This window comes from Vibrio sp. 14G-20 (assembly GCF_026241515.1).
Lineage (GTDB): Bacteria > Pseudomonadota > Gammaproteobacteria > Enterobacterales > Vibrionaceae > Vibrio.
In genome coordinates this window covers 1-57,671 of sequence record NZ_JAPHPW010000012.1, presented here as the reverse complement: position 1 = coordinate 57,671, position 57,671 = coordinate 1, and the positions used below count along the sequence as shown (strand labels likewise).

General features: G+C 44.4%; 46 protein-coding genes and 4 tRNA genes (1 of these 50 running past the window's edge). 38 read left to right on the top strand and 12 right to left on the bottom strand.

The window, feature by feature from the left end; all coding sequences use genetic code 11:
- The 9 genes from uvrC to nspC all read left to right on the top strand — a co-directional run.
- Positions 1–1,820: the 3' portion of an excinuclease ABC subunit UvrC gene (gene uvrC, locus OQJ75_RS12765; protein WP_265973741.1), read on the top strand. Its footprint begins 13 nt before the window's first position; only the last 1,820 of its 1,833 coding nucleotides appear in the window; its start codon lies off the left edge, out of view; it ends in the stop codon at positions 1,818–1,820.
- A 46-nt stretch (positions 1,821–1,866) separates the two neighbouring features.
- Positions 1,867–2,424, top strand: a complete 558-nt coding sequence (pgsA, locus tag OQJ75_RS12760; protein ID WP_017061490.1) for a CDP-diacylglycerol--glycerol-3-phosphate 3-phosphatidyltransferase — start codon at positions 1,867–1,869, stop codon at positions 2,422–2,424.
- A 266-nt stretch (positions 2,425–2,690) separates the two neighbouring features.
- Positions 2,691–2,764 (top strand) — tRNA-Cys (locus OQJ75_RS12755).
- A 36-nt stretch (positions 2,765–2,800) separates the two neighbouring features.
- Positions 2,801–2,876 (top strand) — tRNA-Gly (locus OQJ75_RS12750).
- 80 nt (positions 2,877–2,956) lie between these two features.
- Positions 2,957–3,043, top strand: a tRNA-Leu gene (locus OQJ75_RS12745).
- A gap of 36 nt (positions 3,044–3,079) precedes the next feature.
- Positions 3,080–3,155 (top strand) — tRNA-Gly (locus OQJ75_RS12740).
- 873 nt (positions 3,156–4,028) lie between these two features.
- The gene (locus OQJ75_RS12735; protein WP_265973740.1) at positions 4,029–6,980 is read left to right on the top strand and encodes a pyridoxal phosphate-dependent class III aminotransferase; all 2,952 of its coding nucleotides are present in this window, start codon (positions 4,029–4,031) and stop codon (positions 6,978–6,980) included.
- An 8-nt stretch (positions 6,981–6,988) separates the two neighbouring features.
- Complete coding sequence (locus OQJ75_RS12730) at positions 6,989–8,242, top strand: carboxynorspermidine synthase (protein WP_017098192.1); 1,254 nt, start codon at positions 6,989–6,991, stop codon at positions 8,240–8,242.
- Between the two features lie 199 nt (positions 8,243–8,441).
- Positions 8,442–9,581: a carboxynorspermidine decarboxylase gene (gene nspC, locus OQJ75_RS12725; RefSeq protein ID WP_265973739.1), complete on the top strand. Its 1,140-nt coding sequence runs from the start codon at positions 8,442–8,444 to the stop codon at positions 9,579–9,581.
- A gap of 121 nt (positions 9,582–9,702) precedes the next feature.
- Here the strand turns inward: nspC and OQJ75_RS12720 are convergent, their stop codons facing one another.
- Together OQJ75_RS12720 and OQJ75_RS12715 are read right to left on the bottom strand one after the other, a co-directional pair.
- Positions 9,703–10,215 (bottom strand): glycine cleavage system protein R, encoded by a 513-nt coding sequence (locus OQJ75_RS12720; RefSeq protein ID WP_265973738.1) that lies wholly within the window; start codon positions 10,213–10,215, stop codon positions 9,703–9,705.
- Positions 10,216–10,468: 253 nt separating this feature from the next.
- On the bottom strand, positions 10,469–11,377 hold the full coding sequence (locus OQJ75_RS12715) for a DUF3943 domain-containing protein (protein WP_265973737.1): 909 nt from the start codon (positions 11,375–11,377) through the stop codon (positions 10,469–10,471).
- Positions 11,378–11,587: 210 nt separating this feature from the next.
- Here OQJ75_RS12715 and OQJ75_RS12710 point away from each other — a divergent pair, with 210 nt between their 5' ends.
- Entirely contained in the window at positions 11,588–12,826 is a 1,239-nt protein-coding gene (locus OQJ75_RS12710; protein ID WP_265973736.1) for a CinA family nicotinamide mononucleotide deamidase-related protein, read from the top strand.
- 163 nt (positions 12,827–12,989) lie between these two features.
- Here the strand turns inward: OQJ75_RS12710 and OQJ75_RS12705 are convergent, their stop codons facing one another.
- Genes OQJ75_RS12705 through OQJ75_RS12695 form a run of 3 tightly spaced genes read right to left on the bottom strand, consistent with a single transcriptional unit; the run spans position 12,990 to position 16,907 of the window.
- Complete coding sequence (locus tag OQJ75_RS12705) at positions 12,990–13,835, bottom strand: dimethyl sulfoxide reductase anchor subunit family protein (protein WP_265973735.1); 846 nt, start codon at positions 13,833–13,835, stop codon at positions 12,990–12,992.
- Between the two features lies 1 nt (position 13,836).
- Entirely contained in the window at positions 13,837–14,457 is a 621-nt protein-coding gene (locus OQJ75_RS12700) for a DMSO/selenate family reductase complex B subunit (RefSeq protein WP_004733360.1), read from the bottom strand.
- Between the two features lie 11 nt (positions 14,458–14,468).
- On the bottom strand, positions 14,469–16,907 hold the full coding sequence (locus tag OQJ75_RS12695) for a DmsA/YnfE/YnfF family dimethyl sulfoxide reductase (RefSeq protein WP_076654837.1): 2,439 nt from the start codon (positions 16,905–16,907) through the stop codon (positions 14,469–14,471).
- A gap of 198 nt (positions 16,908–17,105) precedes the next feature.
- Between OQJ75_RS12695 and OQJ75_RS12690 the strand changes: the two genes are divergently transcribed.
- Positions 17,106–17,672 carry a TorD/DmsD family molecular chaperone gene (locus OQJ75_RS12690; protein WP_265973734.1) on the top strand — a complete coding sequence of 189 codons (567 nt, stop codon included), beginning with the start codon at positions 17,106–17,108 and terminating at the stop codon, positions 17,670–17,672.
- The gene (napF, locus tag OQJ75_RS12685; RefSeq protein ID WP_265973733.1) at positions 17,672–18,187 is read left to right on the top strand and encodes a ferredoxin-type protein NapF; all 516 of its coding nucleotides are present in this window, start codon (positions 17,672–17,674) and stop codon (positions 18,185–18,187) included. The genes OQJ75_RS12690 and napF overlap by 1 nt, the downstream gene beginning before the upstream one ends.
- Positions 18,188–18,359: 172 nt before the next feature.
- Here the strand turns inward: napF and yfaE are convergent, their stop codons facing one another.
- The 4 genes from yfaE to ubiG all read right to left on the bottom strand — a co-directional run bounded on the left by yfaE (position 18,360) and on the right by ubiG (position 23,407).
- Positions 18,360–18,638: a class I ribonucleotide reductase maintenance protein YfaE gene (yfaE, locus tag OQJ75_RS12680; RefSeq protein ID WP_010438115.1), complete on the bottom strand. Its 279-nt coding sequence runs from the start codon at positions 18,636–18,638 to the stop codon at positions 18,360–18,362.
- Positions 18,638–19,771 (bottom strand): class Ia ribonucleoside-diphosphate reductase subunit beta, encoded by a 1,134-nt coding sequence (nrdB, locus tag OQJ75_RS12675; RefSeq protein ID WP_004733365.1) that lies wholly within the window; start codon positions 19,769–19,771, stop codon positions 18,638–18,640. Before nrdB ends, yfaE begins: the two co-directional genes overlap by 1 nt.
- Before the next feature lie 101 nt (positions 19,772–19,872).
- Positions 19,873–22,155 carry a class 1a ribonucleoside-diphosphate reductase subunit alpha gene (nrdA, locus tag OQJ75_RS12670; RefSeq protein WP_265973732.1) on the bottom strand — a complete coding sequence of 761 codons (2,283 nt, stop codon included), beginning with the start codon at positions 22,153–22,155 and terminating at the stop codon, positions 19,873–19,875.
- A gap of 508 nt (positions 22,156–22,663) precedes the next feature.
- Positions 22,664–23,407: a bifunctional 2-polyprenyl-6-hydroxyphenol methylase/3-demethylubiquinol 3-O-methyltransferase UbiG gene (gene ubiG / locus OQJ75_RS12665; RefSeq protein WP_248371914.1), complete on the bottom strand. Its 744-nt coding sequence runs from the start codon at positions 23,405–23,407 to the stop codon at positions 22,664–22,666.
- 258 nt (positions 23,408–23,665) lie between these two features.
- Here ubiG and gyrA point away from each other — a divergent pair, with 258 nt between their 5' ends.
- Together gyrA and OQJ75_RS12655 are read left to right on the top strand one after the other, a co-directional pair.
- Positions 23,666–26,335: a DNA gyrase subunit A gene (gene gyrA, locus OQJ75_RS12660; RefSeq protein ID WP_265973731.1), complete on the top strand. Its 2,670-nt coding sequence runs from the start codon at positions 23,666–23,668 to the stop codon at positions 26,333–26,335.
- Positions 26,336–26,535: 200 nt separating this feature from the next.
- Positions 26,536–27,165, top strand: a complete 630-nt coding sequence (locus tag OQJ75_RS12655; protein WP_248390051.1) for a tetratricopeptide repeat protein — start codon at positions 26,536–26,538, stop codon at positions 27,163–27,165.
- Positions 27,166–27,216: 51 nt separating this feature from the next.
- Here the strand turns inward: OQJ75_RS12655 and OQJ75_RS12650 are convergent, their stop codons facing one another.
- Positions 27,217–27,561, bottom strand: a complete 345-nt coding sequence (locus tag OQJ75_RS12650; protein ID WP_265973730.1) for a rhodanese-like domain-containing protein — start codon at positions 27,559–27,561, stop codon at positions 27,217–27,219.
- 183 nt (positions 27,562–27,744) lie between these two features.
- Positions 27,745–29,175, bottom strand: coding sequence for an ammonia-forming nitrite reductase cytochrome c552 subunit (gene nrfA, locus OQJ75_RS12645; RefSeq protein WP_265973729.1), 1,431 nt, complete (start codon positions 29,173–29,175; stop codon positions 27,745–27,747).
- 482 nt (positions 29,176–29,657) lie between these two features.
- Between nrfA and nrfB the strand changes: the two genes are divergently transcribed.
- From nrfB to OQJ75_RS12570, 15 genes are all read left to right on the top strand, one after another.
- Complete coding sequence (gene nrfB, locus OQJ75_RS12640) at positions 29,658–30,242, top strand: cytochrome c nitrite reductase pentaheme subunit (protein ID WP_265973728.1); 585 nt, start codon at positions 29,658–29,660, stop codon at positions 30,240–30,242.
- A 3-nt stretch (positions 30,243–30,245) separates the two neighbouring features.
- Positions 30,246–30,932, top strand: a complete 687-nt coding sequence (gene nrfC, locus OQJ75_RS12635) for a cytochrome c nitrite reductase Fe-S protein (RefSeq protein ID WP_248390061.1) — start codon at positions 30,246–30,248, stop codon at positions 30,930–30,932.
- 2 nt (positions 30,933–30,934) lie between these two features.
- Positions 30,935–31,909: a cytochrome c nitrite reductase subunit NrfD gene (gene nrfD / locus OQJ75_RS12630; RefSeq protein WP_029222016.1), complete on the top strand. Its 975-nt coding sequence runs from the start codon at positions 30,935–30,937 to the stop codon at positions 31,907–31,909.
- Positions 31,910–32,036: 127 nt separating this feature from the next.
- A complete protein-coding gene (locus OQJ75_RS12625) occupies positions 32,037–33,953 on the top strand; it encodes a heme lyase CcmF/NrfE family subunit (protein WP_265973727.1) in 1,917 nt (638 codons plus the stop codon).
- Positions 33,934–34,488, top strand: coding sequence for a DsbE family thiol:disulfide interchange protein (locus OQJ75_RS12620; protein ID WP_248390070.1), 555 nt, complete (start codon positions 33,934–33,936; stop codon positions 34,486–34,488). Before OQJ75_RS12625 ends, OQJ75_RS12620 begins: the two co-directional genes overlap by 20 nt.
- Positions 34,485–34,925, top strand: a complete 441-nt coding sequence (locus OQJ75_RS12615; RefSeq protein ID WP_265973726.1) for a cytochrome c-type biogenesis protein CcmH — start codon at positions 34,485–34,487, stop codon at positions 34,923–34,925. The genes OQJ75_RS12620 and OQJ75_RS12615 overlap by 4 nt, the downstream gene beginning before the upstream one ends.
- 89 nt (positions 34,926–35,014) lie before the next feature.
- Entirely contained in the window at positions 35,015–35,191 is a 177-nt protein-coding gene (locus tag OQJ75_RS12610; protein ID WP_176680958.1) for a hypothetical protein, read from the top strand.
- Positions 35,192–35,401: 210 nt separating this feature from the next.
- Positions 35,402–36,037 carry a GTP cyclohydrolase II gene (locus tag OQJ75_RS12605; protein ID WP_313906069.1) on the top strand — a complete coding sequence of 212 codons (636 nt, stop codon included), beginning with the start codon at positions 35,402–35,404 and terminating at the stop codon, positions 36,035–36,037.
- A gap of 177 nt (positions 36,038–36,214) precedes the next feature.
- On the top strand, positions 36,215–37,474 hold the full coding sequence (locus OQJ75_RS12600) for an imelysin family protein (RefSeq protein WP_176680959.1): 1,260 nt from the start codon (positions 36,215–36,217) through the stop codon (positions 37,472–37,474).
- Positions 37,475–37,586: 112 nt separating this feature from the next.
- A complete protein-coding gene (locus OQJ75_RS12595) occupies positions 37,587–38,975 on the top strand; it encodes a di-heme oxidoredictase family protein (protein ID WP_248390076.1) in 1,389 nt (462 codons plus the stop codon).
- Positions 38,976–39,134: 159 nt separating this feature from the next.
- A complete protein-coding gene (locus OQJ75_RS12590) occupies positions 39,135–40,196 on the top strand; it encodes an imelysin family protein (RefSeq protein WP_265973725.1) in 1,062 nt (353 codons plus the stop codon).
- Positions 40,186–41,292, top strand: a complete 1,107-nt coding sequence (locus tag OQJ75_RS12585; protein ID WP_265973724.1) for a DUF1513 domain-containing protein — start codon at positions 40,186–40,188, stop codon at positions 41,290–41,292. The genes OQJ75_RS12590 and OQJ75_RS12585 overlap by 11 nt, the downstream gene beginning before the upstream one ends.
- A gap of 80 nt (positions 41,293–41,372) precedes the next feature.
- Positions 41,373–42,911, top strand: a complete 1,539-nt coding sequence (locus OQJ75_RS12580) for a L,D-transpeptidase family protein (RefSeq protein WP_265973723.1) — start codon at positions 41,373–41,375, stop codon at positions 42,909–42,911.
- A gap of 198 nt (positions 42,912–43,109) precedes the next feature.
- Complete coding sequence (locus OQJ75_RS12575) at positions 43,110–43,658, top strand: YcbK family protein (protein ID WP_248390085.1); 549 nt, start codon at positions 43,110–43,112, stop codon at positions 43,656–43,658.
- A gap of 99 nt (positions 43,659–43,757) precedes the next feature.
- Positions 43,758–44,411 (top strand): MBL fold metallo-hydrolase, encoded by a 654-nt coding sequence (locus OQJ75_RS12570; RefSeq protein ID WP_248371885.1) that lies wholly within the window; start codon positions 43,758–43,760, stop codon positions 44,409–44,411.
- Positions 44,412–44,522: 111 nt separating this feature from the next.
- Here the strand turns inward: OQJ75_RS12570 and OQJ75_RS12565 are convergent, their stop codons facing one another.
- Positions 44,523–45,323, bottom strand: a complete 801-nt coding sequence (locus OQJ75_RS12565; RefSeq protein ID WP_248371883.1) for a DUF2982 domain-containing protein — start codon at positions 45,321–45,323, stop codon at positions 44,523–44,525.
- A 220-nt stretch (positions 45,324–45,543) separates the two neighbouring features.
- On the opposite strand from OQJ75_RS12565, the gene OQJ75_RS12560 reads away from it, so the two are divergent.
- The 9 genes from OQJ75_RS12560 to OQJ75_RS12520 all read left to right on the top strand — a co-directional run bounded on the left by OQJ75_RS12560 (position 45,544) and on the right by OQJ75_RS12520 (position 57,575).
- Entirely contained in the window at positions 45,544–45,936 is a 393-nt protein-coding gene (locus OQJ75_RS12560) for a hypothetical protein (protein ID WP_048664741.1), read from the top strand.
- A gap of 551 nt (positions 45,937–46,487) precedes the next feature.
- A complete protein-coding gene (locus OQJ75_RS12555; protein ID WP_017060957.1) occupies positions 46,488–47,582 on the top strand; it encodes a TRAP transporter substrate-binding protein in 1,095 nt (364 codons plus the stop codon).
- A gap of 245 nt (positions 47,583–47,827) precedes the next feature.
- Positions 47,828–48,373: a TRAP transporter small permease subunit gene (locus OQJ75_RS12550; protein WP_248390091.1), complete on the top strand. Its 546-nt coding sequence runs from the start codon at positions 47,828–47,830 to the stop codon at positions 48,371–48,373.
- A gap of 9 nt (positions 48,374–48,382) precedes the next feature.
- Positions 48,383–49,666: a TRAP transporter large permease gene (locus tag OQJ75_RS12545; protein WP_017078694.1), complete on the top strand. Its 1,284-nt coding sequence runs from the start codon at positions 48,383–48,385 to the stop codon at positions 49,664–49,666.
- Positions 49,667–49,770: 104 nt separating this feature from the next.
- Positions 49,771–51,126, top strand: coding sequence for a cache domain-containing protein (locus OQJ75_RS12540; RefSeq protein ID WP_265973722.1), 1,356 nt, complete (start codon positions 49,771–49,773; stop codon positions 51,124–51,126).
- Entirely contained in the window at positions 51,119–51,757 is a 639-nt protein-coding gene (locus OQJ75_RS12535; protein WP_260809362.1) for a response regulator transcription factor, read from the top strand. Before OQJ75_RS12540 ends, OQJ75_RS12535 begins: the two co-directional genes overlap by 8 nt.
- A gap of 169 nt (positions 51,758–51,926) precedes the next feature.
- Positions 51,927–53,525, top strand: a complete 1,599-nt coding sequence (locus tag OQJ75_RS12530) for a BCCT family transporter (RefSeq protein WP_265973721.1) — start codon at positions 51,927–51,929, stop codon at positions 53,523–53,525.
- 272 nt (positions 53,526–53,797) lie between these two features.
- The gene (locus OQJ75_RS12525) at positions 53,798–55,369 is read left to right on the top strand and encodes a BCCT family transporter (RefSeq protein ID WP_048607163.1); all 1,572 of its coding nucleotides are present in this window, start codon (positions 53,798–53,800) and stop codon (positions 55,367–55,369) included.
- A 322-nt stretch (positions 55,370–55,691) separates the two neighbouring features.
- A complete protein-coding gene (locus OQJ75_RS12520; protein WP_260809366.1) occupies positions 55,692–57,575 on the top strand; it encodes a methyl-accepting chemotaxis protein in 1,884 nt (627 codons plus the stop codon).
- Positions 57,576–57,671: the final 96 nt, after the last annotated feature.

Here is a 57,671-nt window from a genome sequence, read left to right as displayed (position 1 = left end):
TTGACTCAGTCTCATTCCTCAAGACAGTAACAGAGCAGCCCGGCGTTTATCGAATGTATAACGCCGAGGCTGTCGTTATTTACGTCGGTAAAGCTAAGAACCTCAAAAAACGCCTTTCCAGTTATTTCCGTAAAAAAGTCGACAGTGAAAAAACACGCGCTCTAGTCAGTAATATTGACAAGATCGATGTCACTGTAACGCACACGGAAACAGAAGCGCTCATTCTTGAGCACAACTACATCAAGCAGTACTTGCCTAAATACAACGTACTTTTGCGTGATGATAAGTCGTACCCTTATATTTTTATTAGCGGTCACAAGCATCCTCGTTTGTCGATGCATCGTGGTGCTAAGAAGAAAAAGGGCGAATACTTTGGTCCTTACCCTGATTCCGGCGCTGTGCGTGAGACGCTACACCTAATCCAAAAGATTTTCCCTGCCCGCCAGTGTGAAGATACCGTTTATGCAAATAGAACGCGCCCGTGTTTGATGTATCAGATTGGTCGTTGTGCTGCGCCATGTGTTAGCTCAATCATCTCTGATGAAGAGTACAGTGAACTTATCGACTACGTTCGTCTGTTTCTGCAAGGGAAGGATAAGCTAGTGCTTGAAACACTCATCGAAAAGATGGACAAGGCAAGCCGAGAGCTTCGTTTTGAACAAGCTGCCGCGTTCCGCGACCAAATCCAAGCGATTCGACGTGTGCAAGAACAACAATACGTATCTGACGATTCAATGGAAGATATGGACGTGTTGGGATTTGCTCAAGAGAATGGCGTAGCGTGTATTCATATCTTGATGATTCGCCAAGGCCAGGTTTTAGGCAGTAGAAGTCATTTCCCTAAAATTCCAAACAATACGGTGCGAGAAGAGGTCTTTTCGAGCTTTTTAAGCCAATACTATCTTGCGCATAATGAAGCGAGAACCATCCCAACTCGTTTGATTCTCAATGCCGATTTGATGGAAGATGTCATACCGATTCAAGAAGCCTTGTGTGAAGTGGCGGGTCGTAAGATTCACTTCAATACCAACCCTTCTGGTACTCGAGGTCGTTACCTTAAATTGTCGAATACCAATGCATTGACGGCTATTACCACCAAGATTAATCACAAGATGACGATTAATCAGCGCTTCAAAGAGCTTCAAGAAGTGTTGTCGATGGATGCTATCAAGCGCATGGAATGTTTTGATATCAGTCATACCATGGGTGAAAGCACGATTGCGTCGTGTGTGGTGTTCAATCAAGAAGGCCCGGTTAAACCGGAGTACCGTCGTTACAACATCACAGGCATTACAGGTGGTGATGATTATGCAGCGATGGCTCAGGCGCTTGAGAGACGTTACTCGAAGCAACTCGATGTCGACAAGATCCCAGACATCATCTTTATCGATGGTGGTAAAGGTCAGCTAAACCGCGCTCATGAGATCATTTCTCAATATTGGGGTGATTGGCCGTTTAGACCAAGGATGATGGGTATTGCGAAAGGGGTAACGCGTAAACCGGGTTTAGAAACCTTGGTAACCCTTGAAGGTGAAGAATTTAACTTACCAAGTGATGCGCCAGCGTTGCACCTTATCCAGCACATTCGCGATGAAAGCCATAATCATGCGATTGCAGGGCACAGAGCGAAACGTGGTAAAACGCGAAGAACCAGCGCTTTGGAAGGAATCGAAGGGGTGGGACCGAAACGTCGTCAATCTTTGTTGAAATATATGGGTGGCTTACAAGAACTTAAGCGCGCAACTGTCGAAGAAATAGCCAAAGTACCGGGCATTAGTCATTCTTTGGCAGAAAACATTTATCAAGCATTGAAACAATAGTAAAAATCCCGCACCATTAAAGCGCAATTAATAAGAGCCCAATAATATGCGTTTGAATATACCTAACATTTTGTCCTTACTGAGACTATTTTTGATCCCAGTATTCGTTGTCGTTTTCTATCTACCTTATCAATGGGCTCCTTTCGCTGCTGCGATGGTGTTTTGGGTAGCAGGTTTCACTGATTGGCTAGATGGCATGCTAGCTCGTAAGTTAGGGCAAACCTCTCGCTTTGGTGCCTTCATTGACCCTGTGGCTGACAAAGTGTTGGTCGCTACGGCTCTCATCCTGATTACTGAGCATTACCACTCGATTTGGATAACTATCCCAGCGGTGACCATGATTGCTCGTGAGATCATCATCTCAGCGCTTCGTGAGTGGATGGCTGAAATCGGCAAACGCGCAAGTGTTGCGGTATCTTGGGTTGGTAAAGTAAAAACGGTTTCTCAGATGTTCGCTCTTTGGGTACTTATCTGGAGATACGACGATTGGATGGTATGGGTCGGATACATTGCGCTCTATGTCGCAACCGTACTTACTTACTGGTCAATGGCACAATACTTGATGGCCGCCAAAGACGATTTGTTAGACGAAAAACATCATTGATGAAGAAGCAGGCTGAGGCTCGCTTTTTTGATCTTTAACCTAAGGTTAAGTTATCAATACTGGATATCTAATGTGATATAGATCTCCTTTGAATAACCCGCTCACAGTGTGTTTTGAACATAAAGTCAGCTATTTGGCTTGTTTCGTATGAAATCTATTCAAACGAATTAAAAATACAAAAATATTATTGACTCAATCGTCTGAATCCGTAGAATGCATCCCGTACCCAAGAGGATGGCAATGAGCGATTCGAATGGAGTTACTAAGGCGCCTTGGCAGAGTGGCTATGCAGCGGATTGCAAATCCGTGGACCTCGGTTCGACTCCGGGAGGCGCCTCCATTCTCTCTTTCTTCTAGAAAGAACATGAATGAAAATGCGATACTAGCTCAGTTGGTAGAGCGCAACCTTGCCAAGGTTGAGGTCATCGGTTCGAACCCGATGTATCGCTCCAAAATTTGTAATGTTGATTGGCGTCAGCATTAAGATGGTGTTTTACTTTTCAGTAATCGGCATCGCAATAAAGAATTGCGTGCCCTGGTGGTGGAATTGGTAGACACAAGGGATTTAAAATCCCTCGGCGTTCGCGCTGTGCCGGTTCAAGTCCGGCCCGGGGCACCATCTATTAAAGTCTACGTCTTAACGGATGTAGCAAATGCGATACTAGCTCAGTTGGTAGAGCGCAACCTTGCCAAGGTTGAGGTCATCGGTTCGAACCCGATGTATCGCTCCAAATTAAGAAGCCCGAACAGAAATGTTCGGGCTTTTTGGTTTCTGGTGTTTAGCTTTTACGTATAAGAACTCTTCTTGTTCGAGCTCGAGCTCAAAATTCATATCTATTTCTATCGCTACCTCAAAATTTCGCAATCAAGTTTGTTTAGACAAGTTAGTTCTTAAAAGCGAGATTCCCTATGAACTCGTTCCTCGTGCTAGGGAATGACGCCAAGACCTCAAAGCCTCTCTAGCAACGTTTGTAACTCCACGTCGTCATCTCGGGCGTGAGGGACGAGCGAACCGGGGATCTCTTTCCTAAACGATAGTGTTGACGATATTTACAGCAATTTCTTAGCCATCGCTGCTATTTATCAAGCTATTATTAAAAACTATTGATCGTTCATTTCACTTTATGTTACTTTCCCGCGCAATCTCGGAATGAACAATGTTCAAAAAGAGCAACGATTGCTTCTGGGGGATACGCGTAGTGACCATTCTTGCTGATTGGGACATTACGTAGGGTAGGTATTGGCTAGTTCTTTAGCCGATAGACGGGATACTTATGGCGCAGTTCGCCATGTTAATGGGAAACCCAACATTGAACACACTAATTACAACATTGCTAATCAGCTCTGCATTTCCAAAGGGACCTGCTCCTCATAGCTGCCCGATCCTGCAAAAATGTCCAATTCTTCAAAACAGTAGCATTACTGAACCTTGAGCTCACGCTAACAATTTATCGCTGTCTTAAGACGGCTTAATTTCGTATTCGTCATTTGACTTATGCGAGCGTACAGCTATATCTCATTTCTAGATAATACGCGTGCTTCACTATGAACTCTCTCCAAATGTAACGAGAGTTGGTGGGTAATTGCGTCTGATGGAGGTGAGTATGAACATATTCAAGGGGACTTTTATGACTACCGCCTTTGAAGTCGATATCAATACTATCGCAAATTCATTTTCAACTATGGTTCCTATCTTAGAGGGGACGTACGACCTAACACCTGACGCTATTTTGCTAGAGCAAGAACAGCATGAGTCGGATGTTCGCTCTTACCCAAGACGCCTGCCTATTGCTATTAAACGAGCATGTGGCGCTTTAGTTGAAGATACTCGTGGCCAACTCTTTCTCGATTGCTTAGCCGGTGCAGGTACACTTTCTCTGGGTTACAACCACCCTGAGATTAACCAAGCACTCAAAGACCAGCTCGATTCTGGCTTGCCATACCAAACTCTTGATATCACGACTCAAGCAAAAGAGACGTTTATCAAGCGAGTTAAAGCTTTTCTTCCTCTAGACTTTTCAAATAACTCGGTTCTTCAATTCTGTGGCCCATCCGGTGCTGATGCTGTGGAAGCGGCGATCAAGCTCGCTAAGCAAACCACAGGTCGCAACACCATGTTTGCTTTCCGCGGTGCCTACCATGGCATGACCAACGGCACCATGGGCATGATGGGCAACCTCGGTACTAAAGAGCGTCGTAGCGGCTTGATGTCTGACGTACATTTCATGCCTTTCCCATACAACCTCCGCTGCCCGTTTGGCATTGGTGGTGAATCGGGTGCCAACGCGAGCATTCGTTACATCGAGCGTATGTTGAATGACGACGAATCCGGCATAATGAAACCAGCGGCGATGATCGTTGAGCCTGTACAAGGTGAGGGCGGTGTGATTCCTGCTCCAGCATCTTGGTTACAAGGTTTACGTCGCATCTGTGATGAGCATGGCATCCTACTGATTTTTGATGAAATTCAGTGTGGTGTGGGTAAAACGGGTCATCGATTTGCGTTTGAAGAATCAGGCGTTAACCCTGATATCTTGTGCTTGTCTAAAGCGATTGGTGGCGGACTGCCTATGTCGCTGCTTGTATTCGATAAGAGCATCGATACATGGAAAGCGGGTGAGCACACCGGTACATTCCGTGGTAACCAATTAGCAATGGTGTCTGGCGCTAAGGCGTTGGAAATCATTGAGCGAGATGGTTTGGTTGAGCACGCGAACATCGCAGGCCAATACCTACGTCATGGGCTTGAGAAAATTCAATCACGCGTTAGCTGTATTGCTGAAGTTCGTGGTAAAGGCCTGATGCTCGGCGCTGAGATCAAGCAACCAAATGGTGAGCTTAACAAGTTTGGCGAACCACAATCAGACGGCGAACTAACCCTAGCGATTCAACGAGCGGCGTTAGAACGCGGCTTGATGGTCGAAAAGGGCGGCCGTGATGGTTCGGTTATTCGCTTCCTTCCACCAATGATTATCTCTTTTGAGCAGATCGACTTTGCATTGCGCGTCATGGAAGAAGCGATCATCGCAGCGGGTGGTGGTTTGAAACAAGACCAAACACAAAGCGAAGAATCAAACCAAGAATGGAACAAGCATTTCATCCAGACAGGTTTAGGCGGTAGCGACGAATTTGCTAGCGTGATGAACCAAACCACTCAAGCGATGAAAGCGGTTTTTGAACAGGTTGAAACCCCTTATTCGGGTTTAGACCCAAAAGTGCTAGAAGCTGCCATCAATGCTGTCGACCTCGATAACAACCAGCACGCTTTGGTTGATGTTGTCGATAGCACGGCTGACTTAGTAGCTGCAAACTCCATCTTCGTGCAACACCCTGACTGTATTGCACACCTCCACACTCCTCCTCTTATGGCTTCGGTAGCTGCGGAATCGATTATCGCGGCGTTGAATCAATCAATGGATTCATGGGACCAAGCATCTGCTGCGACTTATGTTGAACAACGAGTGGTTGATTGGATGTGTGACAAATACCAACTTGGTGAACAAGCTGACGGTGTTTTCACAAGCGGTGGCACGCAAAGTAACCTAATGGGCTTATTGCTTGCGAGAGACTGGGTTGCAGATAAGCACAATGGCCACTCAATCCAAAAGCTTGGCTTACCAGAATATGCAAGCAAGCTTCGTATCTTATGTTCAAAGAAATCTCACTTCACGGTTCAAAAGTCAGCCTCTCTACTAGGGCTAGGTGAAGCGGCTGTGTGTTGTGTTGACACCAATGCAAACGGCACTATCAAGCCGGACTTGCTAGACGCAGAAGTGAAAGCACTTAAAGCTCAAGGGTTGATTCCTTTTGCTGTTGTCGGTACCGCGGGTACAACCGATCACGGTGCTATCGATGACCTAGAAGCGATTGCAGACATCGCAAGCCAACAAGAACTTTGGTTCCATGTCGACAGTGCTTACGGTGGCGCGCTTATCTTAAGTAGCCATAAAGCTCGCCTGAAAGGCATCGAAAAAGCGGATTCTGTCAGCGTTGATTTCCACAAGTTGTTCTTCCAAACAATCAGCTGTGGTGCAGTGCTTCTGAAAGACAAAGCGAACTTTAAGTACCTACTGCATCACGCAGATTACTTGAATCGTGAGCACGATGAGCTGCCAAATCTAGTCGATAAGTCTATTGCGACGACTAAACGCTTCGATGCATTGAAAGTCTTCATGACGATGCAAAGCGTTGGACCAAAGCAGCTAGGTGATATGTACGATCATCTTTTAGAGCAGACGCTTCAAGTTGCCGATCTGATTCAGAAGCATGACGATTTTGAGCTGCTTGCTGAGCCGTCTCTTTCGACTGTGCTGTTCCGTTCGGCGCCTAGTAATGGGCAATCAGCAAACGGTGTTCTTGATTTAGACAAACTGAATCAGACGTTAAGACTGGAGGCGCTGACTCGTGGCGTTGCCGTGCTTGGCGAAACGGTCGTTGATGGTAAAAGTGCGCTGAAATTCACTATCTTGAATCCGTGCTTAACGACATCAGATTTCAAATCTCTAATTAACAAAATTCAAACTTTAGCTATTGAGCTAGCAGAACAACAAGGGTAATTAAAACTATGGCTATTCTACAAATTGGTGCAGGCGGCGTCGGTTGGGTTGTTGCACATAAAGCAGCACAAAATAACGAAGTACTGGGTGATATCACGATCGCTTCGCGCACAATCGCGAAGTGTGAAAAAATCATCGAATCTATCAAGGGTAAAAACAACCTTAAAGATTCAACTAAGAAACTAGAAGCACGTTCAGTAGACGCTGACGATGTTGATGCGCTTGTTGCTTTGATTAAAGAAGTTAAGCCGGATCTAGTGATCAACGCTGGTCCTCCTTGGGTAAACATGGCGATCATGGAAGCGTGTTACCAATCGAAAGTTTCTTACTTAGATACATCGGTAGCGGTTGATCTATGTTCTGAAGGCCAACAAGTACCACAAGCTTACGATTGGCAGTGGGGTTACCGTGAGAAGTTCGCTGAGGCAGGCATTACAGGTATTCTTGGTGCGGGTTTCGATCCAGGCGTGGTATCAATCTTTGCTGCGTACGCGGTTAAGCACCTATTCGATGAGATTGACTCAATTGACGTAATGGATGTGAATGCTGGTGACCACGGTAAGAAGTTTGCGACAAACTTCGACCCAGAAACCAATATGCTTGAGATCCAAGGCGACTCTTTCTACTGGGAAAATGAAGAGTGGAAACAAGTACCTTGTCACTCTCGTATGCTTGAGTTTGAATTCCCTAACTGTGGCTCTCACAAGGTGTACTCAATGGCACACGATGAAGTGCGTTCAATGAAAGAGTTCATCCCAGCTAAGCGTATCGAATTCTGGATGGGTTTCGGCGATGCATACCTGAACTACTTCAACTGCATGCGTGATATCGGTCTTCTTAGCCCTGATCCACTAACGCTACATGACGGCACTGTGGTTCAGCCTCTACATGTTCTTAAAGCACTATTACCAGATCCAACATCTCTAGCTCCGGGTTACACTGGTTTAACGTGTATCGGTACTTGGGTTCAAGGTAAGAAAGACGGTAAAGAGCGTAGTGTCTTCATCTACAATAACGCAGACCACGAAGTGGCTTACGAAGACGTAGAGCACCAAGCGATCTCTTACACAACAGGTGTTCCAGCAATTACCGCTGCACTTCAGTTCTTCCGTGGTGAATGGGCTGATAAAGGCGTGTTCAACATGGAACAGCTAAACCCAGACCCGTTCCTAGCAACCATGCCGGAAATCGGTCTAGATTGGCATGTTCAAGAACTTGAAGCAGGCCAAGGTCTTCCTGTGATTCAAGAGCTGAAAAAATAAGAACTGATTTCTTGTTTTGATTGCTAATTAAAGGGGACATGGATTGTTCCCTTTTCGATGATGATAGCCTTGAAGCTTTGGTATCATTTATTTTGATTTTGTAACTCACTGCGCTCGGACAGGACAAAATCAAAATAAATCACACCAAAATTGTTAATTTACCTTTCCATCTATAGATGCTGCTTGAGTGTTTACAAAAATGACGTTTAAGAAAGAAGAACTAAAAACCCCATATTTCATGATCAACGAAGACAAGTTGATTGCGAATCTAGAGAAAGCCAAGCAACTGAAAGAGATTTCAGGTGTGAAATTGGTATTGGCACTGAAGTGTTTTTCGACATGGGGTGTGTTTGACATCATCAAACCTTACCTCGATGGCACGACAAGCTCTGGCCCATACGAAGTGAAACTTGGCCACGAAACCTTTGGTGGTGAGACGCACGCTTACAGTGTCGGTTACAGCGAAGATGACGTGAGAGAAGTTGCTGATATCTGCGACAAGATGATCTTCAACTCTCAAAGCCAACTTGCCGCTTACCGTCATATTGTTGAAGGTAAAGCTTCACTGGGTTTACGTTTAAATCCGGGCGTGAGCTACGCAGGACAAGACTTGGCGAATCCAGCACGTCAATTTTCGCGTTTGGGCGTACAAGCTGACCATATCAAGCCAGAGATCTTCGATGAGATTAATGGTGTGATGTTCCACATGAACTGTGAGAACAAAGATGTCGATGCGTTTATCGGTTTGCTTGATTCAATCTCAGAGCAGTTTGGCGATCACCTAGATAAGTTGGATTGGGTGAGCATGGGCGGAGGTGTGTTCTTCACATGGCCAGGCTATGACATCGAGAAACTGGGTCTTGCGCTAAAAGCTTTCTCTGAAAAGCACTGCGTGCAGATGTACCTTGAGCCGGGCGAAGCCATCATCACTAAAACGACAGACTTAGTTGTGACAGTGGTTGATATTGTTGAGAACGTGAAGAAAACGGCAATTGTGGATTCAGCAACTGAAGCCCACCGTCTTGATACGCTTATCTACAATGAACCAGCATCGGTATTAGAAGCCTCTGAAAACGGCAGTCATGATTACGTGATTGGTTCGTGTTCGTGTCTGGCGGGCGATCAGTTCTGTGAAACAAGCTTTGATGAGCCGTTGAAGATAGGTCAAAAACTTCACCTGTTGGATAGTGCAGGTTACACCATGGTGAAACTGAACTGGTTCAATGGCTTAAAAATGCCATCTATCTATTGCGAGCGCAGCAATGGCGAAATTCAAAAGCTGAATGAATTTGGCTATGAAGACTTCAAGCGTTCATTGTCACAATGGTCAGTTCAATAACTGAGTCATCGCTTCAGAACAATAAAAAGAGCAGCCAATGAGCTGCTCTTTTTTGTTTTTAGATAACGGTTATAACTGTTATCTAAAAACAACAGTAAGGATAGAAGTTAAGTGTTATCCGTTAGTTCTCAATCATCACTCGAGTATCTTCACTGAGCGTTTCTAGCTCGTTGACGACATCATCAATCAAAACTTCGATTGGTAGTTTCACGGCGATCTTAGAGGTGAATAAACTTGAGCTAACACCACCGCCGCCAGCAATGAAGACACGGTGGCAATCCATATCAAGAATGCTGATCCCTTGTCTGTCCAATACATGTGTTACTTCGTTTACGATACCCGCTCGGTCGTTAGAGTCGAGTCTCAAGTGGTGGATCGTGTCTTGAGCATTGTGCGTATGATCTGAGTCGACAAACTGCACGATGAGATCTGGATTGGCGCTGAAAGCTTCTTTGACAATCGATTCGTTGATGGCTGGAAGTTGAACCTTAAGTACGCCTGCGACTTGGTCTTCAATAAAATTCACTTTACTGATGAGCCATTTGCCGTCGTTTTCGTGAGTAACCGCAGCAAGTTGTTTGATTGTTGCTGGTGATGCTTTTCCGATAAAGTTTACGATAAATGTACTGTTCATATCAGCCCCCAAAGTTTCAATGATTCGTTGCTAATTAAATGTTTGATATCACGCGATAAAGTTCTTTAATTTCAGTGTAGAAGTTTACATCGAACAATGTTTGACCTATGTCAATTTTTGAAACTAAGCTGTGATGTAAAAAAAGAGAATGAAGAGTAGGGCACAAAAAAAGCGGCTAGAGAGCCGCTTTTTAGAAGAGTTGTCGCTTTTATTAGGAATGCAGTAACTTGAAATTCATAGACTGAAAGACGATTTAGAACGTTACTTTAAAGTTCATACCAACAAATTGAGAATCGTATCGTGCGCCAGCATCGTAGGCGAATCGAGCTGCGTCTTGGTTATCCCACCAAGGGTTAGTATTCAGATTCACTTCTGCGTCACCGCCCCAAGCATCACTTACCCAGTAGTGGATATGGCCAACAGGGTTAAGGAAGAATAGCGACACATCACCCATGGTTTGAGATCCCATCACTTCACCGCCTGAGGCAATGATGTCTTGCTCTGCTTCTAGCATCATTTCACCGACAACCGCACCGAAGAAAGGTGTGATGAAGAGATCTTGCCAGGAAGGTACTTCCGCGAACGCTTCTACGCCGTATTCCCAGAAGAACGTCGACATAGTCCAAGAGTATAAGAATGACTCAAACTCGTCGTAACCTGCGTGTCGAGCTGCGGTGTAGTAAACACCACCGAAATATGGGTGCATTACGTAGTTTAGGAAGTGTTCGTCACGGTCCCATACTGGGCCTTCAGAAACGTTATCTTTCCACTTTTTACCTAATGAGCTGATATCACGTTGGTCATCATCCCACTTAGTAATACTTTCAGGGAGCAGAGTCATTAGACCCACTGTCGCGACACTTAAGCCTAGAATGGTGTAGGTTTGACCCATTAGGTAATCCCAATCTTTCTCCTGGCTCACCAACATGTGTTTTGGTTGTTGGATTGAGAAGTCGTACTCATCACTCGATTCGCTCAGTGCGTAATTGGTACTAGGCTTGTAGGTGTACAAGTTGTCATTAAAACAGTAATCTTGAGCACATTCATCCGAGTAAGAAAGGTTGATTGGCTGGTCGAAGTCGTATTGGCTTGCAACCGAGTTAACTGACATTAGCATTGAAAATGCAGCAGTAACCTTTGCTAGTAACGGTGATTTGGCCACAAGGGTCTCCATGAGAAAGTTTGGAATTGATCAGGGTCACAATTATCTATTAAATGCCTGATTTAGGGAACTAATAATTTATAGCTTTTCCTAAGAAAACCTTAGGTTTAACATTATTAATATTAGTGAAAAGGCGAATTGCTCCAAATTCAACCATAGACCAGTTTGTAAATAATGCAGTGTCTTTTTATGACAACAAGGGATAGAAATATGACGAAAATCGCAATGTTAAGCACAGGTGAAGAAGTTCTTCATGGAGACATTGTAGATACAAACGCAGCTTGGATGTCTGCTGAGTTTTATCAGCATGGTTTTGCGCTTGCTAAGCGCTCAACTGTGGGTGATCAAATGAATGCTCTTGTTGAAGAACTGCTGATGCTTAGCTTTAACTATGATGTGGTTATCGTTAATGGTGGTTTAGGCCCGACAACCGATGATATGAGTGCTGCAGCCGCTGCAGCTGCTTCCGAGCAGAAACTCGTCATGTTCCCTGAATGGCTTGCTCGTATGGAAGAGATGTTCTCTGGACGTGGCATGCCGATGCCTGACAGCAACCTTAAACAAGCTTTGTTACCTGCGAGCTCAGAGATCGTCGATAACCCTGTGGGGACAGCTTGTGGCTTCAAACTGAAAATCAACGATGCAACGTTCTATTTCACTCCGGGTGTACCGAGTGAATTCAAACGCATGGTGACGTTTGAGATTCTTCCTGACTTGTCGCGTACCTACCCTCAAGTGGTTGCCTCTGAATGCAGTCGACTGTTTACGTTTGGTTTGTCTGAGTCCGGTATCTCTGATGTTTTGGACCAATTAAAGCTGCCAGAAGGTTATGAACTTGGTTACCGCTCTTATCTGCCGTTTATTGAGGTCAAACTGTTTGGTCCTAAGGCAGACCTAGAAACTCGCGTTAAGCTTCTGCAAATGGTTTACAAGCTGCTAGAGAGTAATGTCGTGAGTGTCGACGAGCCGATGATTGACCATATTGGACACATCATGGCGGAAAAAAAGAAGACGTTATCTGTGTCTGAAGTGTCGACCAAAGGTTCACTGTCAGCGTGGCTGCAATTGAATGAGCAGATAGAAGATTGCTTCGGACACTCATGGGTGATGGCTGAGCCAAAAGAGAGCGAACTTGAAAAAAGCGATCCATTAGCGGCAACCTTTGCTCTGGCTGGAGCAACAAGAGAGAAGTGCGGAACTGAATTGGCTTTGGTGACTGGTAAGCTGGAAGGCAACACATTCAGCGTTGCATTATCGACTGAAGCTGGCGAGTGGGGTCAGGTACTTGAGTTTTACCGTCAGTACTCGCGTGAAGACCAACGCAATGTGATTAAAACCGTCGCCGCTGATATGCTGAGAAGGTATTTAGACAACAAACCGATGTTTGGCACTTACTCTTCGGTTAAGCGATTGAAAGACATGTTTATTCCAGCAGCTATCATCAAGTAAGCAGCTCTTTTAGTTAACCAGGTCCTCTTGAACCAACGTTAATTCAGAACAAATAAAAAGGCCCAACATCTAAATAGGTGTTGGGCCTTTTGTTTATCTAGCCTTCTAGATAACCAAACAAGCAGCGATGTTTACACGCAACTCATGTCTGTAAGAACTCCGATTACAAACCGCTTGTCATATGTAGGCTGTAGAACAAACCACGGCCGATTAACTCTGAAGCCAAGAACAATACTAGTGCTAAGCCAAGGTTAACTGGGTTCACTTTTGCTTTGTTCAGCATAGGTAGAATCCAAATCAACAAGCTTGCCATTAGCAGTGCCACTTGAAGAATCACATAGTTACCTAAACCATCGACTAACTCAGACGCTTTTGCCGCTGAAGTTTGGATGTCACCGATTAGGTTCAGTTTTCCTACTGTCACAAGCAAGCTGATAGCAACAGCGATAACAGCCAGCATGGTGATGTTACGGTCAACCGTAAAGCGGCTGTCGTTTGCGAATACAATCACGAACTGAGATAACAGTAAGCCACCCACAACCATCGTCATGATGAAGCTCAGTGGTGTGTAGATGTTGTCCCAAGTAGGTACTGTGTTGATCATGTATACATTGATCATCGCGTACATGAAGATAATCCCCAACACCATCGCGCCAACCATCAGTGCTTTCTGGATAGCTACGTCACCTTTCTTAAGCACAGACAATAGCCATTGCAGGCCACCGACAGCGAAGAATGCCGCACCGAAGAACACTTCGTTAGACAACCAAGCCGAACCTAGCTGATTAAAAGCGTTAAACGCGCGCAGTGGAGAGCCAAGGTGCGTTGTCGAGAACATGAAGCCAAGACCCATTAATGCCCATAGGATGAACATTGGAACCTTGTAGCTGTTCAGCTTCTCTTCGCTATGACCCAGCACCAGTGCACGCGCGCCAATCAGTAAGTAACCACCAACCGCAGTTTGCGCCAGCACCGTAAAGAAGATTAAAGACCACTCATGAAAAATCATCTTACACCTCCTTCGGGTTTGCTAAGTGACCACTGGTATCGCCAGTTGGTTTCGCGTTTTTGTTCAGCTTAATCACGATGTTTGGTAGCGTTTCTGTTGAAGATGGCAATGGCGCCACATCTGCACCAGAGCCGTACTTCTCGCGAAGTGTATTGATTTCACCAAACTCCAATGCACGAAGGGGGCAAGACTCAACACAGATAGGCTGTTTGCCTTCAGAAACACGTTGGTAACAACCATCGCATTTCGTCATGTGCCCTTTCTTCGCATTGTATTGTGGTGCGCCGTAAGGACACGCATTGCTACAGTGCTGACAACCAATACATACGCTCTCATCAACCACAACCAAACCGTCTTCATCACGTTTGTGCATCGCGCCCGAAGGACACACTTTCACACACGCTGGGTTAGTACAGTGGTTACAAGCGATAGATAGGTAGTAAGAAAAGACATCTTTCTGAACCCAGGTATCGCCATCTTGAGTGAAGCCACCACCTGCATATTCGTATACGCGACGGTAGTTCGTTTTGATGTCTAGATCGTTATAATCTTTACAAGCAAGCTGACAGGTTTTACAACCCGTGCATTTACTTGAATCGATGTAAAAGCCGTATTGTTTCATTCCAACCTACCTTATGCTTTCTTTAGCGCTTTGATTTGAACTAGGTTTGTATGCTGAGGGTTACCCTTAGCAAGTGGGCTCGGGCGCTGAGTGGTCAGCACGTTGATAGAGCCTGCATGGTCGATCTTCTGACCATCCGGTGCGTACCATGCACCTTCGCCTAGTGCGACAACTCGAGGAAGAATCCTTGGTGTCACTTTCGCTGGAATGTGTACTTCGCCACGGTCGTTGAAAATACTCACCATGTCGCCGCTTTCAATACCACGTTCTTTTGCATCGATTGGGTTGATCCACAACTCTTGTGGTGCGGCTGCTTTGATTTCTGCAACGTTGCCGTAAGTTGAGTGAGTACGAGCCTTGTAGTGGAAACCAGTTAGCTGAAGTGGGTACTTCTCTGCTAGTGGGTCGTTGTGACCTTCAAAAGAGTCCGCGTAAATCGGAAGTGGGTGAATCACTTCGTCTTCTTTCAGCTTCCAAGTCTTCGCGATATCAGCCAGTTGCTCTGAGTAGATCTCGATTTTTCCACTTGGTGTGGTCAGTGGGTTCGCTTCTGGATCTTTGCGGAAATCTTCATAAGCGATGTAGTGGTGGTCGTAGCTACGTTTATAGATACCCAGCTCTTTCATCTCTTCGAAGGTAGGCAGTGTTGGATCGTTCTTACGAGTTTCAGCGTAAAGGTGCTCAATCCATTGCTCTTGAGTACGGCCTTCTGTGAACTCTTTTTCTACGCCCATGCGCTTCGCAAGCTGAGTACACATTTCGTAGATAGATTTCGCTTCGAACTGAGGCTCAATCGCTTTCTGCGCGTAGATGAAGTAAGGCATGTTCGATGCTTTACCATCCATACACCAGTCGTCTTGCTCTGATGTTGTTAAGTCTGGCAGGATGATATCGGCGTATTTCGCTGAAGAAGTCATATGGTTATCAACCACGACAATCATTTCACATGCACTTTCATCTTGAAGAATCGCGTGCGTCTTGTTGATGTCTGAGTGTTGGTTGATGATGCAGTTACCTGCGTAGTTCCAGATCATCTTGATTGGGTTCTTAAGGCGCTCTGCACCGCGAACACCATCAGTGATGTCGGTCATTTCATGGTGACGGTAAATCGCGTCTGTCCACATGAACATTGAAATAGACGTTTCAACTGGGTTTGGCACAGTAGGGAAGCGCACAAACGGAATGTTGATGTCGCTTTCACGAGCACCTGTTGAACCACCTGATACACCCACAGAACCAGTGAGTAGCGACAGCATCGCGATTGCACGACAAGCTAGTTCACCGTTCGCTGTACGTTGTAGGCCCCAACCTTGGTGAATAGCACATGGTTTTGCTGTGCCCATTTCACGGCCAAGCTTAACGATAGTATCAACTGGAATGCCTGTGATCTTAGAAGCCCACTCTGGTGTCTTCTCTACGCCATCTTCACCTAAACCTAGGATGTAAGATTTGTAGTCGCTGTTTTTAGGCGCTGATGCAGGCAGAGTTTTCTCGTCGTAACCGACACAGTATTTGTCTAGGAACGGTTGGTCGACAAGGTCTTCCGTGATCATCACGTGTGCAAGACCTGCTACCAATGCCGCATCTGTAGAAGGGCGAATTGGGATCCATTGATCTTCACGACCACCGGCAGTATCGGTGTAGCGAGGGTCGATGATGATCGTTCTTGCGTTCGATTTGTTTTTGCTTTCTACATAGTGGTGGATCAGACCGCCGCCAGACATACGTGTCTCGGCAGGGTTGTTACCAAATTGGATGTTAAGCTTGGTATTCTCTAAATCAGAGAAAGAGTTGTTGTTTGCCCAACCGCCGTAGGTGTAGCTCAAGCCTTTCGCGATTTGCGCTGTTGAGTAGTCACCGTAATGGTTTAGGTAACCACCACTTAGGTTCATTAGACGAGCAATCAGCGTTTGAGCTGGTGGCCAAGATTTAGTAACCGTACCGCCAAGCGTACCTGTACCGTAGTTTAGGTAAATAGTGTCGTTACCGTAGTCTTTGATAAGGCGTTGCATGGTGCCAGCGACTTCATCGTAAGCCTCTTCCCAGCTAATACGCTTAAACTTACCTTCACCACGTTTACCCACACGTTTCATTGGGTATTTTAGGCGATCTGGGTTGTAAACACGGCGGCGCATAGAGCGGCCACGTAGACACGCACGAACTTGGTGATGACCGTATTCGTCAGTACCTGTGTTGTCTGTTTCTACGTATTTGATTTCACCGTTTTGTACATGCATACGCAGTGGGCAGCGAGAGCCACAGTTTACTGTACATGCACTCCATACGATTTTCTCATCCACATTCTCAGCAACTGCAGCCGCTACTGGTTTGGATTTGAAAGGTAAAGCGATACCGCCCGCAAGTGCGGCTGCACTACCTACTGCAGAAGAAGCTTTCATGAAGCCTCTTCGAGTAAGATTCATTACCCCAGATTCTTTCTTATTCGTCATTCTAAGATGCCTTTTGCTATTGATGGCTAGCACTTTATAGGTAGTTTGTTATTTATGTTTTTATTTCGGATTGTTGATTGATTGGCATCAAATAAGAGAGAGATTTAAATCTTATGAATCGAATGTATAAAATAGATCAAAGAATGAAATGAGTTAATTAATATAATTATCTTTAAGCCTATGACGGTATAAATAATAATGATTATCGATACGCATAAATTATTGGGTTCGCTATTTTATCAAGCGACAAGTAAAGAACAGTTAATCACCATTGTTGAAGCTTTGGTTGAGAGCGAAGTGCTCTCTGAAGAATGCTTGCAGGCATTAAGAAGCGAAGACGAAGATGCACTCTCAGCTGAGTTCAGCCGCCTGTTTGAAGGCGTTGGAGACATGCCAGCTCCGCCTTGGGGTTCTGTGTACCTAGATAAAGACCGCGTTGTGTTCGGCGCTTCTACCGTAGAGTATCGTCAGTTTTTAGAATTGAATCAGATTGAATTAGACACGGGGTTAAGAGAGCCGGAAGATCAATTTGGTTTAATGTTATTCGCTCATGCGTATTTGTTAGAAAATAACAATATAAATTCAGCGGGTGAATTGCTTGAGGGTCACTTATTAACTTGGTCTTCTGTTTATTTAGAAAAACTAAATAAAGCATCAGAGTTATCTTTTTATAAAAAGCTATCGGTTGATGTAATAGATTGGTTTAAGTACTTAACATCTGAATATAATTTAAACGTTACTACTAAAAAGTTATATATCGACTAATGTCTGAACAAATAAATTCAAATAGACGCGGTTTCTTAACTCGACTTTCTAAACCGGTTAAAGCAGCCGCGAATTATGAAGAGAAATCACAGCGCTTACATGCTAGACCACCTAGGGCTGTCGATGAGGTGCTGTTTGAGCGTCTTTGCGACAGTTGTGGACTGTGTGAGCAAGCGTGTCCGAATAGCGTTATTGAGACGCTAGAGGGTAGTGCGCTGCTGAATTTGGATTACAACAGTTGTTCTATGTGTAACAAATGCACTGAAGTGTGCCAAACTGGCGCACTTCATCCAACGGTCACACCTTATATCGACCTCAAGCCTAGCTTTGCCGATAGCTGTAATAATTACATGCAAATGGATTGTTCAGCATGCCAAGCTGCGTGTTCTGCCGGTGCGATACGCATCGAAGTGGGAGAGTTGCCTACAGTGGACAAAGATAAGTGTAACGGCTGTGGAGAGTGCCGAAGCGCTTGTTATATTGGCTCTGTGACTCTTAACCTGACTCAGCAATAAACGTTTGGCTTTGTATGACACAAACAAACAGGAAGACTTTGGCTGAGTGATGTACGAGTCGTTTTAAATACCTAAAGACATAAATAGAAAAGGGTCCGCATTCCTAAAGGAAGCGGACCCTTTTTATTTCTTATTGACGATATTCGAACAAGGTGACTTAAAGCCAGTTGGCTTATGCGCGTTTTTGCTTGTTTCTATGAATAACGTTACTCAGCGATAGCTCAGTCTTTGCTTTACAGATACAAGGTAATATTTCATTACCTTGCGTGTAAGCCATAGCAAAACCAACGTACTCAACTTCACCTGAATCCAATGTGCAACGACAAGCGCCACAATGCCCATCTCGGCAGTTGTATTCTGGTTCTAAGCCCGCCTGTTCCATTGTTTCCAATAGAGTATTCGAAGGGTTAGATTCAATCGAAGTTAGCTTGTTGATTTTGATTGTTGGCATTACAGTTCAAATCCTTCAAAGTCGTCAGCTTTTACTTCGTTGTCGATCTGACCAACTAGGTAAGAACTGATTTCAGCTTCTTGTGGAGCAACTTGTACGTTATCTGAAGATAACCATGCGTTGATCCATGGGATTGGGTTCGACGTTGCTTCTGGGTAAGCAGTACCTAAACCAACCGCTTGCATACGGATGTTAGTGATGTACTCAACGTATTGGCAAAGAATGTCTTTGTTCAGACCAATCATAGAGCCATCTTTGAATAGGTATTCTGCCCACTCTTTTTCTTGCTCTGCTGCTTCTTTGAATAGGTCGAAACATTCTTGCTTACACTCTTCAGCGATCTGCATGAATTCGAAGTCATCTTGGCCGTTACGCAGCAAATTGATCATGTGCTGTGTACCAGTAAGGTGAAGTGCTTCATCACGAGCGATTAGCTTGATGATCTTCGCGTTACCTTCCATTAGCTCACGTTCAGCGAATGCGAATGAACATGCAAAACTCACGTAGAAACGAATCGCTTCTAGTGCGTTTACAGACATTAGACATACGTAAAGCTTCTTCTTCAGGTCGTGAAGTGAAATCTTAACGTCTTCGCCGTTGATGTTGTGGTTACCTTCGCCGTAGCGGTGGTAGTCAGCCGTCAGCTTGATTAGGTCGTCGTAGTAAAACGCGATGTCTTTCGCACGTTTCAAGATTTCTTCGTTTTCAACGATATCGTCAAATACTACGCCTGGATCATTCACGATGTTACGGATGATGTGCGTATATGAACGAGAGTGAATCGTTTCAGAGAATGACCAAGTCTCAATCCAAGTTTCAACTTCTGGCAGTGATACCAAAGGAAGTAGGGCAACGTTAGGGCTGCGGCCTTGGATTGAATCTAGAAGTGTTTGGTACTTCAGGTTAGAGATGAAGATGTGCTTTTCATGCTCTGGAAGCTTGTTGTAATCGATACGGTCGCTAGACACGTCTACTTCTTCTGGACGCCAGAAGAAAGAAAGCTGCTTTTCGATCAACTTTTCGAAGATTTCGAATTTCTGTTGGTCGTAACGTGCAACGTTTACCGACTGACCCAAGAACATTGGTTCTTTTAGTTGGTCATTTTTTTGTTGAGAAAAAGTACTGTAAGCCATAAATGCCTCAAATCCTTTAAAGACCCGCAATAAAACGGACCCTGTTAATGCTTTAAACCCAGAGAAGATAACTTCTCTGGGGTCTTAATGTTTATTGCGGTTTAGATCTTACAACCGCCGCCTTCACAATCTTCTTCCGGCACTTGAACTGCATCGCCTTGGTCGTCTTTAGCACCATCACGAGTGTTATGGTAGTAAAGCGTCTTAACACCGTACTTGTACGCTGTTAGCAAGTCTTTAAGCAGCTGCTTCATTGGTACCTTACCGCTGTCGTAAACACTTGGATCATAGTTAGTGTTTGCAGAGATAGCTTGGTCAACGAATTTTTGCATGATACCCACTAAGTGCAGGTAACCGTCGTTAGTACCAATGTTCCAAAGTAGCTCGTAGTTGTCTTTAAGATTTAGGAAATCTGGAACAACTTGCTTCAGGATGCCGTCTTTCGATGCTTTTACTGATACGTAACCACGTGGTGGCTCGATACCGTTAGTCGCGTTCGAGATTTGAGACGAAGTCTCAGAAGGCATAAGCGCAGTTAGCGTAGAGTTACGCAGACCGTGCTCCATGATCTCTTCACGTAGCGTGTCCCAATCATAATGCAGTGGCTCTTCACATACTAAGTCGATATCTTTCTTGTAAGTATCGATTGGCAGTAGGCCTTTTGCGTAGTTGGTCTCATGGAAAGATGGGCAGCGGCCTTGTTCTTTAGCAAGTTCAACAGACGCTTTTAGCAAGTGGTATTGAATTGCTTCAAAAGTACGATGAGTCAGGCTATTTGCGCTGCCATCAGAGTACTTAACACCATTCTTCGCTAGGTAGTATGCGTAGTTGATTACACCCACACCTAAAGTACGACGATTCATTGTCGACTTATATGCAGCTGGAAGCGGGTAGTCTTGGTAATCAAGCAGTGCATCAAGTGCACGAACAACCAGTTCAGAAAGCTCTGCTAGGTCATCTAGTTCATTGATTGCGCCAAGGTTAAATGCTGAAAGCGTACATAGTGCAATTTCGCCTTCGTCATCTTCTACATTAGAAAGCGGCTTAGTTGGTAGCGCGATTTCTAGACATAGGTTCGATTGACGAACAGGAGCCACTTCAGAATCAAACGGGCTGTGTGTATTACAGTGGTCAACGTTCTGAATGTAGATACGACCAGTAGAAGCACGCTCTTGCATTAGCAGAGAGAATAGCTCAACAGCTTTTACTGTTTCACGCTTCACTGATGGATCGTTTTCGTACTTAACGTACAGTTCTTCAAAACGGTCTTGGTTTTCGAAGAATGCGTCGTATAGGCCAGGTACGTCTGAAGGTGAGAACAGGCTGATGTTGCCACCTTGAACAAGACGAGAGTACATAAGCTTGTTCAGCTGTACACCGTAGTCCATATGACGAACACGGTTCTCTTCAACGCCGCGGTTGTTTTTCAGTACTAATAGAGACTGAACCTCACCGTGCCATAGTGGGTAGAACACTGTGGCTGCGCCACCACGAACACCACCTTGAGAACAACATTTTACTGCTGTTTGGAAGTATTTGTAGAAAGGGATACAGCCAGTGTGGAACGCTTCACCATTACGGATTTCAGAACCAAGCGCACGGATACGACCTGCGTTGATACCAATACCAGCACGTTGAGATACGTAACGAACAATTGAGCTTGCTGTTGCGTTAATTGAATCAAGGCTGTCACCACACTCAATCAGTACACAAGAACTGAATTGACGAGTAGGCGTACGTACACCAGACATGATCGGTGTAGGCAGAGAAATCTTAAACGTAGACGATGCATCGTAAAAACGTTTGATGTAGTCAAGACGAGTCGATTTCGGGTATTTAGCGAATAGACACGCAGCAACTAAAATGTAAAGGAACTGAGCACTCTCGTAGATTTCTTTTGTCACACGGTTTTGCACGAAGTATTTACCTTCGAGTTGCTTAACCGCCGCGTAAGAGAAGTCTAAGTCACGTTTGTGGTCGATGTACTCGTCAAGCTCTTCGAATTCAGCTTTCGTGTAGTCTTCCATAAGGTGACTATCGTATTTACCCATATCAACTAGTTTTGCAACGTGGTCATACAGTGCAGGCGGCTCGTATTCGCCGTACGCTTTTTTACGTAGGTGGAATACAGACAGACGTGCTGCTAGATATTGGTAATCAGGAGTCTCTTCAGAGATTAAATCCGCTGCTGACTTGATGATAGTTTCATGAATGTCAGTAGTGGTGATGCCATCGTAAAACTGAATGTGAGCTTTCAATTCTACTTGTGATACAGAAACATTGTGCAAGCCTTCAGCTGCCCATGTGATCACGCGATGGATCTTCTCTAGATCGATCGTTTCTTTGCGCCCGTTACGCTTGGTAACAGTAAGTTGTTGGTTCATTCTGCTTAATTTCCCTAACAAAACTGAACAAGGCCGTGTTTTTGTGTATTTCTGTGCAATTTTTGTAAATTACGTTTCGGCTTTGTGATCTTGGTCTACCCATATATTGTAGTTCAAACACAACATATAGGGGTCATTTGTTTGTTGGGTTACAAGATAGTGCTACAACTGATATTTTTCAAGGTAAAGAAATTGGGTTGCTTGTGGATAAGTGGTGGATTGAAAAAAAACTGTAAGTGACCACTAACTGATGAGGTTAGATGTGACTTGATTGTATAAAAGTCGGCTTTTAATGATGCTTTATTTTTGCACGCCCATAAAAAAAAATATCTTGATCTTTAGGCAAAATGGGCGATGGATTTTAGGCGATTAAATTTAAATCTAGGTGGTCAAAATGGAAGCTAGCGCACGAAATTTAGACTGAAAAAAGTCGCAAACTTATGTTAATTGCAACCTTTTTCATTAGTCTTTTTTAGAAAAAATTTTACGGTAGGATAGCTGATATTTTTTAAGAGAAATTTTGCGTATGCACGATATAATTGACTTCAACACTGCGACCTAATCGGTAAGTGTCTGTCAGTGGATTATAGTGCAGTCCGGTGATGCCGAGTTCTTGTAGAGGCGTATTATCAATCATCTTGATAAGTTCAGCAGGGCGAATGAACTTGTCATGCTCGTGAGTGCCTTCAGGCACAATCTTAAGAAGCTTCTCTGCACCAACAATCGCAAACAAGTAAGATTTAAAATTGCGGTTCAACGTAGAGAAGAAAACGTGGCCACCCGGTTTGACCAATTTTGAGCATGCGGTGATCACTGATTGTGGATCAGGCACGTGCTCTAGCATTTCCATGCAAGTCACCACGTCGTAAGTTTGTGGATTCTCTTCTGCGTGGTCTTCAATGGTGCTTTGGATGTAATCGAGCTTGGTGCCAGTTTCTAGTGCGTGCAAGCGTGCCACTTCAAGTGGTTCTTTGCCCATGTCTAGCCCTGTCACTACAGCACCTTCAATTGCCATACTTTCCGCTAAAATGCCACCACCGCAACCAACATCGAGCACTTTCTTACCAAACAAACCTTCAGTTTTTTCTAGCACGTAGTTTAGGCGTAGTGGGTTAATTTGATGTAGAGGCTTAAATTCGCCTTCTAGATCCCACCAGCGTGACGCCATGTCTTCAAATTTCTTGATTTCTGCTGGGTCTACATTCTGTGATTTAGTCATAATCGGCATTTCCAAGTTAAATACGGCATCCATGAAATTGCAGGCATTATAACTTGCCTTTTCGCCTTGACCAGAAGATCTACAATTTTGCGAACTTATTGGGTGTAAAGTGACCATGTTTCAGCGAGATATGATGCGGAGGTGCAATTTCTCATCAATTGATTGGCTACAAGGGTCACAAGATGGTAAAAGGAGAGGGAAAGTGATGCCTCCGTAGGTAAATTTGTGTTATATTTTTCGGTCTTATACGTATTCAAAAATACGATCTGACTATAGAGGGAAAATGGCTCTATGAGCGATCTAGCGAAAGAGATCACGCCCGTAAATATTGAAGATGAGCTTAGAGGTTCATACCTAGACTACGCGATGTCCGTCATCGTTGGTCGTGCCCTTCCAGATGTGCGTGATGGCCTAAAACCTGTACACCGCCGCGTTTTGTTCGCGATGAATGTACTGGGTAATGATTGGAACAAACCATATAAAAAGTCTGCTCGTGTAGTAGGTGATGTAATCGGTAAATACCACCCGCATGGTGATAGTGCTGTATACGATACTATTGTTCGTATGGCTCAACCGTTCTCACTGCGTTACATGCTAGTTGATGGCCAAGGTAACTTTGGTTCTATCGATGGCGACTCCGCGGCTGCAATGCGTTATACCGAAGTTCGTATGGCGAAAATTGCTCACGAGCTCCTGGCTGACCTTGATAAGGAAACTGTGGACTACGTACCGAACTACGATGGTACAGAACAAATTCCAGCAGTACTTCCTACAAAAATTCCTAACCTATTGGTAAACGGTGCTTCTGGTATCGCAGTAGGTATGGCTACCAACATCCCACCACATAACCTTGGTGAAGTTGTTGATGGCTGTTTAGCATTTATCAATAATGAAGACATTACTATTGATGAGCTAATGGACTACATCCCTGGTCCTGACTTCCCGACAGCAGCACTTATCAGTGGTCGTAAAGGCATCGTAGATGCTTATAAGACTGGCCGCGGTAAAGTTTACATGCGTTCAAAAGCGAATATTGAAGTAGAGAAAAATGGTAAAGAAACCATTATCGTTACTGAGATTCCTTACCAAGTAAACAAAGCTCGCCTGATCGAGAAGATTGCTGAACTGGTTAAAGATAAGAAAGTTGAAGGCATCAGTGCACTGCGTGACGAATCTGATAAAGATGGTATGCGTATTGTTATTGAATGTAAGCGTGACGCTGTTGGTGAAGTTGTATTGAACAACCTTTACTCACAAACTCAACTGCAAACAACTTTCGGTATCAACATGGTTGCGCTGAACAACGGTCAACCACAGTTGTTCAACATTAAAGACATGCTTAAGTGCTTCGTAGACCACCGTCGCGAAGTTGTGACTCGTCGTACTATCTTTGAACTGAAGAAAGCACGCGACCGTGCACACATCCTTGAAGCATTGTCTTTAGCACTTGCTAACATTGACGAAATCATCGAGCTTATCCGTAACGCTCCAACGCCTGCTGAAGCAAAAGCTGGTTTAGTAGCTCGCGGTTGGGAACTCGGTAACGTTGCAGCAATGCTTGAGCGTGCTGGTACTGATGCGGCTCGTCCTGATTGGTTAGAAGACCAATACGGCATCCGCGATGGCCAATACTTCCTAACGGAAACACAAGCACAAGCTATTCTAGAGCTTCGTCTTCACCGCTTAACTGGCCTTGAACATGAGAAGATTCTAGACGAGTACAAAGCGCTTCTAGAAGAAATCGCTGAGCTAATGCACATTCTTGCAAGCACTGAGCGTTTGATGGAAGTGATCCGTGAAGAACTTGAAGCGGTACGTGAAATCTATGGCGACGCTCGTCGTACAGAAATCACAGCAGCGGTTCATGACATCGACATGGAAGAGCTGATTGCTCAAGAAGACGTTGTAGTAACGCTTTCTAACGCAGGTTACGTTAAGTACCAAATCCTAAGCGACTACGAAGCTCAGCGTCGTGGTGGTAAAGGTAAGAGTGCAACTAAGATGAAAGATGAGGATTACATTGAGCGTCTGCTTGTTGCTAATACTCACGATAACATCTTATGTTTCTCTACTCGTGGTAAGACGTACCGCTTGAAAGTTTACCAACTGCCTCAAGCAAGCCGCACCGCTCGTGGTAAGCCTATCGTTAACATTCTTCCTCTAGAAGAAGGTGAGCGTATTACGGCTATCCTGCCTGTTTCTGAGTTCTCTAACGAGAAATTCATCTTCATGGCAACAGGCGACGGTACCGTTAAGAAGACATCACTGGATCAATTCGCAAACGTACGTGCTAATGGCCTAATCGCAGTTAACTTACGTGACGATGATTCACTGATTGGCGTTGATATTACTGATGGTAATAGCGACATCATGCTGTTCTCGAAGTCGGGCAAAGTTGTTCGCTTTAACGAGGACAAAGTACGTGCGATGGGCCGTACTGCCTCTGGTGTTCGTGGTATGAAGCTTCCAGAAGACGATCAAGTGGTTTCACTGATTGTTCCTTCTAACGAAGGCGATATCCTAACTGTGACTCAAAACGGTTACGGTAAGCGTACTGAGCTAGCTGAATACCCAACGAAAGGCCGTGCAACGCAAGGTGTAGTATCTATCAAAGTCTCTGAACGTAATGGCCCTGTAGTTGGCGCTGTTCAAGTTGAAGAAGGCGATGAAATGATGATGATCACCGACGCAGGTACACTAGTACGTACTCGCGTAGCGGAAGTTAGCCAAGTTGGCCGTAACACTCAAGGTGTAACACTGATTCGTACTGCTGAAGACGAGAATGTTGTAGGTCTACAACGTATCGACGAAGTAGAAGAAGCTGAGATTGTTGAAGGCGAAGCTGAAGAAGCAAATGCTGAAGCAGTTAACGTAGAAGGAACAGTGGCTTCTGAATCAAGTGAAGAGCAAGCATCAGATGCTTCTGACTCTGAAAGTGATAGCGAGCAAGACACTGAGTAATCTCGATTACGCTAAGTAATTAAGCTTACCATTGAAAAAACCGAGCCTAAGTGCTCGGTTTTTTATTACCTGTTATTTGTGAAGCTTGGTGTGAATTTATAACAGAGCTGTGATCGCTAAAATCTCGATAGCTAAACCTTGATCAATATAGAGGAGAGGTGAAAACGATAGAGTAGGGAGTGAATATAAAGGAGTGTTGAATGGACATCTGGTTGTTGGTTGCGTTGGTACTAATGAGCTTGTTTTTGATTGTGATCGTCACCGCAGCGAACAAAAACAATGGTCATCTAAAAAGCAATGTAGTGATTTCGCTTACTGCGGTAGCTTTGAGCGTGCTTGTTTGGTCCCAACTGAAACAAGATATACCTCAACTTCCTTTAGATGATAACACTAGTTACACCACAACAGATTTCCAAGATGAGCTGCAACAAAGCCTTAAGCAAGACCCGAATCAATCTGATTTATGGTTTAAGCTTGGTGGTGTGTATATGCAGAAAGGGGAGTTTGATGCGGCGTTCACCTGTTACGATTACGCGATTCGTTTAAACCCTCAAGCGCCTTCAGGCTTGTATGCCGCTAAAGCCACCGCACTTTATTACCTCAGTTCACAAGCGATGAGTGATGAAGTAAACAGACTGCTAGAACAATCTATGGATCTTGATCCCAATGATCGTACGGCATTGATGCTGATTGCGACCGATCACTTCATTAGTATGCGCTATCAACAAGCGATTGATGCGTGGACTCGAATTCTCGATTCCAATCAAAAGGGGATTGATCGCGTTTCGATTATTCATTCGATCAATCAAGCCAAACAGATGATCCGTTAAGCTTGGCTTATTGCTAAAGAGGCGATCTTGCTTAAGAGCTCATTTCTAAGACTATTGGCTTTCTTGCATTTCGATTAACCCACCTGCGTTGTGGATTTGAGTAAACCCTTGAGCTTGCAAGAATTGATAGGCTTGTCCTGAGCGGTTACCACTGCGGCAATACAAGACAATAGGTTGGTCTTTATCTATGTTGGCAAAGTGTGTTGCGACCTCAGATAGTGGGTAGTTAATGGCGTTGTCTAGATGCCCTTGCTTGAACTCCTCAGGTGTTCTGACATCAACCACTAATGCACCTTTCTCAATTAAATCCCAACCTATGTCGGCGCGCTCAGACGCATGAACGCCAGAACTTAACAGTGCAACGCACAATGCTGAAAGTGAAAGTAGGGTTCTCATTCTCGATTCCTTGAATTAGCAACTAGGTATTTAAAGGTGACTGGATATTTAAACGTAACTGGGTATTTAAAGGTAGATATCGATTTGAATGCGCCAAAGCCTAACGCTAAATATTCAAAATAGAAAAACCAGCCACACCTTAATAGTGTGACTGGTTTTATTATTATGGTCTATTTGAAGAAACTAGTATTCGTAGTTCGCTTCACGTTTTTCAGCTTGCTCTTCCCACTTAGGAACAACCGTGTCTAGGAAGTGTTGTTTCTCAGCGTTCATCTTATCCATGTCCATTCCTAGCGCTTTTTGAGCCGCTTCTTTGGTCGAGATATCAGGAATTTCGATAGGGTCGGTGATGCCTTTCTTCGCTAATAGACGAATGATCTTAGTACGAGCATCGGCCGCACGGTCAACGGCTGTACCTAGAACCTCAAGCGCAACTTCTGGAGCATGCATATGAACACCATGAGACGCGATTGCGTAGTCCCAACGCCATTGAGCGTGACGAATATCGAGTAGGATTGGTTCCATTTCTTGCTCTGTTGCACCCGCGTCCCATGCCGCGCCTGCTTCAAAGTGAGCGGCAACGATTTGTTTCTCAGCAGTCAGCTTCATGTTTAACACTTGAGCTTTACGGCTTGAAACGATATTACGCATGGTTTCTTTAGATTGAGTATGACAGTTGGCACACGTATCTTCGAAGCGGTCAAATGGGTTACCCACTTTATGATCGGTGTAAACCGTGCCGTCTTCTTTGGTGACTTTAGGCATATGACAGTCAGCACAAACGACTTTGTTCTTACCGTGAATACCTTCACGCCATGTTTCATAGCCTGGGTGCTGCGCTTTTAGCATTGGCGCTTTAGATACCTTGTGGGTCCAATCCTTAAAGTTAATGTCATCATAGTACTCTTCCATTTGCTCAACACGAGTCCCTTTATCCCAAGGGAATTTCACGCCTTTGGTTGGGCCGGTGAAGTAGTATTCCACGTGGCATTGTGCACAAACTGAAGCTTGTTGGTCTAAACGGCTCTGCTCATCAAACTTTTTACCAATCGCTTCGAAAGCGCGTTCAACATAAGGGCGCGTCACTTTCAGTGCTGGCTCGCCGTTTTTGAACTCATCGCTTTGAGTGTCATGACAGTCAGCACAACCAATAGGGTTGACGATCTCGTTACCAAGACGTGCCCATTTACCTTCGAAGTAGCCGTCTTCACCACGTTCTTCAATAACACGTGCAACGTCTGGGCTCTTACAGCTCCAACACGCCATTGGCATTGGACCTGAGCTTTCGTCAGTCGGACCGCCAGTACGCAAGGTTTGTCTTACATCGTCAATGGCATAAAAGTGGCCGCGTGCTTTGTTGTAATCTTTTGCGAAGCCGTAGCCAGCCCACATGATCACCATGTTTGGATCTTCTTTTAACGCATCTTCAATAGTTTCACTTTCTGACGTTTGTCTCCATGAGTGATATTGATCAGGGTGGTTTTGCTCGAACTGGTCGTTACGAGGATCACCAATTTCTTTTTGTTCAGACGCAGCAAAACTGGTCGCGCTTGCTAGTGATGCGCTAACCATTAATAGTGCTGTGACGGAATTACGTATCCAGTGCTTTTTCACAGTGATATCTCCAATATACTGATTTTTATACCAAGCGTTGTGAGTTTGCTATTCAAATTAAGAACTGGAGAATTCCTGTTTATATTAATTCATAAATAAACACATTTTGTTACGTGTCGGAAGTTTGCTTGTTTTAGATCAATTAATGGCAGTGACTTTAATCACGTTGAAGTTTATATAACCCTAAAGGGGTATGCGTTGGCTTGTGGGGAGAAATTCAAGTGATAATTATTATCAAATATAACAAGCAATTACATACTATGCCCTTGTGATAAATAGGGTGATTATGTTCACATATTAACCTTTGCAAATTTCGCATTACCTAATTAGAGGTATATTCTAAATATAGAAAGCGTTGTGGCTTATCCAAAATAAGAATTGATATCATTTAAACGTTAATAATATCGTTTAAGGGTACTTTTGTTTAACCGGAATATTATTTAGTTGAGAGTTAAATAATGCCGGTATAAGGAAAGGATAAAATGGGCAATATTAAATTGGCCATAGTCATAATGCTTAAATCCCTTCTAGCATTCTGCCTCTATGGTTATTCCATTCATGCTGTTGCTGAGCCTGCTGTTACGTCAGTAGGAGAATCAACAAGACATGAAGTCGAATTAATCCGCGATAAAGACTACAAGTGTGTTCAATGCCACAAAGACTCCAAAGAAACGATATTGGGTTCACACGGTAAGAGCGCACACGCTTTACTTGGTCGTGAAGTGAACTGTACCGATTGTCATACCTCTATTGGCCCCGATCACCGTGAAGGTGCACCTGAAGTGGTGAAGTATCGCGCGGCCCAATCACAGCAGGGAACTGAAAAGGTCTTCCTCGATCCTAGCTTAATTTTAGACGCCAATAGCCAATGTATAGATTGTCATAAACCGGATGATTTGCGTGAAGCGAGCTGGACTCACGATGTTCACGCGCAGAACTTAACGTGTTCAAACTGCCATGATGTTCATGCGACTGAAGCTAAGGTGCTGAGCTTAGATAAAAAGCAAACCATTAAGCTGTGCGTGGATTGCCATTCAGACTTCAACCAGAAGAAAGAAGGGGAGTAATCTATGAGCTGCTCAAGAAGAAACTTTTTAGCTGGCGCAGGCGCTGTGATCTTTACGACTGGGGTTGCAGGAACAGCGGCGGTAACAAGCCGAAAAACGTTGGCCAATGTTCAGGAAGATGGCACTAAGCGCTACGGGATGGTTCATGATGAAACCGCGTGTATCGGTTGTACAGCCTGTACTGAAGCATGTCGTGAAGTAAATAAAGTGCCAGAGGGTGTATCACGCTTAGAGATCATTAAGAGCGAACCTCAAGGCGAATATCCAAATGTTGATTACCGTTTTACCCGTAACTCTTGCCAACATTGTGATAATGCTCCGTGTGTGATGGTTTGCCCAACAGGCGCGGCCTACAAAGATGAAAAAACAGGCATTGTCGATGTGCATCAAGAGAAGTGTGTCGGTTGTGGTTATTGTCTATTGGCTTGCCCATATCAAGTGCGCTTTTTCCATCCAGAGAATAAATCCGCTGATAAGTGTAATTTCTGCCGTGATACTAACTTGGCTGAAGGGAAGTTACCTGCTTGTGTTGAATCTTGCCCGACCAATGCGTTGGTATTTGGCGATCTCAATGATCCTGAGAGTGAGATAAACCAGGTGCTTCAATCTGAGGTGGTTTACAGAGATAAAGCTTATCTAGGTACTCAGCCAAAACTCTATAAAGTACCACACCAAAAAGGGGAGATTTGATTATGAGTGCATGGGACGCAGCTTTTCAGTCTGGTACCGTGGTATGGGACTGGATTATAGCAATCTATCTATTTCTCGCGGGGATGTCGGCGGGTGCCGTAATGATCTCCATTTACCTAAAGCGTAAGGTTATTGAAGGCGATCCTGCTCATAATGGTGTGTTAAAGGCCACGGCTTTTCTTGCGCCATTTGGGATCATTTCAGGTCTGCTTATCTTGGTTTTCCACCTGACAAAACCGTTATCCTTTTGGAAGATCATGATCTTCTATAATCCAACGTCTGTGATGTCGATGGGTGTGATCTTATTCCAAGTCTATATGGTGATCTTATTCCTTTGGATCGGTATTATATTTAGAGATCAAATAGTCGTGTTCTTGAATGATCAAGCATGGCTAAAAGGGCGACTTGATTTTGTCGGTAATTGGATTGGCAAATTAGAAGTGTTTGAGAATGCTCTGGAAATATTCTTAGCTGTTCTTGCTCTTATGCTTGCCGCTTATACCGGATTCTTGCTTTCAGCTTTAAATACTTTCCCACTATTGAATAACCCAGTGCTGCCGATTTTGTTCTTATTCTCGAGCTTATCTTCGGGAGCGGCGGCGTGTATTTTATTTGGTGTGCTGGTCTTTAAAGAATCACCTCATAGCCCGACTATTTCATGGATTCACGGATTCGAACGTCCAGTCGTGATGTTTGAATTGTTTGTTCTAATTACTTTCTTTACTGGGCTTATCTTCGCTGGTGGTCAAAGTGAGCAAGCAGTATGGAACGCAATAGGCAGTGGTTTCTGGGCGAGTTGGTTCTGGTATGGTGTCATCGGTGTCGGTATGGTTTTACCGTTGCTGCTGAATGCCGTTACACCAACCTCAATCCGCCATAGCTCGGTGTATATTTTCTCCGTGACTTCGCTAAGCCTAATGGGCGTATTGATGCTACGAACTTTTGTTCTTTATGCAGGGCAGTTAACGATAGCTTAATTTTGCTCAAGTTTATTAGTGAGCAGATGTTAGATACTAAATATCTGCTTATTAATGAACATGCTTTAAATAAACATGAGATGCGTGTTCAGATCGGCTCTGCTGAGCGGAGCCTTATTGAGGTGATATGGTCGGTTCTTTGGGGCTGTTTAGTTTAGTGTTGGTTGCTGTACTCAGTAGCATTATTGGTGTGCATTCGTTTTATCAAATGCTAAACAAACGGACGCAAAATATAGGTTTAGTCCGCAGTTTCTCTCTTTCAAGTGCATTGTTTTCTCTCACTTCTGTTGCATTGCTTGGCTACGCCTTTGTCAGTGATGACTTCTCTATTCTCTATGTCGCTGAACATTCAAATACTCAATTACCCTCATTTTTTAAGCTCGCAGCCGTATGGGCAGGCCATGAAGGTTCCTTGTTGTTTTGGGTACTGACGATCAGCGTCTGGTCTGGCGTTATTGCCTTACAAAAACACTATTCGAATGAATACCAAAGCCGTGTGTTGTGGGTAATGAATCTACTGCTCGCGATATTTGCTTGGTTCACGTTATTCGCATCAAATCCATTTGAAATGAACTCGATCTTGCCGCTAGAAGGGCGTGACCTTAACCCAATGTTGCAAGATGTTGGACTGATCTTTCATCCTCCATTACTTTACCTTGGCTATGTCGGTTTTTCTGTGGTGCTGGCATTTGCTGTAGCCGCTTTGCTGGTTGATCCTATTGAGTTTGATTGGGTTGCCCATTGTCGCAGTTGGTGTCTAGTCGCTTGGATCTTTTTAACTGCAGGGATCATTCTTGGTTCTTGGTGGGCGTATTACGAATTAGGCTGGGGCGGTTGGTGGTTCTGGGATCCTGTTGAAAATGCCAGCTTGTTGCCGTGGCTTACTTCAACAGCTTTACTGCACAGTCTAGGCGTTGCTAAGGGCAAACAACAGCTCTTGAAATGGTCTCTCAGCCTTGCTTTCATTACGTTTTGTTTGAGTATCTTAGGCACCTTTATTGTTCGTTCTGGCGTATTAACGTCGGTGCATGCTTTTGCTGTTGACCCAACCAAAGGTATCGCACTGCTACTTATATTAGTGTTGGTACTGGTGAGCTCATTTTCTCTGCTTATCATCAGAGGAGAGTCTTTTGAATCTAACCCGATTACTAGCTTCGCGAGTAAGAGCTTTTTAAGCCTAGTTGCAGTGCTCATTTTTGTCCTGGCGACCGCTGTTGTGGTGTTTGGTACGTTTTATCCAATGGTCTTTGAACTGCTTGGGTTGGGGAACATATCGGTAGGTGCGCCTTACTTTAATCTGTTGATTGCTCCTTTGGCTTTGCTTGCGTTAGCCGTCGTCGGCTTAGCCCCTTTGCTGAGTATTAAACCTCAAGCGACTAAAGGTGTTATTACGCTGATCGCTCTAGTATCTATTGGTCTAGGGTTCGCCTGTTACGCTTTGCAAGTCGAGCAGACCCAAATGATGGCACTGCTGACTTGGGGCCTCGCATTCTGGGTGTTACTGACGCATATTTACGGCTTAGTGGTTACCCGAAGTTCTAAGTTCCAACGTAAAGTATGGGTGATGACGTTCGCACACGTGGGTCTCGCAGTATTAGCCGTAGGTGCGGCGATGAACAGCTACCATTCGTTTGAGCGCAGCTATAAATTGAGCCCCGGTGAACAGGTTGAGTTTATGGATTGGACGCTGTCTCATCGTGATACTGAGCTTTATGTTGCATCGAACTTTACAGCCGAAAGGGCAGTGCTTGACCTAGAGGCTAATGAACGAAGCTTTTCCATTGCGCCAGAAAGAAGGCATTACCAAGTTCGAGTCATGAACATGAGTGAGCCTGCAATGAAGTGGTTCTGGCATGGCGACGTGTATATCACCATGGGCGAGAAAGTCGATTCCACCGCTTACGCATTTCGTGTTCAGTATAAGGCGTATGCGCGCTGGATCTGGTTTGGTGGGCTGTTCTCCATTATCGGCGCTTTACTCTCATTGATTCATCGTAAAAAGAAAACTGTTAAGGCGTCTCAGTATGCATACCAGCGTTCGTAACAAGCTAATTAGTCTCATTGCCTTAGCATTGATTGTGGTGCTCGGGTTTGTCTTTGCGCTTGATAATAAGCAGCAGTCGACCATTGTGTCTGAACAACAAAGGGCATTTCCAGAATTTACATCGACCGTGTTAGTGAATAATGAAGGCGCTAGTGGTCAGCAAGAAATTACGCTTACCGATGTCACTCAACATCCTTATCAACTGGTTAATGTTTGGGCTTCTTGGTGTGGGATATGTAAAACCGAACATGCCTTTTTGCTCAAACTCCACAATAAAGGCATTCCTATTGTTGGTCTTAATTACCGAGATAACACAGCTGCCGCTATTAATGTGTTGTCGAATGATGGAAACCCTTACTTAAAAGTCATTAGCGATCCTCAGGGGAAGTTAGCCTTGGAGTTAGGAGTCATCGGAACGCCGGAGACATACTTAGTTGATGCTGACGGCCAAATCATTAAGAAGCTACTGGGTGTGATTAATGATTCCGTATGGCAAAACGAACTTGCCATGTATTTTGAAGGTGAGATTGGATGATGAAGTCTTTAATACAGATGGTCGTAATGTTGTCTGCAGTTATTGCTATTAGTTTTCCGAGCATGGCAGAAGAGTTGTTTACAGCCAGTAATAAAGAGACGAGCATTCAGGTTGAACTGTTTGAGTTTGAAAGCTCTGATCAACAGCAGCGTGCTATTAGCTTGGCAAAAACGCTGCGCTGCCCTCAATGTCAGAATCAAAATCTGATTGAATCCAACTCACCGATAGCAAAAGACTTACGCCTTGTTGTGTTCAATATGGTGAAAGCAGGGCAGAGTAATAGTGAAATTACTCAATATATGACGGAAAGGTTTGGTGAGTTTGTACTTTATAAACCGGCGATGAAGGTTTCAAATCTATTACTTTGGCTGCTACCGAGCGTATTATTTCTCTTATTTATATATTTATCAGTAAAAAGTGTTAGGAAGGGCTCATAAAAATTGTGTATTAGTGTTTACCAATTGAGCTGTATTTTGTAACATTAACCGATTATAAAGGCTAAGCACTGCTATATAAGGATGTATCTGTGGATAACGTAATCTCAAATTTAAAGAAAGAGTTCCATACTCATGTCCAGTCAGATAAATGGGCAGAGAAATACAGTGCTAAGTCGAGCATTTCTACACTAACTCAAGAAGAGTTAACCGAATTAGAGAATGCTTGGGTGCAACTTGTCATATGGAAGCAAACTCAAGTAAGTTGAGCGTTCTGTAAAAAAGTGTCGTTTTAGCCGCAACTGTCTAATTTATAACCCCATGTTGGTCATGCTAATGTGGGGTTTTTTCTTACTTGAAAATTAATTGTTATATTATAACAATTTGTACTAGGTCGACCTTGAAAAAAATTGTTAACAGCCTCATAGTGTCTATCATTAGATAGTCCACTACAAAATATTGCCTAGACATATCATGTAGTGTTGTTAAATACATCGAATTTTCAAGTGAGTATAGCTATGGCGGAAGTACGTGCCAGAATAGATTTCAAAGTAGGGGTAACAAGCAGTATTGATGCTGAACTTCTGTCTTTTCATGGATTGAAAACAGATAAAGAGCATGTTGCTGTGATATTTAAATCAGCAGATAAAACACAAGACATACCTCTTGTTCGTATGCATTCTGAGTGTCTTACTGGTGATGTTTTCCATTCTTCTCGATGTGATTGTGGCGAGCAGCTAGACGAAACCATTAGAATTATGGGTGAGACGGGTGGCGTGATTCTTTATCTACGCCAAGAAGGTCGTGGTATTGGTCTATATAACAAGATTGATGCGTACCGACTGCAAAGTGAAGGCATGAACACCTATGAAGCGAATAACCATTTAGGTTTTGGCGATGACTTGCGTGATTTTACTGAAGCGGCAGAAATGCTGCGTGCTTTGGGTACCACAAAAATCCGCTTAGTGACCAATAACCCTAAGAAAATCAATGAACTTAAAGAGTTTGGTATTGAGATCGCAGAAGTGGTGAATACATCTGCTCACATTAAGTCGGGTAACGAAAGCTACTTAAAGGCGAAAGTCTCACACGGTAAGCATAATCTGGATATCTGATTAGCCTCCTTTGTTGCTTATAACACAAAAATGTTTAAAGACCTCACAAGTGTGAGGTTTTTTTGTATTTATCTTGCAATAAAATTGTAAGTTTGTATTATTCAAATCCATAGTGTAAATGATAATGGTTTGCACTATTACTACGAATAATAATTTAAAGCTCAACAAGGATGCTTCATGACCATTAAATCTTTAGTGACCAAAGCCGTAACTTCGTCACTCATTTTTGCCTCTGCTTCTTCTTTCGCAGCCGTAACTCAAGATCAAGTTGTAGAACATTACGCAGATATTGCTCATGCCGTGTTTGCAGATTCAGTAATCACAGCAAAAGCGTTGAACTCTTCTATTGATACCTTCTTAGCTTCTCCTTCTGCTGGCAACTTCGAACAAGTAAAACAAGCTTGGCTTGAGTCTCGTGTTCCTTACCAACAATCTGAAGTGTTCCGTTTTGGTAACGTTGTTGTTGATGATTGGGAAGGCCAACTAAACGCATGGCCACTAGATGAAGGCCTTATCGACTACGTTTCTTCTGATTACCAATATGAGCTTGGTAACGAAGGCGCTAGCGCAAACATCGTTGCGAACAAGACTTTCCAAATTGGTCAAACTACAGTAGACGCAACCAACATTACTCCTGAGCTAATCGCAGACCTTAACGAGATCGGCGGTTCTGAAGCGAACGTAGCATCTGGCTACCACGCGATTGAATTCCTACTTTGGGGCCAAGATTTAAACGGTACTAACAGCGGTGCAGGTGAGCGTGCTTACACTGACTTCGTTGTTGGCGCTGAGTGTACTAATGGTAACTGTGACCGTCGTGGCGCATACCTAAAAGCATCAGCTGAGCTACTTATCCAAGATCTAGAGTGGATGGAAAAGCAATGGGCTGAAGGCGAGAAAGGCAACTACCGTCAAGAGCTTCTTTCTGAATCTAGCGAGAACGGCCTACGTAAAATGCTATTCGGCATGGGTTCACTGTCTCTAGGTGAGCTAGCGGGCGAGCGTATGAAGGTGGCACTAGAAGCTAACTCAACGGAAGACGAGCACGATTGTTTCTCTGATAACACGCACAACTCTCACTACTACAACGAGCAAGGCATCTACAACGTTTACACGGGTCTGTACAAGCGTGAAGACGGTACTCTACTTTCAGGTCCAAGCCTGTTTGACCTAGTAGAGCAAAAAGATGAGCAAGCTGCGAAAGAGATCCAAAAGCAGTTTGACCTAGCACGTGCACAAGTCGGCGAGTTAGTAACGTCTGCAGAAAAAAACAACCAGCACTTCGATCAGCTAATCGCTGCTGACAACGCTGCAGGTAACGCGCTAGTAAACAAAACAATTGTTGCGCTAGTGTCTCAAACTGCTGCAATTGAGCGTGCTGCTGGTGTGATTGGTATTGATAGCCTAAACCCAGACACGGCTGATCACGAGTTTTAAGAACCCGAGTCCAAATCTAATATAAGGGCTCTCATTGAGCCCTTAATTGTTTGCTACTCAAGAAAGTCACTCCCAAATAAAAACTAAAATCAAAAACACAGCAAGGCAATGTATGAAGTCGTATCTCTCAGCCTCACTATTAACCGCACTGTTTTTCGTATCTCCATTACACGCCCATGAAACCTACTCTGGTGGCAAAACGACCGTGAAGAAAGAGGGAGCGAACGCTTTTTCTCTTCCCGCAGCCAACCTACCAATGAGTAAACGCTTGGATTTCAGCGTAGGTAACAGCTTCTTTCGAAACCCTTGGGTTCCTGCGCCGTCATCAACTGATGCTCGTGATGGGTTAGGGCCACTATTTAATACTAACGGTTGTCAAAACTGCCACATCAAAGATGGTCGTGGTCACGCGCCAGAAAAGGGCGATGAGAACGCAGTATCCATGTTGGTTCGTTTGAGCATTCCGGCTGAAACGCCAGAGCAAAGACAAGCCTTTATTCGCGATGGTGGTATCCCAGAACCGACTTACGGCGGTCAGCTACAAGATTTCGCACTTCAAGGTGTTAAACCAGAGGGTAAAGTGAACATTAGTTACACCGATGTTCCTGTTGAATTCAAAGACGGCACTGTCGTGACTCTGCGTAAACCTACTTTAAAGATTACTGAACTTGCCTTCGGTGATATGCATCCTAAGACTGAATTCTCTGCTCGTGTTGCCCCGCCAATGATCGGCCTTGGCTTGCTTGAGAGCATTCCAAAAGAAACGATTTTAGGATTTGCCGAGCAACAATTGGCAGACAAACAGGGCGTGTCGGGTAAAGCCAACTATGTTCTTGATGTCCAAACCAATGAAATGGCGCTCGGTCGTTTCGGTTGGAAAGCCGGGCAGCCAAACCTAATGCAGCAAAACGCGGCGGCATTTAACGGTGACTTAGGCCTAACAAGCAGCTTGTTCCCGAACGAAAACTGCACATCTGCACAATCGACTTGTGATGATTTTCCAAATGGTGGTAAGCCAGAAGTTAGCGACAACATCCTAGATTTTGTTGAGTTCTATTCGCAGCATTTGGCGGTTCCAATTCGTCGCAACGTAGATAACCCAGCTGTCGTACAAGGTAAAAAATTGTTCAAAGACGTTGGTTGTCAAAGTTGTCACCAAGCCGAATTCCGCACGGCAGAGCGAGAAGGTCTGCCTGCATTATCTAATCAGTTAATTAGCCCATATACCGACATGTTGCTACACGACATGGGTGAAGGCTTAGCGGACAATCGCCCTGAATATCTTGCCAATGGTCAAGAGTGGCGCACCACGCCATTGTGGGGATTAGGCTATACCAAAGAAGTGAATGGTCACACGTTCTTGCTTCATGATGGTCGCGCAAGAAACGTTATGGAAGCGGTGCTTTGGCACGGTGGTGAAGCTGAAATGGCGAAACAGAAGGTTCTGTCTTTGAATGCGACCGAGCGCGAAGCACTGCTGGCATTTTTGAACTCGTTATAGGCAGTCTGAAGCTAAGCGCTTCAACGGCTGAGTTAGCACCAATAAAAAGTTAACTTAAAGCACACAACCGTTGAACTTGTAGCAATACGAGCTCAGCGGTCGTTTCATATTTAATGAACTCATATAATTAAAAGAAAAACTAGGAAGTAAGGTAACAGCATGACACATAAATTTTTGTTAATGCCTTTGTCGGTATTAATCATGGCAGGCTGCCAATCATCGGGTGAGCAAACGGCTTCATCTGAGGTTAATGGTGTTTCTTATCAAGCAGACACGACCGATCACATCAGTCGTAGTGTCTATCAACAAGAGTTTGATTCAGCCATCCTATTTGCCAAGCAAGCCAATGAGCTAGAAGTCTTGATGCAGGGTTACTGTGAAACCAACAATGTTGAACTGGATGCTGTGAAAAATCAGTGGCAGTTCACGATGAACAGTTGGATGGCACTACAAGGTCAAGAAAGAGGCCCAACAGCAGCACTGGAAGAGAGCTGGAATGTTCAGTTTTGGCCAGACAAAAAGAACACTACCGGCCTAAAAATGCGCCAGCTAACTCAGCAAGATAAAGTTTGGTCTCAAGATGAAATTGCTCAGCAGAGTGTGACTGTTCAAGGGCTTGGTGCGTTGGAGTGGTCGCTTTATGACGAGCAATCGCCACTGCTTCAAGACAAAGCATTAGGTTGCCAATCGTCACAAGCGATTACTGAAAACTTAGCGATTAAGTCATCTTCGATTGCACAGGCATGGCAGGTTAACCCTTGGTTAGCGTTAGACGAGACTCGTTGGGAGTCTGAATACATCGCTTTACTAACTAACCAACTTGATTACAGCATGAAAAAGCTGAGTCGTCCTATGGCGAAAATCGGTCATCCGCGTCCTTACTTCTCAGAATCATGGCGTGCACAAACCTCGATGACTCAACTAAAAGCGAATGTAGCAGCACTTCAAAAGCTTTATCTGGCTGATGGTAATGGCCTAGATGGCTTATTGAGAGAGAAGGGCTTAAACGACCTTGCTGATCGCGTTGCAGCCCAGTTCACGCTAACGTTAGATACTTGGCCGACGGATTCGAGCTTGTTTACGCTGCTGCAGAGCAAAGAAGGCTACCGAGATGTGTTGACTCAATACAACAAACTAGAACGTTTGAAGTACCTGATTCATGAAGAAGTGGCGATAGAGCTTGGCGTGGTAATAGGATTTAATGCTACCGATGGTGACTGATACTACACGAAGATCGCTACTCAAGGCTGCACTGGGTTGTGCAGCTGTTCCAGTACTTCCATTTGGGTGTGCGAGTCGAAAGGATGGGGCAACTCGACAGGATGGCATGAGCACATCTAATGATCCCCAACTGATTGGTTGTGCGCTGAATGGTCGTGGTCAATATTCTGCGGTTGTGGCTGACGAATTTGGTATGCCATTGAGCCAACTTCCAATCCCCGATCGTGGTCATGGCGTCGCGATTTGCCCAACCTCATCGCATGCGGTGGTTTTTGCTCGTCGTCCTGGTGACTATTTTATGGTGTTTGACTATAAAAGTGGTCAGCAGATCAAAATGGTCGTCAAAGGTAACAACCGCCACTTCTATGGTCATGGCGTTTACTCAATGGATGGTAAGTTACTGTATGCCACTGAAGGGAAAACGGACAGCAGCCAAGGCGTGATTGGCGTTTACGATGTCGCGCAAGGTTATCGTAAGGTTGAGGAGTTAACTGGCTTCGGTATCGGCCCACATGAAGTGATTATCATGCCTGATGGTAATCTCGCTATTGGCGTTGGTGGCGTTCATACTGATGGCAGAACACCGAAAAACCTCGATTCAATGCAGCCTAGTTTGAGTTATGTTTCTCCTGAAGGTGTGTTGCTTGATCAGGTTGAATTGCTAGACAAGAAGCTGAGTATTCGACACTTAGCCCATGATGGTGCTGAAACCGTACTTTGTGGTCAGCAATATCGTGGTGAGCCAGACGAGTATCCTTCGTTATTGGCGATGCATACTAAAGGCGGACAGTTTGAATCACTGAACGCAGAGCCTGAGCAATGGGCAAGGTTCAATCACTATATTGCGAGTATCGCAGCATCAGATAATTGGATTATTGCGACGTCGCCAAGAGGCAACTGCTACGGTATTTGGTCTAAAGAGACCAAAGAGTTAGTTGAACTCTCTGCGTTATCTGATGCTTCTGGTGCTGTGTTGCTTGATGGTGAGTTTCGACTTAGCTCTGGAGCGGGTAGTGTGGTGAGCCAACGCAAGCCTTATGAGAAATCCAGTCAGCAATCATCCATCCAGTGGGACAATCACTGGAGTGCAATCTGATTCATAGAGCCCCTTAAAAAATAACATGCTTATCCTGTTTCTTTGCCATACTTATGGAATTACTGGTGACGGAGTTAAGCATGTTAGCAAAATACTTCTGTGGATTATTGGTGTTAGTTTCCGTGCATGCATGGAGCTTTGAGAGTTCTGACGAGAGCCGTTTCATTCCTGCTGATTCAGAACTCTCTTTCATGCTTATATATCCAGAGCTTACCCAGAGTATCTATCAAGAGACTTCTCTTCCTACCCTTTGGGATTCTCCGGAGCTGGTTAAAGCGTTTGAGTTCCAATTGTCGCTGCTAGAACAAGCGCAAATGGCACCGCTTTTTGAGCGACAACTCAAGCAAATCCGACAGTATCAATCTCGTCGTCAATGGCAAGAGCTAGACATCTTACTCACTGATACTTTTATTTATTACCTAAGCTACGTTGAAAACGCGCCACTTGCCGGTAAAGAGTGGTACTTCTCGGGTAAGCTGCATTCCAAATTACCTGCACCTTCGCCGCATATTCTGATGAGACTGAAAAGCAGTGTGGCTAATGACTACTTATTAGAGATGGTGTTGTCTTACGCACCCCCTGTCGGGGACTTTGACCAATTTAAAGCGACCTATTCCGTGTTGGAAACCGCGTCTGAACTCAATATCGAACGATACAGACAGAAAGGATTAAAACGCTTGGGAGACTCGCTCTCAGACAAAGCCACTTTGGTTGAGCGTATTGCATTGGTCGGCGTTGATACCTCGATGATCGCGGTTGATTTCCCTGAGTTTGATCGAGATCTGAAAACGGCGATTAAATCTTTCCAACGCATGCATGGTCTTACGGATGATGGGATCATTGGGCCAGACACGATCAAATGGATCAATATGGGTTTTGACGATCGGTTGAACTCCTTGGCTCTGAATGCGGAACGCGTTCGTATGTGGCCAAGAGACCGAGACTCTCTCATCGTGGTCAATGTACCCAGCTTTGACATGAAGTATTGGGAAGGTGGCGAAGAGGTGTTTGAGTCGAAAGTCGTGGTAGGCAGAAAATCGCGAAAAACGCCGCTTTTAGAGATAAACCTAGATTCGGTCATTCTAAATCCGACTTGGAACGTACCATGGAAAATCATGGTCAAAGACATCTTGCCAAAGGTAAAAGCCGACGAAAGCTACCTTGAAACAAACAATTTCCAAGTGATTGACGGTTGGCGTTCAATGGAAACCGTCGACACCACCGAGATCGATTGGCAGACCATCAACTTTAATTCTTTTCCATATCGAATGCGTCAGCAAGCAGGTTCACGCAACGCATTAGGCTTGTACAAGTTCAACACCCCGAATAAGCGCGCGATCTATCTGCACGATACACCAAGTAAAGGCCTGTTTAATAACGACTTCCGAGCTTATAGCTCAGGTTGCATACGTGTTGAGCATGCAGAAGAATTGGCTGAGTTGTTGTTTGCCACCAAGGTCAGGAAAGTACCGAACCAAAATAGCGCCCTTGCCCCGAACACAAAGGTTCGTCTCAAGAAGAGAATTCCAGTGCATATCATTTATCAAACCGTGTTGTTTGAAGAAGGAGGCATACAGTACCGTGGCGACATCTATCAATATGACAAAGAGGGCGGTTGATTGAAATATGACCAAGAAAGGTGATCTTGACCGGAAAATAACGACCAAGCTTCTATTGATAAAATTATAATGAGTATCAACAACTAACCCTGCAAAGGTTACAAATACTAACGTTTTGAGCGGTTTTTGTACGTTGACGCAGCAAACTCCATTATGTATCGTGCATTTTTCGTTCGATACAATTGGTTTGTTTGCTGTATGTCTCAAAGTTTATTTTCTCGCCGTCAGTTTCTGACTTACGCTGGTGGTACTGCTGTTGTCGCCTCTATTACTCCTTCTATTGCTTTTGCTTCATACCCGGATCAACCAAGAACGATTAGCATGAATAATCTTCACACTGGTGAACGATTAGAGACTTGTTATTTCGATGGCACTAACTATGTTGGTGACGAGATGGCACGCCTTAGCAAACTATGTCGCGATTTCCGTCGCAATGAAATCCACCCAATGGATAAGAACTTGTTTGATCAGATCACTCAGATTCAAAACGTGTTGGGTATTCAAAAAGAAGTTCAGGTGATCTCTGGTTATCGTTCTCCGGCGACCAATGAAGCCCTTCGTTCTCAGTCGAGTGGTGTGGCTAAGAAGAGTTACCACATGCTCGGTAAAGCGATCGATTTCCGTATCGATGGTGTTGACCTTAAAGAGTTGAGAGACGTAGCTAAAAGCTTGAACGCGGGTGGTGTCGGTTATTATGCACGTAGCAATTTTATCCATATTGATACTGGTCCAGTCCGCAGTTGGTAACGTTGACCTGAATTTGCGAGCGAATGCTAGGTACTTGTCAAAGTAGACATCCAATGTCATAGTTTGCCCAAATTTCAGTTTGCCCTCTAAGGTTTGTATATGTCTCTTAAGTATCAAGTTGTCCCTGTTACCTCTTTCTCTCAAAACTGCTCAATTGTGTGGTGTGATGAGACAATGGAAGGCATCGTTGTCGATCCGGGCGGTGATGTTCAGCAACTGGCTGCGATCATCGAAGAGTTAGGTGTTAAAGTGGTGAACTTGGTACTGACGCACGGTCATCTAGATCATGTGGGCGGAACAGTACCCCTTGCTGAAATCTTGAAGGTGAATGTTGTTGGCCCACACAAGGCAGACAACTTTTGGCTTCAAGGTTTAGAGAATCAAAGCCAGATGTTTGGTTTCCCACTGTGTAAAGCTTTTGAACCAAACACTTGGTTAGAAGAGGGCGACAAAGTCACTTTTGGTAACCAAGTGATCGATGTGATTCATACGCCGGGCCATACACCAGGTCACGTTGTACTGTTCAGTGAGCAAGCTCGTTTAGCGTTTGTGGGTGATGTGTTGTTCAATGGCGCAATTGGCCGTACTGACTTCCCACAAGGTGACTTCAATACGCTTATCTCTTCAATCAAGACTAAGCTTTGGCCGCTGGGCAGTGATGTGACATTCGTTCCCGGCCATGGCCCTGAATCGACATTTGGTCGCGAGCGCGCATCAAACCCGTTTGTAGCAGATGAAATGCCTCTGTACTAATTAAAGCTTTGATTAAACGACGGATTATTCGTGTCGATTGATTGAAAATGAAGCTTAGCTTTTATTCTGAAAGCTAAGCTTTTTTATTGCGTGTGAACTTACTGGTAAATCTTAATCAGAAAGTCGTTCAGCGGCAGCCAAGTAGCGTCGAGCCAACCCCACAAACTCTTCTCCACTAATATTCAAATCATGGGTTGATATGAAAATGTCATAACCATGGAAACCCCTTTGATACTTCATTCTGTTAGCAAGCATCGCCTGTAATCCAGAATAGTCTTTAATCACCGCCTTTTGACTGTTTGTTTCATTTGGTGAATTAAGGTTGTCCTGCGATTGGTTATCGTTGAAATTAACGTTGTCGGTATTCTGCGACTCTTTGTATTGGCTCAGTTCCACGCAGCCACTTTCAGTACAGCGAGCGTGGTAATGCGATGAGTCGAGAACCATGTCTTCAAAGTTCGACTCTTTGCCTGCTTGCTTGGCTCCCAAGTACAAAAGTGCTCGTTGGCTGAGCAATAATTCACAAGTGATTTTAGGGCAAATCGAATCGAGGTAGGGCGAGTAGTCTTTTACCTTAATTCCAACCCAAGGCAGGGGCTGATGCCAACCATCTTGTTCATAAGTGCAAAGACCAATCTTTTCAATATTGTTCCATTTTAAAACCCACCCACCTTTATAAAAATGCTGCTGAAAATGAGTTGGGGTGAATGTGAACATCACTCGACTGCGCAGCATCAAATAGTAACCGGTTCCTAGAAGGGTAATACTGCAAAATGCACCCACGATCAGTAACTTTGGATTGTCACTGTAAAGCGCAACAATCAAGCAAATGAAGCCTAAAACAACGGCGAGGATACGGTACGAGCGAGTGAATGAAGGCAAAGAGAAATTAGTAAGGTGACGAGTGTCCATAGGCAACACCAAGTTTTCATATTTTTGTCTGGATGGATAACCAGTGTATATGACCCTGAATTGATAAGTCGATGTTTAAATAATAGACGCTAGTGGACAATATCGGTATTTTTCGTCGACTTTCGACGCTTCACTCTACAAATAGCTCCTGTTTTTTGGTATAAATCGCGCTTCAAATTTTCACCACTGCGAAAAGAGCAGTGAACTGGAGAAATATTCAATGAGACTTGCTCATAAGCGTAAGGTGCAGGCTAAACTGCAGAAACGCACTAAAGCGGCTGTAGTTAAAGCAGTGGCAACGCCGAAAAAAGCGAAGCCTGTCGCAGAGAAAGTTGTAGCAGAAAAAACTGTAGCAGCAAAACCAGCGGTAGAGAAAACAGTAGCAGCAACTAAAGAAGTTGCCGTAGCACTGACTCCTAAGCAACAACAAGTTCTAGACATCGTTGTTAGCAATGCTGAAGGCATTAACCCTAAAGGTATCGGCCTAGAAGCTGGTCAAGAAGACGCGAAAGCAGCTTCATGGGCAACAGGCGCATTGAAAAAACTTCTTGAAGAAAACCTAGTAGCGAAAGAGCAGCTAGCAGGTAACAAGGTTATCTACAAAGCTATCTAATCCTGGGGGATTACATTCGCTTCGTTAAGTTTTTAAGCCTCGATTTTCGAGGCTTTTTTGTATCTGGCACATTGTGCCAAACCCAAACCCAAACCCAAGTCTAAACCTCGGTTCTATCATCTCATTTCCGATCCGTTATACGTCTTAACTGACTAGTGTTGTTTGTGTCAGAGCTTCGAATTAGTAAGCACTAAAGTAGGGCGTTAGCTAGGTAGAATAAGAGAGCAAAGTATTGATTGGTTTCCTCAAAATGCAGTAATGAATAGAGCCCCATCACGAAATGGCAATCAATTGTTAATAGTATTTAATTATTAATACTTAGGTATTTATCAATAAGCATTCCCTCAATGAATGAGATGAGTCCTTTTAAATCGACACCGCTCTATTATCTCCTACGTAGTTCTACGTAATCCTTTGGTCTAATACGCAGTTTGTTTGGGTCCGTCGTGCGTGCTCTCCCTGATATCTTGTTGCCTTATCACGGTGCACTCTTATGTTGAATCATAAAAAATGCTCATAGAAAGAGTGTTAACCTAACAAAGGACGTGAACATGAGTCTCATCTCTAACTCCCTCACACGAGTTTTTAAAAACGTTGCGGTAACTGCAGCGGCTTGTTTAGCTTTGGTCGCTACTGGTGCAACAGCTGCTGATAAGGTTTACCGTTTAAAGCTTGCCGAAACGTGGGGACCAAACTTCCCTGTTTTTGGTGATGCTACTAAGAACATGGCTGCGATGGCTGAGAAAATGTCGAATGGTCGACTGCAAATCCGCATCGATTCAGCCAATAAACATAAAGCTCCGCTTGGCGTATTTGACATGGTTAAGTCTGGTCAATACGACATGGGTCACTCAGGCTCTTATTACTGGAAAGGTAAAGTTCCAAACACACTTTACTTCACTTCTATGCCTTTCGGTATGACGCCAGCAGAACAGTACGCATGGTTCTATCACGGTGGTGGTATGGAGTTGATGGAGCAGGTTTACTCTCCACACAACTTGATGTCGTTCCCAGGTGGTAACACGGATATTCAGATGGGCGGTTGGTTTCAAAAAGAAATCAATAGTGTTGAAGACCTACAAGGCCTGAAAATGAGAATCCCAGGCTTCGCTGGTGAAATTCTTGCTGAGCTAGGCGCAAAACCAACAAACATTGCACCGGGTGAGCTTTACACGTCTCTAGAGCGACGCACAATTGATGCACTAGAGTGGGTGGGTCCATCACTTGATTTACGAATGGGTTTCCACAAAATTGCGCCTTATTACTACACAGGTTGGCATGAGCCGGGTTCGGAGCTTCAATTCCTAGTAAACAAACGCACATGGAACAAGCTTCCTGAAGACCTACAAGAGATCTTGCGTGTTGCAATGCGTACTGCGGCTTACGACATGTACACACAAGCAACGCACGAAAGTGGCAAGAACTGGGTTTCAATGAAAACAGAATACCCAGATGTACAAGTTAAAGATTTCCCGCCTGAAGTAATGTCGGCACTGAAGGAAGCGAACGATCGCCTACTTGCTGCACATGCTGAGAAAGATGAGTTAGCAAAAGAGATCCAAGCTTCACAAGCAAGCTACCTAGAGCAAGTGCGCTCATGGACGGATATTTCACACAGAGCTTATCTAAATAGCCAAGCGAAATAATCGACAGCGATTGACTTAAAAGTTAAATGAACCCAAAGCAGATGCACTGTTATATCACTTGTGCCTAAGGGCTTAAGTATCTAAGCAGATAAGCGGCGGGTTCATTTTAACCATAATAATTAAGCAGGATAAATCCTGTAATACGCTCAAGAACCCTTTCTACGTCGTGCATCTTGTTAGCGCTACTCGTTGTAGCTGCGCTAACTCTAATACGCGATGTCTTTTCAAATTCCATGGAGTCGGGAATGCGAAGTCTAATTTATATTGAACGCCTATTTAATCGTATCGGTGATGCACTGGGATGGCTTTCCAGTATGTTGTTTATCCTTCTTGTTGCTAACGTAGTGTATGACGTTGTGATGCGATACGCCTTTAACGACGTGTCTATCGCCTTCCAAGAGATGGAATGGCACCTTTTCTCAGCCGTTTTCCTACTCGGTGTTCCTTATGCCATCAAGGCTGGTGGTCATGTGCGAGTGGATGTGTTCTACGAGCAACTGAGCTTTAAGGCACAAGCGATTATTGATCTGCTTGGCACGCTTATCTTTCTACTGCCGTTTTGTTTGCTGGTAGCTTGGTTTGGTATCGATGTTGCCAAAGAGAGCTATGAACTGGGTGAAACCTCAGGCGATCCCGGTGGCCTGCCGTATCGCTGGATCATCAAAGCCATGATCCCACTGTCATTTTTCTTAATGGCACTCAGTGGCGTAGGTTTGATCCTGCATTCACTGAACAAGATTTTTAACCCGCATCTTATCCATGCAAACAATATTCATACAAACAACAAGTAGAGGCTGAACATGATTGGAATAGTAATGTTTTTCGTAGCCTTGTTTGCGCTTTTACTTGGCTTCCCAGTAGCGTTCACCTTTGGTGGTATCGCGTTAATCTTTGGTGTTTGGGCTGAGGGCATTGAAATGTTTGCCTTCATGCCATATCGAATTCAATCAATTATGGAAAACACGGTGCTGATGGCCGTTCCATTGTTTGTTTTCATGGGGCTTGTTCTGCAAAAGACCAAGCTTGCTGAGCAGTTACTTGAGTCTATGGGAAGACTGTTTGGTGGTGTGCGTGGTGGTATCGCAATCTCGACAGTACTCGTAGGTTCACTGCTTGCTGCTTCAACAGGTGTAGTTGGTGCTTCTGTTGTTGCGATGGGACTTATCTCGTTGCCAGTAATGCTTAAGTACAACTACGACAAAGGCTTAGCCTGCGGCACTATTTGTGCGTCTGGCACGTTAGGGCAAATCATTCCGCCATCCATCGTCTTGATTTTATTGGGTGATGTATTGGGTGTGCCAGTCGGCGACTTGTTCCAAGCGGCAATTTGGCCGGGTGTGATGCTAGTGGGTGCTTACATTGTTTATATCTTGATATACGCAAAGCTTAACCCTGAATCGGCTCAACCTATTGAACGCGATGACTCCATTAGCCGTAAGCAAGAAGTGTTTAATGCGCTTAAAGCGATTCTTCCCCCATTAGCACTGATCATTGTTGTACTGGGCTCTATCTTTGCGGGTGTGGCAACGCCAACAGAATCGGCAGCGCTAGGTGGTGCAGGTGCATTGGTTCTGGCACTTCTATACGGTCAATTTAGTTGGTCGATGGTGTTTGCTGCGTCGAAAGAGACAGTTAAAGTGACCGCGATGGTCTTTGCTATCTTGCTTGGTGCGACGGCATTCTCGATGGCGTTTACTTATACCGGTGGTGACTATCTGGTTGAAGAATGGATGTTGCAACTGCCAGGTGAGAAGTGGGGCTTCCTGATCATTACCATGTTGGTTATTTTGATTCTGGGTTTCTTCATCGATTTCGTAGAGATCTGTTTCATCATCGTCCCAATCATTGCGCCAGTAGCCGAGCTGATGGGTATCAACATGACATGGTTCGCTATCCTTATCGCGATGAACCTACAAACCTCATTCTTAACGCCACCATTTGGTTTTAGTCTGTTCTATCTAAAAGGCGTAGCACCTAAAGGTGTGACAACTAAGGACATCTACCGAGGCGTGATGCCGTTCATTCTGATTCAAATCCTCGTACTTGGATCACTTCTCGCTTTCCCATCCTTCTATGGAATGTGAGTGAAGCCTAGAATGTGAATGATATGTTTCAACGGCTATCTATAAATTGATAAAGTAAAACGGCTTATTGATGTTCAGTAAGCCGTTTTTTGTGAGGGAAAGGAATGCCTCTAAAAGCCAAGCTGATTTTGCTGACGCTACTCCCGTTGTTGCTTGTAACGGCGAGTATTAGCTGGATCTCGCTTTACCAGACTAAGACGTTAGGCGCTAAAGAAGTCGAGATCTTTAGAGATAGCTTAATTAAGTCGCGTGAAAACGCCCTCAAAGATACGGTTGACCTCGCGTTCGACGCCATAGAGCACATCTACAACGATCCAAATATCCAAGAATCCCAAGCCAAAAAAGAAGTTCGAACCATATTGTCTAAACTTAGATATGGCTCCGATGGGTATTTTTTTGCCTACGATCGCCATGGGACTAACTTGGTTCATCCCATCCAGCCAGAATTGATAGGCAAAAACCTACTTCAACTGCAAGATGAAGATGGCGACTTTTTGATAGAAGCGCTATTAAGAGAGGCGCAAACCGGAGGTGGGTTTCACCAATATTTGTGGCAAAAGCCTTCGACGGGAGAGGTGGTATCTAAGTTGAGCTACGCCGCTTGGTTAGAACGTTGGGATTGGATGATTGGCACCGGTTTGTATATTGAAGACGTACACCAAGAAGTGGCTTCGATGCAGGCTGCGATCAACAAGAATATTGAAACCACTTTCTTCTCCATTGTGGTTATTTTGAGTGTGACCGTGGCAGTTATTATCGTGCTGACCTTAGCCATTAACATGCATGAACACCGTATCGCGGATAACAACTTAAAAGAGCTCGCCCATAAAACGGTGATGTTCCAAGAAGACGAGAAGAAGCATTTAGCGCGTGAGCTACATGATGGTATTAACCAATTATTAGTGTCGAGTCGTTGCCACTTAGAATTGCTCGGTAATAAACTAAAAAATGAAGATCTTAAAGCCCATTTGAATAAGTCGCAGCATTCACTGATGCGAGCGATAGAAGAGGTGAGGCACATCTCGCATCAACTTCGTCCAAGTTCATTGGATGATATTGGCTTAGAAGCGGCGTTGTCTTCATTGCTATTAGATTTTCAGGCGCACTCGGGTATTGAAGTGGAGACTTTGTTTACCACTCAACCCGGGAAGTTGAAATCAGAAGCGGCGACGACCTTGTATCGAGTGGTGCAAGAGTCATTGAACAACATAGAGAAGCACGCACAAGCGACCAAAGTGACGGTTATCGCGCAGCAAATTGGTAATGTGTTGCAGTTACTGATTCAAGATAACGGTGTCGGTTTCAACACCTATAAAGCGATGGAAAAACGAGGGATCGGGCTGCGTAACATGAGAGAGCGAGTGGAGTTCATCGGTGGTGACTTTGAATTGATGAGTGAGATTGGCCTCGGAACGGAAATTACAGTGTTACTGACACTAGAGGGATTAATGAATGAGTGAAGTTATTCGAGTTGTGATTGCTGATGATCACCAAGTGGTACTGGATGGCTTTATGGCGAGATTGGAACTCGAGCCAGATATTAGCGTGATAGGTACGGCTAGCAATGGGCTAGAAGCGGTAGAGGTCGTTAAGTCTCTGCGCCCTGATGTGGTGTTGATGGATATCAGTATGCCTATCATGAACGGCATTGATGCCACCCATCTGATTAAAGAAGAAGACCCCGAAGCCAAGGTGCTGATGCTGACCATGCATAACAACCGTGAATACATTATGAAGGTAATGCAGTCGGGTGCGGTAGGCTATATGTTGAAAGAGATTTCGGCTGAAAAAATGGTGCAGGCAATCAAAACGGTCAATCAAGGCTCGACCTATTTCTGTGAAAAAGTGACGCAGAATTTGTTTACTCAGCCAATTACTCCGACGCAATCTGTGAAGAATCCATTGAGCCGACGTGAAGAAGCGGTATTGAAATTAGTCGCGAAAGGGGAGAGTAGCAAAGAGGTCGCGAAGGCACTGAATATCAGCTATCGAACGGTAGAAACCCATCGACAAAATATAAAGCATAAGCTCGACATTCACTCTACAGCTGAGCTTGCTAAGTACGCGGTCAGCTCCGGGCTTGTGGACTGATCTTACGCTAAATTACATTAAATGTGTAATTTAATTACTAAATGTGTAATTTAGGCCTCCTTTATGGAGGTTTTTTTAGTATTTTTGCGACAGGTTGGTATTCTTTTTTTCGAAATTTAAGCGCCGAATGCAATGTTGCAAACTGTGCGCTGCAAATTAGAGAGGAAGCATGGAGCCTGTAAAAGATAGGTATAGTATTGAAAATACCGATTATACAGTAGGACAAGATAACGTTCAGAAATGGGGTTTTGATGTTCATAACCCAGTATTTGGAATCAGTGCAGGGGCGATCATTATCTTCCTGGTTGCACTTCTAGTCGCAGATCCGGAAACCGCAAAAGCGGCTCTTGATGGAATTAAATGGAAAGTCATCGGTAACTTCGATGGTTTCTTCATGTGGGCAGCCAACATCTTTGTTATTTTCTGTTTTGCCCTCATTGTCTCCCCGTATGGCAAGATACGTATTGGTGGCAATGATGCCAAAGCAGAGCACTCCAACCTATCTTGGATGTCGATGTTATTTGCCGCGGGAATGGGTATTGGTTTGATGTTCTGGGGTGTTGCTGAGCCAGTAGCTTACTTCACGGGTTGGTATGAAACGCCACTTGGTGTTGAAGCTTACTCTCCTGAAGCGGCTAAGTTGGCGCTTGGCGCGACTATCTATAACTGGGGTTTACACGGTTGGTCTATTTACGCCGTTGTTGCTCTAGCACTTGCCTTTTTCACTTTCAACAAAGGTCTGCCTCTTTCAATTCGCTCGATTTTCTATCCTATCTTGGGTGACAGAACTTGGGGTTGGTTTGGCCACATTGTCGACATCGTCGCGGTACTTGCAACACTGTTTGGCCTTGCAACGTCACTTGGCTTAGGTGCTCAGCAAGCAGCAAGTGGTATTAATCATGTGTTTGGTACCGATGGTGGTATTGGCATGCAGCTTATCGTTATCGCAGTAGTAACGCTATTGGCAACAATGTCGGTTATTCGTGGTATTAACGGTGGTGTTAAGGTTCTAAGTAACATCAATATGGTGGTTGCGTTAGGGTTGCTGATCTTCGTAACGATCGCGGGTGGCATAGCGGGCATTAAAGCCATCCCAACAGCACTGATGGGCTACATCGAAAACTTTATTCCTCTAAGTAATCCACATGGTCGTGATGATGAAACTTGGATGCAAGGCTGGACGGTATTCTACTGGGCATGGTGGATGTCTTGGTCTCCGTTCGTGGGCATGTTCATCGCTCGTATCTCTAAAGGTCGTACAATTCGTGAATTCATCGTGGCTGTACTGTTCATCCCGACGACAGTGATCATTATCTGGATGGCTATTTTCGGTGGCATCGCGATTGATCAGGTGGCGAACAAGGTCGGTGAGATTGGTGTGAATGGTTTGCAAGATATTACACTTTCTCTTTTCCATACTTACGATGCACTGCCAATGAGCTCTGTGCTTTCAGTGGTATCGATTGGTTTGATTATGGTGTTCTTTATCACCTCGTCTGATTCTGGTTCACTGGTTATCGATAGCATTACCTCTGGTGGTAAAGTCGATGCACCTGTTCCACAACGCGTATTTTGGGCGTTGATGGGCGGTGCGATTGCCGCGGTTCTATTGTGGGTTGGTGGTACGGAATCTATCCAAGCACTGCAAGCCGGAACGGTATCAATGGCGCTACCATTTGCCTTCATATTATTGCTTATGTGCCTAAGCTTATTGCTAGGTTTACGAACAGAAAATCAATTGGTTAAGCATCAAAATACTTTGAGTTAAAAGTATCTTTGATAAAAAGGTCGACAGGGTCGACCTTTTTTTCGTCATAAGCTTGGGTAATTACGTGAATTTTGTTTGAAATTCCACCGAACCGATTCTGCTTTACTGAAAACAACAAGTTAACCTGCTAAACTTCAGACATCCAAGTATTTGAATTATTGTGACAGCACGCTTGTTCTGCTTGGATCGTAGGTTCAAGTTTGTGATTAGGTCACAGGTAAGTAAGGGATACTCGGTCATCAGACCCTATTAGTATTCCGTAGAGAGGGATAATGACTAAAGGTATAGATAAATACAGTATCGACAGTACGGATTACACTGTCGGTCAAGATAACGTCCAAAAATGGGGTTTTGATGTTCATAACCCAGTATTTGGTATCAGTGCGGGACTTATCGCTTTGTTCCTGATAGGTGTTCTTATTACAGATACCGCTTCAGCAAAGGCTGCACTAGATGGCGTTAAAGGCCAGATTATCAATTCGTTTGATTGGCTTTTCATCTGGTCGGGTAATATTTTCGTAATTTTCTGCTTGGGCTTGATTGTTTCTCCATACGGCAAAATCCGTCTTGGTGGTGTTGATGCGACGGCAGATTACTCATTCATCTCTTGGCTATCAATGTTGTTTGCCGCAGGTATGGGTATCGGCTTAATGTTCTGGAGTGTGGCTGAACCAGCTGCTTACTTCACGGGTTGGTTTGAAACGCCACTTGGCGTAGAGCCAAACACACCAGAAGCTGCAAAATTGGCATTGGGTGCAACCATGTATCACTGGGGTCTACACCCTTGGGCGATTTATGGCGTAGTAGCATTGTCACTTGCGTTTTTCTCTTACAACAAGGGATTGCCTCTTTCTATCCGTTCTATATTTTACCCAATTTTAGGTGATAGAGCTTGGGGCTGGGCAGGTCACATTGTTGATATTCTTGCTGTACTTGCAACGCTATTTGGTCTGGCCACATCGTTAGGTCTTGGTGCGCAACAAGCGGCAAGTGGTATTCAACATGTATTCGGCATTGAAGCAGGCTTAGGGCTGCAAGTTATTGTGATTACAGCGGTGACTTTATTAGCGGTAGTATCAGTACTTCGTGGTATTGATGGCGGCGTTAAAGTTATCAGTAACATCAACATGTTGGTTGCTTTCCTACTGCTTATATTAGTGGCTCTAATCGGCTACGCGGTGACTTTAGGTTCTATCCCAACAACATTGATGGCGTACATCGAAAACATCATTCCATTGAGTAACCCTCATGGTCGTGAAGATGAAACGTGGATGCACGGTTGGACAGTATTCTACTGGGCTTGGTGGATCTCATGGTCACCATTCGTAGGTATGTTTATCGCACGTGTTTCTAAAGGTCGTACGGTTCGTGAGTTCATCACAGCAGTACTGATTGTACCGACGACAGTGACTATCATCTGGATGTCAGTATTTGGTGGTATGGCGATTGACCAAATTGTGAATAACGTTGGTATTCTTGGCCAAGACGGCCTAACGGACGTATCACTAGCGATGTTCCAAATGTTTGATGCTCTGCCGTTCGGTACTCTGCTTTCAATCATTGCGGTTGTATTGGTTCTAGTATTCTTCATTACATCGTCTGACTCAGGCTCTCTAGTTATCGATAGCATCACCGCAGGTGGTAAAGTTGATACACCTGTGCCTCAACGTGTGTTCTGGGCGTTCCTAGAAGGTGCGATTGCTGTCGCTCTATTGTGGGTTGGCGGTACTGAAGCAGTACAAGCTCTACAAGCGGGTGCAATCTCAACGGCATTGCCATTCACCATCATTCTATTACTGATGTGTGTGAGTTTGCTAATGGGTATGCGTACAGAAAAACGCTAGGCTTTTTAAGCTGAAATCTACAGCAATTTATACGCAGTAGAACAGTAAATAATATGAAGGCAGAAGAGGAAACTCTTCTGCCTTTTTTGTTTCTTCTCTACCGTGTTTTTTGTCTCTTTTTATCATGTAAAGTGCGATAAAAATTCTAATAACCGCAAAGATAATACCGTCTTAAATTTGGCGACAAGCCAAGGAATTGACATTAGGTAAGCTTATGGTTTACTTAAAATTATATTCCATTATTAAATCGTGAAATCGCTCGAATTTAATACTGATATTGGGTAGTATGCGCGAGATTTCCCACCACTCGTGAAACTTTGACATGAAACTAACACTTAAGCAGAAGTTGATAGGTGCTAGCCTATCTGCTGTTGTCGTTATGGCTACAGCGTTGACTTGGTTATCAGCAAACCAATTATTTGAACAGACTCGTAATGGCGTATACCTGCGAGCTGAAAGCGTATCTGAAGCAGCATCTGAAGGTATTAAGAACTGGATTGGTATTCGTACGGATATCGCATCAGCATTTAATGACTTTTCACGAGAGGATGATGTTGTTCCTTTCCTTAAGCAAGCTCGTGTAGCGGGTGGCTTTGACGATATCTTTTTAGGTACTCCAGAAGGCGGAATGTACCGTTCACATCCTGAACGTAATCGTGCAGATTACGACCCTCGTCAACGTCCTTGGTACCAAGAAGCAAACGCTGCAGGTAAGCAAATCATTACTACTGCTTATCAAGATGCAATCACCAAAGCACTTCTAGTAACGATCGCAGAACCTGTTCGCCACAACGGCCAACTTGTTGGTGTAGTGGGTGCAGACGTACTTATCGACCAATTGGTTAACGATGTAATCAGCCTTGATGTTGGTGACAATGCCAACGCAATGCTAATTGATGCCTCTGACGGCACATTCCTAGCACACCCAGATTCAGCATTGAGCCTGAAGCCGGTAAGCCAGCTTTCAAACGACATTTCTATGCCTATCATCGAGAACGCAGTGCGTACTGGTAGCATCGAGATCATTAAAGAGCGTGGCGCTGAGAAGTTGCTCTACTTCACGAAGGTTCCTAACACTAACTGGATCTTCGCGGTTCAGATGGACAAAGCAACAGAAGAAGCGAACCACTCAACGCTACTTACTCAGCTGATCATCACTGCTATCGTTATTACTCTAATAGTAATCGTACTCGTGTCTTGGTTAGTAAGCTTCCTATTCCGCGACCTAAACCGCGTTTCAGCTGCACTTGAAGAAATTGCTTCAGGCGAGGGCGACCTTACTCAACGTCTTGAGCCTAAGAGCGACGACGAGATTGGTCAGCTTGCTACAAACTTCAACCGTTTCGTGGGCAACATGCACACTATGGTTATCAAGCTGAGCGAAGTGTCTGCTGCGCTAGGCAACCAAGCACGTCAAACGGCTTCTCAAGCGGAAGAACGTAGTGCTCGCATCCAGATGCAACAAGACGAGATCAACATGGTCGCAACAGCCGTTAACGAAATGGCTGCAGCAACACAAGAGATCGCAGGTAACGCAGACCACACTGCACAGAACTCATCTGAAGCGGTTGGCGCGTGTGAGCACGGTACTGGTCAAGTAACGCAGACTCAAAGCTCTATCCAAAATCTTGCTCAAGAAGTTCAAATCGCAACCAACGTGATTCTAGAACTTGAAGAGCACGGCAACAGCATCAACGCTATCTTGTCTAACATTCAAGGTATTGCAGAACAAACGAACCTACTTGCACTTAATGCCGCTATTGAAGCAGCACGTGCCGGTGAGCAAGGTCGTGGTTTCGCAGTAGTAGCGGATGAAGTTCGAGTTCTGAGCCAACGTACACACGGTTCAACGCAAGAAATTCAACAAACGATCGAATTGCTGCAAGGTACAACAGGCAAAGCGGTTAACATCATGAACGATAGCCGTACACTTGCTGAAACCAGTGTTGATGACGCTAACTCAGCGGCTGCAAGCCTAACGCAAATTCATGCAGCTGTTGAACGCATCAGCGACATGGCAACACAGATCGCTTCTGCTGCAGAAGAGCAAGCGTCTGTAACGTCTGAGATTACTCGTAACACTGAAGGAATCCGTGACGTGTCTAACGAGCTAGCAGACGAAGCACACCAAGCAGCAGAGCAAGCTGCGCAGCTGTCTGAACTGTCTCACGAGCTAGAGAGTGAAATCAGCCGCTTCAAGCTGTAAGCGCTAACTCGTCATTTAAAAGCCGAATGTGATTATCACATTCGGCTTAATTATATGGTCCGCCTCACTCTCAAGCCATTAAGCTTAGAGTAGGCT

Bases quoted from the DNA above. Each gene is read 5' to 3' on its own strand.
- pgsA (WP_017061490.1), top strand. From the start codon at position 1,867: ATGCGTTTGAATATACCTAACATTTTGTCCTTACTGAGACTATTTTTG.
- OQJ75_RS12735 (WP_265973740.1), top strand. From the start codon at position 4,029: ATGAACATATTCAAGGGGACTTTTATGACTACCGCCTTTGAAGTCGAT.
- OQJ75_RS12730 (WP_017098192.1), top strand. From the start codon at position 6,989: ATGGCTATTCTACAAATTGGTGCAGGCGGCGTCGGTTGGGTTGTTGCA.
- nspC (WP_265973739.1), top strand. From the start codon at position 8,442: ATGACGTTTAAGAAAGAAGAACTAAAAACCCCATATTTCATGATCAAC.
- OQJ75_RS12720 (WP_265973738.1), bottom strand. From the start codon at position 10,215: ATGAACAGTACATTTATCGTAAACTTTATCGGAAAAGCATCACCAGCA.
- OQJ75_RS12710 (WP_265973736.1), top strand. From the start codon at position 11,588: ATGACGAAAATCGCAATGTTAAGCACAGGTGAAGAAGTTCTTCATGGA.
- OQJ75_RS12705 (WP_265973735.1), bottom strand. From the start codon at position 13,835: ATGATTTTTCATGAGTGGTCTTTAATCTTCTTTACGGTGCTGGCGCAA.
- OQJ75_RS12700 (WP_004733360.1), bottom strand. From the start codon at position 14,457: ATGAAACAATACGGCTTTTACATCGATTCAAGTAAATGCACGGGTTGT.
- OQJ75_RS12695 (WP_076654837.1), bottom strand. From the start codon at position 16,907: ATGACGAATAAGAAAGAATCTGGGGTAATGAATCTTACTCGAAGAGGC.
- OQJ75_RS12690 (WP_265973734.1), top strand. From the start codon at position 17,106: ATGATTATCGATACGCATAAATTATTGGGTTCGCTATTTTATCAAGCG.
- napF (WP_265973733.1), top strand. From the start codon at position 17,672: ATGTCTGAACAAATAAATTCAAATAGACGCGGTTTCTTAACTCGACTT.
- yfaE (WP_010438115.1), bottom strand. From the start codon at position 18,638: ATGCCAACAATCAAAATCAACAAGCTAACTTCGATTGAATCTAACCCT.
- nrdB (WP_004733365.1), bottom strand. From the start codon at position 19,771: ATGGCTTACAGTACTTTTTCTCAACAAAAAAATGACCAACTAAAAGAA.
- nrdA (WP_265973732.1), bottom strand. From the start codon at position 22,155: ATGAACCAACAACTTACTGTTACCAAGCGTAACGGGCGCAAAGAAACG.
- ubiG (WP_248371914.1), bottom strand. From the start codon at position 23,407: ATGGATGCCGTATTTAACTTGGAAATGCCGATTATGACTAAATCACAG.
- gyrA (WP_265973731.1), top strand. From the start codon at position 23,666: ATGAGCGATCTAGCGAAAGAGATCACGCCCGTAAATATTGAAGATGAG.
- OQJ75_RS12655 (WP_248390051.1), top strand. From the start codon at position 26,536: ATGGACATCTGGTTGTTGGTTGCGTTGGTACTAATGAGCTTGTTTTTG.
- OQJ75_RS12650 (WP_265973730.1), bottom strand. From the start codon at position 27,561: ATGAGAACCCTACTTTCACTTTCAGCATTGTGCGTTGCACTGTTAAGT.
- nrfB (WP_265973728.1), top strand. From the start codon at position 29,658: ATGGGCAATATTAAATTGGCCATAGTCATAATGCTTAAATCCCTTCTA.
- nrfC (WP_248390061.1), top strand. From the start codon at position 30,246: ATGAGCTGCTCAAGAAGAAACTTTTTAGCTGGCGCAGGCGCTGTGATC.
- nrfD (WP_029222016.1), top strand. From the start codon at position 30,935: ATGAGTGCATGGGACGCAGCTTTTCAGTCTGGTACCGTGGTATGGGAC.
- OQJ75_RS12625 (WP_265973727.1), top strand. From the start codon at position 32,037: ATGGTCGGTTCTTTGGGGCTGTTTAGTTTAGTGTTGGTTGCTGTACTC.
- OQJ75_RS12620 (WP_248390070.1), top strand. From the start codon at position 33,934: ATGCATACCAGCGTTCGTAACAAGCTAATTAGTCTCATTGCCTTAGCA.
- OQJ75_RS12615 (WP_265973726.1), top strand. From the start codon at position 34,485: ATGATGAAGTCTTTAATACAGATGGTCGTAATGTTGTCTGCAGTTATT.
- OQJ75_RS12600 (WP_176680959.1), top strand. From the start codon at position 36,215: ATGACCATTAAATCTTTAGTGACCAAAGCCGTAACTTCGTCACTCATT.
- OQJ75_RS12595 (WP_248390076.1), top strand. From the start codon at position 37,587: ATGAAGTCGTATCTCTCAGCCTCACTATTAACCGCACTGTTTTTCGTA.
- OQJ75_RS12590 (WP_265973725.1), top strand. From the start codon at position 39,135: ATGACACATAAATTTTTGTTAATGCCTTTGTCGGTATTAATCATGGCA.
- OQJ75_RS12585 (WP_265973724.1), top strand. From the start codon at position 40,186: ATGGTGACTGATACTACACGAAGATCGCTACTCAAGGCTGCACTGGGT.
- OQJ75_RS12580 (WP_265973723.1), top strand. From the start codon at position 41,373: ATGTTAGCAAAATACTTCTGTGGATTATTGGTGTTAGTTTCCGTGCAT.
- OQJ75_RS12575 (WP_248390085.1), top strand. From the start codon at position 43,110: ATGTCTCAAAGTTTATTTTCTCGCCGTCAGTTTCTGACTTACGCTGGT.
- OQJ75_RS12570 (WP_248371885.1), top strand. From the start codon at position 43,758: ATGTCTCTTAAGTATCAAGTTGTCCCTGTTACCTCTTTCTCTCAAAAC.
- OQJ75_RS12565 (WP_248371883.1), bottom strand. From the start codon at position 45,323: ATGGACACTCGTCACCTTACTAATTTCTCTTTGCCTTCATTCACTCGC.
- OQJ75_RS12560 (WP_048664741.1), top strand. From the start codon at position 45,544: ATGAGACTTGCTCATAAGCGTAAGGTGCAGGCTAAACTGCAGAAACGC.
- OQJ75_RS12555 (WP_017060957.1), top strand. From the start codon at position 46,488: ATGAGTCTCATCTCTAACTCCCTCACACGAGTTTTTAAAAACGTTGCG.
- OQJ75_RS12550 (WP_248390091.1), top strand. From the start codon at position 47,828: ATGCGAAGTCTAATTTATATTGAACGCCTATTTAATCGTATCGGTGAT.
- OQJ75_RS12545 (WP_017078694.1), top strand. From the start codon at position 48,383: ATGATTGGAATAGTAATGTTTTTCGTAGCCTTGTTTGCGCTTTTACTT.
- OQJ75_RS12540 (WP_265973722.1), top strand. From the start codon at position 49,771: ATGCCTCTAAAAGCCAAGCTGATTTTGCTGACGCTACTCCCGTTGTTG.
- OQJ75_RS12535 (WP_260809362.1), top strand. From the start codon at position 51,119: ATGAGTGAAGTTATTCGAGTTGTGATTGCTGATGATCACCAAGTGGTA.
- OQJ75_RS12530 (WP_265973721.1), top strand. From the start codon at position 51,927: ATGGAGCCTGTAAAAGATAGGTATAGTATTGAAAATACCGATTATACA.
- OQJ75_RS12525 (WP_048607163.1), top strand. From the start codon at position 53,798: ATGACTAAAGGTATAGATAAATACAGTATCGACAGTACGGATTACACT.
- OQJ75_RS12520 (WP_260809366.1), top strand. From the start codon at position 55,692: ATGAAACTAACACTTAAGCAGAAGTTGATAGGTGCTAGCCTATCTGCT.